This is a genomic window from Sphaerisporangium sp. NPDC049002 (assembly GCF_040649355.1).
GTDB lineage: Bacteria > Actinomycetota > Actinomycetes > Streptosporangiales > Streptosporangiaceae > Sphaerisporangium.
In genome coordinates this window covers 1-55631 of record NZ_JBEZFH010000010.1, presented here as the reverse complement: position 1 = coordinate 55631, position 55631 = coordinate 1, and the positions used below count along the sequence as shown (strand labels likewise).

General features: G+C 70.6%; 57 protein-coding genes (1 of these 57 running past the window's edge). 28 read left to right on the top strand and 29 right to left on the bottom strand.

Translation table 11 applies throughout. The features are described from left to right. The 4 genes from AB0B89_RS04300 to AB0B89_RS04285 form a co-directional block, all read left to right on the top strand. Positions 1 to 281 carry the final stretch of a transposase family protein gene (locus tag AB0B89_RS04300; RefSeq protein ID WP_358547897.1) on the top strand. The gene continues 508 nt to the left of window position 1, outside the view, so the window shows 281 of its 789 coding nt (coding positions 509-789); its start codon lies beyond the left edge, outside the window; it ends in the stop codon at positions 279 to 281. After that, the gene (locus AB0B89_RS04295; RefSeq protein ID WP_358547894.1) at positions 278 to 583 is read left to right on the top strand and encodes a hypothetical protein; all 306 of its coding nucleotides are present in this window, start codon (positions 278 to 280) and stop codon (positions 581 to 583) included. Before AB0B89_RS04300 ends, AB0B89_RS04295 begins: the two co-directional genes overlap by 4 nt. A gap of 130 nt (positions 584 to 713) precedes the next feature. Then, positions 714 to 1202, top strand: coding sequence for a hypothetical protein (locus tag AB0B89_RS04290; RefSeq protein ID WP_358547891.1), 489 nt, complete (start codon positions 714 to 716; stop codon positions 1200 to 1202). A gap of 377 nt (positions 1203 to 1579) precedes the next feature. Further along, complete coding sequence (locus AB0B89_RS04285; RefSeq protein WP_358547889.1) at positions 1580 to 2695, top strand: lipase; 1116 nt, start codon at positions 1580 to 1582, stop codon at positions 2693 to 2695. On the opposite strand, the gene AB0B89_RS04280 is transcribed toward AB0B89_RS04285, so the two are convergent. Then, positions 2660 to 3358, bottom strand: a complete 699-nt coding sequence (locus tag AB0B89_RS04280) for a response regulator transcription factor (protein WP_358547942.1) — start codon at positions 3356 to 3358, stop codon at positions 2660 to 2662. The two genes, AB0B89_RS04285 and AB0B89_RS04280, sit on opposite strands and share 36 nt — an antisense overlap. 2 nt (positions 3359 to 3360) lie before the next feature. Then, positions 3361 to 4476 carry a histidine kinase gene (locus AB0B89_RS04275; RefSeq protein ID WP_358547886.1) on the bottom strand — a complete coding sequence of 372 codons (1116 nt, stop codon included), beginning with the start codon at positions 4474 to 4476 and terminating at the stop codon, positions 3361 to 3363. 220 nt (positions 4477 to 4696) lie between these two features. Here AB0B89_RS04275 and AB0B89_RS04270 point away from each other — a divergent pair, with 220 nt between their 5' ends. Together AB0B89_RS04270 and AB0B89_RS04265 are read left to right on the top strand one after the other, a co-directional pair. Further along, positions 4697 to 5641 (top strand): acyltransferase domain-containing protein, encoded by a 945-nt coding sequence (locus AB0B89_RS04270; protein WP_358547884.1) that lies wholly within the window; start codon positions 4697 to 4699, stop codon positions 5639 to 5641. A gap of 366 nt (positions 5642 to 6007) precedes the next feature. After that, on the top strand, positions 6008 to 7474 hold the full coding sequence (locus AB0B89_RS04265) for a DUF1996 domain-containing protein (protein ID WP_358547881.1): 1467 nt from the start codon (positions 6008 to 6010) through the stop codon (positions 7472 to 7474). A gap of 168 nt (positions 7475 to 7642) precedes the next feature. Here AB0B89_RS04265 and AB0B89_RS04260 read toward each other — a convergent pair whose 3' ends face one another. Continuing rightward, positions 7643 to 8302: a response regulator transcription factor gene (locus AB0B89_RS04260; RefSeq protein WP_358547878.1), complete on the bottom strand. Its 660-nt coding sequence runs from the start codon at positions 8300 to 8302 to the stop codon at positions 7643 to 7645. A gap of 590 nt (positions 8303 to 8892) precedes the next feature. Continuing rightward, a complete protein-coding gene (locus AB0B89_RS04255; RefSeq protein ID WP_358547876.1) occupies positions 8893 to 10056 on the bottom strand; it encodes a lactate 2-monooxygenase in 1164 nt (387 codons plus the stop codon). A gap of 214 nt (positions 10057 to 10270) precedes the next feature. On the opposite strand from AB0B89_RS04255, the gene AB0B89_RS04250 reads away from it, so the two are divergent. From AB0B89_RS04250 to AB0B89_RS04240, 3 genes are read left to right on the top strand one after another with little or no spacing between them, the layout of a single operon-like run. Then, complete coding sequence (locus AB0B89_RS04250) at positions 10271 to 11143, top strand: carotenoid biosynthesis protein (RefSeq protein WP_358547873.1); 873 nt, start codon at positions 10271 to 10273, stop codon at positions 11141 to 11143. Beyond that, on the top strand, positions 11131 to 12693 hold the full coding sequence (gene crtI / locus AB0B89_RS04245; RefSeq protein WP_358547871.1) for a phytoene desaturase family protein: 1563 nt from the start codon (positions 11131 to 11133) through the stop codon (positions 12691 to 12693). Before AB0B89_RS04250 ends, crtI (AB0B89_RS04245) begins: the two co-directional genes overlap by 13 nt. Next, entirely contained in the window at positions 12623 to 13909 is a 1287-nt protein-coding gene (locus AB0B89_RS04240; protein ID WP_358547869.1) for a glycosyltransferase family 2 protein, read from the top strand. The genes crtI (AB0B89_RS04245) and AB0B89_RS04240 overlap by 71 nt, the downstream gene beginning before the upstream one ends. Here the strand turns inward: AB0B89_RS04240 and AB0B89_RS04235 are convergent. Further along, entirely contained in the window at positions 13860 to 14531 is a 672-nt protein-coding gene (locus AB0B89_RS04235) for a glycerol-3-phosphate acyltransferase (RefSeq protein ID WP_358547867.1), read from the bottom strand. The two genes, AB0B89_RS04240 and AB0B89_RS04235, sit on opposite strands and share 50 nt — an antisense overlap. A gap of 49 nt (positions 14532 to 14580) precedes the next feature. On the opposite strand from AB0B89_RS04235, the gene AB0B89_RS04230 reads away from it, so the two are divergent. Beyond that, positions 14581 to 15321, top strand: coding sequence for a spheroidene monooxygenase (locus AB0B89_RS04230; RefSeq protein ID WP_358547864.1), 741 nt, complete (start codon positions 14581 to 14583; stop codon positions 15319 to 15321). Between the two features lie 137 nt (positions 15322 to 15458). Here the strand turns inward: AB0B89_RS04230 and plsX are convergent, their stop codons facing one another. From plsX to crtI (AB0B89_RS04215), 3 genes are read right to left on the bottom strand one after another with little or no spacing between them, the layout of a single operon-like run. Then, complete coding sequence (gene plsX / locus AB0B89_RS04225; RefSeq protein ID WP_358547861.1) at positions 15459 to 16466, bottom strand: phosphate acyltransferase PlsX; 1008 nt, start codon at positions 16464 to 16466, stop codon at positions 15459 to 15461. After that, entirely contained in the window at positions 16463 to 17362 is a 900-nt protein-coding gene (locus AB0B89_RS04220; RefSeq protein ID WP_358547858.1) for a phytoene/squalene synthase family protein, read from the bottom strand. Before AB0B89_RS04220 ends, plsX begins: the two co-directional genes overlap by 4 nt. Then, complete coding sequence (crtI, locus tag AB0B89_RS04215) at positions 17359 to 18828, bottom strand: phytoene desaturase family protein (protein ID WP_358547855.1); 1470 nt, start codon at positions 18826 to 18828, stop codon at positions 17359 to 17361. The genes AB0B89_RS04220 and crtI (AB0B89_RS04215) overlap by 4 nt, the downstream gene beginning before the upstream one ends. Before the next feature lie 411 nt (positions 18829 to 19239). On the opposite strand from crtI (AB0B89_RS04215), the gene AB0B89_RS04210 reads away from it, so the two are divergent. Next, positions 19240 to 19764: a sigma-70 family RNA polymerase sigma factor gene (locus tag AB0B89_RS04210; protein ID WP_358547853.1), complete on the top strand. Its 525-nt coding sequence runs from the start codon at positions 19240 to 19242 to the stop codon at positions 19762 to 19764. After that, entirely contained in the window at positions 19761 to 20717 is a 957-nt protein-coding gene (locus AB0B89_RS04205) for a DUF523 and DUF1722 domain-containing protein (RefSeq protein ID WP_358547850.1), read from the top strand. The genes AB0B89_RS04210 and AB0B89_RS04205 overlap by 4 nt, the downstream gene beginning before the upstream one ends. Positions 20718 to 20771: 54 nt before the next feature. Here the strand turns inward: AB0B89_RS04205 and AB0B89_RS04200 are convergent, their stop codons facing one another. The 13 genes from AB0B89_RS04200 to AB0B89_RS04140 form a co-directional block, all read right to left on the bottom strand. Next, a complete protein-coding gene (locus AB0B89_RS04200) occupies positions 20772 to 21341 on the bottom strand; it encodes a hemerythrin domain-containing protein (protein WP_358547847.1) in 570 nt (189 codons plus the stop codon). 178 nt (positions 21342 to 21519) lie between these two features. Beyond that, on the bottom strand, positions 21520 to 21894 hold the full coding sequence (locus AB0B89_RS04195) for a hypothetical protein (RefSeq protein ID WP_358547844.1): 375 nt from the start codon (positions 21892 to 21894) through the stop codon (positions 21520 to 21522). Between the two features lie 177 nt (positions 21895 to 22071). Further along, complete coding sequence (locus tag AB0B89_RS04190) at positions 22072 to 22932, bottom strand: SGNH/GDSL hydrolase family protein (RefSeq protein ID WP_358547841.1); 861 nt, start codon at positions 22930 to 22932, stop codon at positions 22072 to 22074. A 329-nt stretch (positions 22933 to 23261) separates the two neighbouring features. After that, the gene (locus tag AB0B89_RS04185) at positions 23262 to 23624 is read right to left on the bottom strand and encodes a DUF488 family protein (RefSeq protein ID WP_358547839.1); all 363 of its coding nucleotides are present in this window, start codon (positions 23622 to 23624) and stop codon (positions 23262 to 23264) included. A gap of 81 nt (positions 23625 to 23705) precedes the next feature. After that, on the bottom strand, positions 23706 to 24611 hold the full coding sequence (murQ, locus tag AB0B89_RS04180) for an N-acetylmuramic acid 6-phosphate etherase (protein WP_358547837.1): 906 nt from the start codon (positions 24609 to 24611) through the stop codon (positions 23706 to 23708). 137 nt (positions 24612 to 24748) lie between these two features. Next, the gene (locus AB0B89_RS04175; RefSeq protein ID WP_358547834.1) at positions 24749 to 25846 is read right to left on the bottom strand and encodes a GNAT family N-acetyltransferase; all 1098 of its coding nucleotides are present in this window, start codon (positions 25844 to 25846) and stop codon (positions 24749 to 24751) included. Further along, entirely contained in the window at positions 25843 to 26850 is a 1008-nt protein-coding gene (locus AB0B89_RS04170) for an ABC transporter ATP-binding protein (RefSeq protein WP_358547832.1), read from the bottom strand. The genes AB0B89_RS04175 and AB0B89_RS04170 overlap by 4 nt, the downstream gene beginning before the upstream one ends. Then, a complete protein-coding gene (locus AB0B89_RS04165) occupies positions 26847 to 27902 on the bottom strand; it encodes an ABC transporter ATP-binding protein (protein WP_358547830.1) in 1056 nt (351 codons plus the stop codon). Before AB0B89_RS04165 ends, AB0B89_RS04170 begins: the two co-directional genes overlap by 4 nt. A 4-nt stretch (positions 27903 to 27906) precedes the next feature. Beyond that, positions 27907 to 28839 (bottom strand): ABC transporter permease, encoded by a 933-nt coding sequence (locus AB0B89_RS04160; protein WP_358547828.1) that lies wholly within the window; start codon positions 28837 to 28839, stop codon positions 27907 to 27909. Then, entirely contained in the window at positions 28836 to 29873 is a 1038-nt protein-coding gene (locus tag AB0B89_RS04155) for an ABC transporter permease (RefSeq protein WP_358547825.1), read from the bottom strand. The genes AB0B89_RS04160 and AB0B89_RS04155 overlap by 4 nt, the downstream gene beginning before the upstream one ends. Further along, positions 29870 to 31663: an ABC transporter substrate-binding protein gene (locus AB0B89_RS04150; RefSeq protein ID WP_358547823.1), complete on the bottom strand. Its 1794-nt coding sequence runs from the start codon at positions 31661 to 31663 to the stop codon at positions 29870 to 29872. Before AB0B89_RS04150 ends, AB0B89_RS04155 begins: the two co-directional genes overlap by 4 nt. 207 nt (positions 31664 to 31870) lie before the next feature. Further along, positions 31871 to 32677: an SAM-dependent methyltransferase gene (locus AB0B89_RS04145; RefSeq protein ID WP_358547820.1), complete on the bottom strand. Its 807-nt coding sequence runs from the start codon at positions 32675 to 32677 to the stop codon at positions 31871 to 31873. Between the two features lie 116 nt (positions 32678 to 32793). After that, entirely contained in the window at positions 32794 to 33720 is a 927-nt protein-coding gene (locus AB0B89_RS04140) for an NmrA family NAD(P)-binding protein (RefSeq protein WP_358547817.1), read from the bottom strand. A 104-nt stretch (positions 33721 to 33824) separates the two neighbouring features. Between AB0B89_RS04140 and AB0B89_RS04135 the strand changes: the two genes are divergently transcribed. The 3 genes from AB0B89_RS04135 (at position 33825) to AB0B89_RS04125 (ending at position 35479) form a co-directional block, all read left to right on the top strand. Continuing rightward, complete coding sequence (locus AB0B89_RS04135) at positions 33825 to 34394, top strand: TetR/AcrR family transcriptional regulator (protein ID WP_358547815.1); 570 nt, start codon at positions 33825 to 33827, stop codon at positions 34392 to 34394. 237 nt (positions 34395 to 34631) lie between these two features. Continuing rightward, positions 34632 to 34877 carry a hypothetical protein gene (locus AB0B89_RS04130; RefSeq protein ID WP_358547811.1) on the top strand — a complete coding sequence of 82 codons (246 nt, stop codon included), beginning with the start codon at positions 34632 to 34634 and terminating at the stop codon, positions 34875 to 34877. Between the two features lie 113 nt (positions 34878 to 34990). Further along, entirely contained in the window at positions 34991 to 35479 is a 489-nt protein-coding gene (locus AB0B89_RS04125; protein WP_358547809.1) for a hypothetical protein, read from the top strand. Between the two features lie 229 nt (positions 35480 to 35708). Here AB0B89_RS04125 and AB0B89_RS04120 read toward each other — a convergent pair whose 3' ends face one another. Continuing rightward, positions 35709 to 36104 carry an ATP-binding protein gene (locus AB0B89_RS04120; RefSeq protein WP_358547806.1) on the bottom strand — a complete coding sequence of 132 codons (396 nt, stop codon included), beginning with the start codon at positions 36102 to 36104 and terminating at the stop codon, positions 35709 to 35711. Positions 36105 to 36109: 5 nt separating this feature from the next. Next, positions 36110 to 36376 (bottom strand): hypothetical protein, encoded by a 267-nt coding sequence (locus AB0B89_RS04115; protein ID WP_358547804.1) that lies wholly within the window; start codon positions 36374 to 36376, stop codon positions 36110 to 36112. A gap of 135 nt (positions 36377 to 36511) precedes the next feature. Between AB0B89_RS04115 and AB0B89_RS04110 the strand changes: the two genes are divergently transcribed. Together AB0B89_RS04110 and AB0B89_RS04105 are read left to right on the top strand one after the other, a co-directional pair. Further along, complete coding sequence (locus AB0B89_RS04110; protein ID WP_358547940.1) at positions 36512 to 37363, top strand: helix-turn-helix transcriptional regulator; 852 nt, start codon at positions 36512 to 36514, stop codon at positions 37361 to 37363. Beyond that, positions 37360 to 37560 (top strand): DUF397 domain-containing protein, encoded by a 201-nt coding sequence (locus tag AB0B89_RS04105; protein ID WP_358547802.1) that lies wholly within the window; start codon positions 37360 to 37362, stop codon positions 37558 to 37560. The genes AB0B89_RS04110 and AB0B89_RS04105 overlap by 4 nt, the downstream gene beginning before the upstream one ends. A 109-nt stretch (positions 37561 to 37669) precedes the next feature. Here AB0B89_RS04105 and lysS read toward each other — a convergent pair whose 3' ends face one another. Continuing rightward, entirely contained in the window at positions 37670 to 39388 is a 1719-nt protein-coding gene (lysS, locus tag AB0B89_RS04100; RefSeq protein ID WP_358547937.1) for a lysine--tRNA ligase, read from the bottom strand. Positions 39389 to 39565: 177 nt separating this feature from the next. Here lysS and AB0B89_RS04095 point away from each other — a divergent pair, with 177 nt between their 5' ends. Beyond that, positions 39566 to 40285, top strand: a complete 720-nt coding sequence (locus AB0B89_RS04095; protein WP_358547800.1) for a DUF6461 domain-containing protein — start codon at positions 39566 to 39568, stop codon at positions 40283 to 40285. Positions 40286 to 40393: 108 nt separating this feature from the next. Here AB0B89_RS04095 and AB0B89_RS04090 read toward each other — a convergent pair whose 3' ends face one another. Then, positions 40394 to 40873: a hypothetical protein gene (locus tag AB0B89_RS04090; RefSeq protein WP_358547798.1), complete on the bottom strand. Its 480-nt coding sequence runs from the start codon at positions 40871 to 40873 to the stop codon at positions 40394 to 40396. Between the two features lie 275 nt (positions 40874 to 41148). Between AB0B89_RS04090 and AB0B89_RS04085 the strand changes: the two genes are divergently transcribed. From AB0B89_RS04085 to AB0B89_RS04075, 3 genes are all read left to right on the top strand, one after another. Continuing rightward, positions 41149 to 41607, top strand: a complete 459-nt coding sequence (locus tag AB0B89_RS04085) for a Fur family transcriptional regulator (RefSeq protein ID WP_358547796.1) — start codon at positions 41149 to 41151, stop codon at positions 41605 to 41607. Positions 41608 to 41737: 130 nt separating this feature from the next. Beyond that, positions 41738 to 42388, top strand: coding sequence for a hemerythrin domain-containing protein (locus AB0B89_RS04080; RefSeq protein WP_358547793.1), 651 nt, complete (start codon positions 41738 to 41740; stop codon positions 42386 to 42388). A gap of 145 nt (positions 42389 to 42533) precedes the next feature. Then, positions 42534 to 42956 carry a hypothetical protein gene (locus AB0B89_RS04075; protein ID WP_358547790.1) on the top strand — a complete coding sequence of 141 codons (423 nt, stop codon included), beginning with the start codon at positions 42534 to 42536 and terminating at the stop codon, positions 42954 to 42956. Positions 42957 to 43122: 166 nt separating this feature from the next. On the opposite strand, the gene asnB is transcribed toward AB0B89_RS04075, so the two are convergent. Both asnB and AB0B89_RS04065 read right to left on the bottom strand, forming a co-directional pair. Further along, complete coding sequence (gene asnB, locus AB0B89_RS04070; protein ID WP_358547787.1) at positions 43123 to 44985, bottom strand: asparagine synthase (glutamine-hydrolyzing); 1863 nt, start codon at positions 44983 to 44985, stop codon at positions 43123 to 43125. A 165-nt stretch (positions 44986 to 45150) separates the two neighbouring features. Then, entirely contained in the window at positions 45151 to 45783 is a 633-nt protein-coding gene (locus AB0B89_RS04065) for a uridine kinase (protein ID WP_358547784.1), read from the bottom strand. A gap of 381 nt (positions 45784 to 46164) precedes the next feature. On the opposite strand from AB0B89_RS04065, the gene AB0B89_RS04060 reads away from it, so the two are divergent. Together AB0B89_RS04060 and AB0B89_RS04055 are read left to right on the top strand one after the other, a co-directional pair. Next, a complete protein-coding gene (locus AB0B89_RS04060; RefSeq protein ID WP_358547781.1) occupies positions 46165 to 47295 on the top strand; it encodes a lytic polysaccharide monooxygenase in 1131 nt (376 codons plus the stop codon). A 99-nt stretch (positions 47296 to 47394) separates the two neighbouring features. After that, the gene (locus tag AB0B89_RS04055) at positions 47395 to 49713 is read left to right on the top strand and encodes a sialidase family protein (RefSeq protein ID WP_358547779.1); all 2319 of its coding nucleotides are present in this window, start codon (positions 47395 to 47397) and stop codon (positions 49711 to 49713) included. A 24-nt stretch (positions 49714 to 49737) separates the two neighbouring features. Here AB0B89_RS04055 and AB0B89_RS04050 read toward each other — a convergent pair whose 3' ends face one another. Then, complete coding sequence (locus AB0B89_RS04050; RefSeq protein WP_358547776.1) at positions 49738 to 50970, bottom strand: esterase-like activity of phytase family protein; 1233 nt, start codon at positions 50968 to 50970, stop codon at positions 49738 to 49740. Between the two features lie 227 nt (positions 50971 to 51197). Here AB0B89_RS04050 and AB0B89_RS04045 point away from each other — a divergent pair, with 227 nt between their 5' ends. The 5 genes from AB0B89_RS04045 (at position 51198) to AB0B89_RS04025 (ending at position 54907) form a co-directional block, all read left to right on the top strand. Beyond that, positions 51198 to 51593 (top strand): hypothetical protein, encoded by a 396-nt coding sequence (locus AB0B89_RS04045; RefSeq protein ID WP_358547773.1) that lies wholly within the window; start codon positions 51198 to 51200, stop codon positions 51591 to 51593. Between the two features lie 98 nt (positions 51594 to 51691). Beyond that, entirely contained in the window at positions 51692 to 52276 is a 585-nt protein-coding gene (locus AB0B89_RS04040) for a carbonic anhydrase (RefSeq protein ID WP_358547770.1), read from the top strand. A 143-nt stretch (positions 52277 to 52419) separates the two neighbouring features. Continuing rightward, complete coding sequence (locus tag AB0B89_RS04035) at positions 52420 to 52824, top strand: metalloregulator ArsR/SmtB family transcription factor (RefSeq protein ID WP_358547767.1); 405 nt, start codon at positions 52420 to 52422, stop codon at positions 52822 to 52824. Beyond that, the gene (locus AB0B89_RS04030) at positions 52817 to 53824 is read left to right on the top strand and encodes a cation diffusion facilitator family transporter (protein WP_358547765.1); all 1008 of its coding nucleotides are present in this window, start codon (positions 52817 to 52819) and stop codon (positions 53822 to 53824) included. Before AB0B89_RS04035 ends, AB0B89_RS04030 begins: the two co-directional genes overlap by 8 nt. A 171-nt stretch (positions 53825 to 53995) precedes the next feature. After that, a complete protein-coding gene (locus AB0B89_RS04025; RefSeq protein WP_358547763.1) occupies positions 53996 to 54907 on the top strand; it encodes a transglutaminase-like domain-containing protein in 912 nt (303 codons plus the stop codon). A 19-nt stretch (positions 54908 to 54926) separates the two neighbouring features. Here AB0B89_RS04025 and AB0B89_RS04020 read toward each other — a convergent pair. Next, the coding region (locus tag AB0B89_RS04020; protein ID WP_358547760.1) for a LysR substrate-binding domain-containing protein at positions 54927 to 55631 on the bottom strand (705 nt) is incomplete at its 5' end.

The following is a 55631-nucleotide window of genomic DNA, read 5'->3' as shown; positions in this document are numbered from 1 at the left end:
AGTGGCTCACCGACCAGGTGACCGGGACCTGGATGCGAACCGAGCGGTTCGAGACCAACTTCGTCGACGTGTCCGGGACCGGAGGGCCGGACGCGGTCGCGCTCGCCCCGCGACAGCGCCGCGGGGTGCGGCTCGCGGGGTGGCCGGGCGTGCCGGAGCGGTGCTGCTGCGGTTCTTGCGGTACCAACTGGCCTGGGGCACCCCAGCCGCCTCGCACGCCTTGCGCCGCCCCAGCAGCACGGTCAGCTTCTCAATCGCCTCGGCTTGGGCGGCGTCGATGACTTCCCTCACCGCTCGCCCCGACTACGACGCCCACCTGTACCTGACCGACGGGAGCACCCATCGGGTGATGCTTCGCCTGCCCCGAACGCTCCTCGACCTGACCAGCGAGGACGAGGCGGGTGAATGGGTAGGGGACGAGGAGGAGTCGCTCTCGTCCATCGTCGGCGTACGTGCCGAACTCGCCGAGGGGGACCTGAGGCCGCTCTACCTGGCCTGGCTGTCGGCCTACGGCGTATGGGAACGCGGCGAGGACGCCTTCGACGACGAGGATGAGGGGCAAGGCAGGCGGTCCGGGCCGTGAAAGTCAGCGGCCGTTCCGGCCGGGGGCCGAGGGGCGGAAAGATCGTTGACCGGACGTGCCGGGAAATTTATCGTCGGTGGTGCGACGCCCGATCACGAGCGTCCCGCCGTCACTCGACACGGAGGCACTGATGTCCCGGAAGCTTTCAGCCCGGCTCGTCCCCCTGGCGGTCGCCGCCGTGCTCACCGCCGCGTCGGCGCCTGCCTTCGCCGACGTGGTCGACCCCGCGCCGATCGGCCCCAACCAGTACTTCTCCGGCCTGGTGAACGAGCAGTCGGCCGGATCGATCATCAGGATGGCCTGCTTCGGCCCGGTTCACCCCGGCCAGACCGGACATCCCATGGCCGGTCAGACGGTCGAGGTCCGCTCCGTCCCCTCGGGTTCGACCACCGGTGCGGGGTACACGGGCAGCGCGGCCAGCATGATCGGCGTCTCCTTCAGGAGCGCCTCCACCGCCACGACGCCTATCGTCCTGCGCTACTACGGTAGGGCCGCCGAGATCCCCACCTCGCTGAACCTGCCCTGTTATGGCAGCGGCGTCCTGGAATTCCTGCCCACGCCCTCAAGCCCCACCGCCCGCCCCGCGACGGTCAGCGTCAACTTCGTCGGCCAGCCCTGACCTTCTCCTCGTGGTGCCGGCGCCTCGGCAGCGGGCGCCGGCGGAGAGATCGGTGCGGAGTAGGAGGATGAGGCGTTCTCCCTGACGGCCCGGCCCTCGGCGGCCCGCTCCTGGCCACCGGAGTGATCGGCGAAGCTTCAGGCGTCTTCCGCAACCTTCCCTGAAGAGGACCCCGCAGGAACAACGCCAAGCGGCGGCCAGCGAGCTGGTTCCAGGCCGACCCGGGGCGACGTCCGTACTTCGCATCCCGGCGCGGACCCGGGTCCGGAACTAGCTCCGGGGGTGGAGTCGGGCTCGGGAGCTACCTTCCCGGGTTGAGCGGAAGGTCGTGCCGGCGACCGAGGCCGCGGCCGGTTGCGGCCGACATCGTGAAAGGTATGAAACGAGCTCTCCTTCTGGCGTTCGCGCTGGTCCTGCCGGTTGCCTCCTGTGGCGCCCCGGCGGCCGTACCGGCGCAGCGCCTGATGATCCCCTCACCGACGGGGCCGCATCCCGTGGGAACCGTGTCCGTACACCTGGTCGACCAGTCGCGCCAGAACCCCTGGACCAAGGCGGGCGGCAAGCGTGAGCTGATGGTCAGCCTGTGGTATCCGGCGAAGGATGTGCGGAACCACAAGGTCGCTCCTTGGCTGCCCAAGGCGGCCGCCGACCGATACCTGGAGGACAACGGGCTGGAGCGTGGTTCCGTTCTGCTGGACACGACCGACGGTCACGAGGGCGCCCCCATCGACCAGAGCCTCGGCAGGTTGCCGGTGATCCTCTACTCCCCCGGCGCCAACGCCTCACGCGCGTACGGCACCGGCGTCGTGGAGGAACTGGCCAGCCGAGGCTACGTGGTGGTCACCATCGACCACCCCTATGACGCGGCGGTGGTCGAGTTCCCCGATGGCAGGGTGGAGACCGGGCCTGAGGTGACCGACTTCGCCAAGGCGGTCGAGGTCCGGGTGGCGGACGTGCGGTTCGTCCTGGACCAGTTGCCCACGCTGGACACGGCACACGTCTTCGATCTTCAGCGGATCGGCATGTTCGGCCATTCGCTCGGGGGTGCGGCGACCTCCTCGGCGATGTACGCCGACAAACGCATCAGGGCCGGGCTGGGCCTGGACGGCGCCGTGTTCGGCAAGGTGGCGCAGTCGGGGCTCGACCGGCCCTACCTGGTGGTCGACACCGAAGGAAAGGGCGGGATGTCGACCAATCCGGCGTTGCGCACGTTCTGGGACGGCCTGCGCGGCTGGCGGCTCAACCTCACACTCAAGGGGGCGGCCCACAACTCCTTCGGCGACGACGCCCTCCTGATCCCGATGGCGGCCAAACCGCTGGGCCTCAGCAAGGCCGAGCTAGAGGAGGTCGTCGGCACGATCCCGGCCGAGCGGGCGCTGGCCTTCCAGAAGGCGTACCCGGTGGCCTTCTTCGACCTGCACCTGCGCGGGCGGAAGGAGCCGCTGCTGGACGGACCGTCACCCGCCTTCCCCGAGGTCGGCTACCGGCGCTGAACCGGCCGTGACCACTCCGCTCTCATAGGCGGCGATGACCAGCTGGGCCCGGTCGTGGACGTCGAGCTTGGCCAGCAGGCTGCGGATGTGCGTCTTGACGGTGGCCAGGCCGAGGCCGAGCCGCTCGGCGATCCGCGGGTTGGTCAGCCCCCTGGCCACCAGCACGAGCACCTCACGCTCCCGGGTGGAGACCTGGGCGAGCCTGGCCGCCAACGCCCCGGGGACACCGGCCGGCTCGCGCCTGGCGAACTCCTCGATGAGCCGCATGGTGATGGAGGGAGCCAGCAGGGCTTGGCCATCCGCCACCACCCGCAACGCCGTCAGCAGGTCGCCCGGCCTGGTGTCCTTCAGCAGGAATCCGCTGGCGCCCGCGCGCAACGCGGCGTAGACGTACTCGTCGAGGTCGAAGGTGGTGAGCATCACCACCTTGACCGCGGCGGTGGCCGGGTCGGTCCTGATCAGCTCGGTGGCCTTGATCCCGTCGAGGTCGGGCATCCGTACGTCCATGAGCACGAGGTCGGGGCGAAGGCGTCCGGCGAGCTCCACCGCCTCCCGCCCGGTAGCCGCCTCGCCCACGGCCGTCAGGTCGGGCACCGAGTCGATGAGCATGCGCAGCCCGGCCCGCAGAAGCGCCTGGTCGTCGGCGACCAGCACCGTGGACACGCTCACCGCTCTCCTTTCCAGGGCAACCGAGCACGCACGGCGAAGCCGCCCCCGGGCTCCGGGCCCGCTGAGAAGGTTCCGCCGTTCATGGTCACCCGCTCTCTCATTCCGGCCAAGCCGTGACCGTCGCTCCAGCCGGGCGTCTCTCCCCTCCCGTTGTCGATCACCTCGACCACGAGTTCCCGTCGGCCGTACGTGCTGACGGCGACGCGGCAGCGCGTAGGGCCCGCATGCTTGATCACGTTGGTGAGCGACTCCTGGACCAGGCGGTAGACGACGAAGGCGAGCCCGTCGGTGATGGTCAGGCCAGGCTCGACGTACAGGTTCACGTCCACCTCGGCCGAGGCGGCTCCGGCGACGAGCCCGGGTAGCGCGGCCAGCCCGTAGGACGTCTCGCGGTCGGCCGGGTCGTCGCGGAGCAGGCCGAGCAGCCGCCGTAGGTCGGCCTGTGCGTTCCTGCTGGTGTCCTCGATGAGTGCGAGCGCTTCGCGCGCCTCGGCCGGGTGGGTGTCGGCGACATGGTTGGCGATGCCGGCGCGCATGGAGATCAGGCTCATGCTGTGCGCGACGATGTCGTGCACCTCGCGAGCCATCCGCAGCCGCTCCGCCGTGGCCGCGGCCTGGGCGGACTGGACGACCGCACGCGCCGCGTGCGCGCGCTGCTCCCGGACCGCGACGCCGACGGTCCAGGCGAGACCGAGCACCAACCAGGCGAAACCGCACGCCGACAGCGCCGAGCCCCACGAGGCCGAGGCGACGGCCTGACCCGCCGCGGTGAGCGTCAGGGCGGCTGACAACGCGAGCGCCGCGAGCCGCCGCGGTTCGAGGAGAGCGACGGCGTGCAAGGCCACCGCCAGCGCCGGGTACGCCTCCGCCCACCCGGTGAGCGGCGCGACCGTCGTCGCCGCCAGGACCACCAGGAACACCGGCACCGGCCACAACCGCCGCACCGCGAGCGGCAGGCAGGCGACGGCGATCAGCGGGATCGTGGCGTGCTGCGCCTGCAGCCAGGCCGCCGCGCCGAAGGCGGTGACGAGCACGACGGCGGCGACCGCGTCGACTGCCACCCAGTGGCCTGGCCGGAGCCTGCGCACGATCAGGGGACGCCGCTCGACCATGGGCTCAACACTAGCCCCGCTGGTCATCATCCATCTCCGCACCAGCCCTTCGTGTACGAGCCCTGCGGCTGAGGGCGCTGCCGGCTCCGGCGGAACACCCATGCCATCCCGGCACGCGGGAGCCGGTAGCGGTCTACTTGGTGACCCTGCTCGCGGTCCTCTCGCGCCGAGGAGAGCAGAGACCAACAAAGCAGGACACGAGGTACGTAGGATCGTCCGCGTGGATCTGGACGACACCGCCGCCCGGCTCGGGGTACCCGTCGAGGACGTCGAGCGCGTGCACCGGCTCGCCGGGGACCGGCCGTCGGCTCCGCTGCCGGCCAAGGCCGACGCGCCCGCGATGCTCGACCGGCTCTCGGTACGGCCGGACGACGCCGCCGAGATCATGGCGGGCTGGCCCGACCCCGGCTCTCCACTGTGGACTCCGGAGCTGCGTTGGCTGCTCGACCGCTCGATCGCCTTGGTCCGCGCCGATCTCGGGGGTCACGGCTGGCTGTCGCCCGGTCCGGAGCTGCCGCGCGAACGGGGCCCCGCCTGGCGGCATCTCTACGTGTACGCGTACCTGGCCCTGGTCGAGGTCGTCACGGGGTACCACCGCGACCATGGCATCGCCGACGCCGTGTCGTGGGGGACCCTCGCGGACCTGGGCCGCAACCTCGCGATCGACCGGCGGATGCGGCGCGAGGGCTGGCCGGTCATGCAGAGCTGGCTGACGCTGCACGCGCGCGGCGGCGTCTACGAGCTGGGCCGGATGCAGCACCAGCGCGGCGACACCGCCATCGACCTGCACATCCCCGATTCGGGACCGATGACCCCGGAGGCGGTCACGGCGTCGCTGGACGAGGCCCGCGCGTTCTTCCCGCGCCACTTTCCCGGCGAGCGCTACACGGCGTTCGCCTGCGGCTCGTGGCTGCTCGACCCGCAACTGCGGGAGTACCTTCCCGAGGACTCCAACATCGTCCGGTTCCAGCGGAGGTTCGAGCTGGAGCCCTACGAGGAGCCGGAAGGGCTGGACGCCGATGTCGAGGTGCTGCGGTTCGCGTTTCGCACCCTGACCACGCCGCTCGACCAGCTGCCGCGCCGTACCGTGCTCCAGCGCGCGATCGTCGACCACCTGAAGGCCGGCCGCCACTGGCACTGGCGCCGCGGCCGCTTCCCGATCTAGCCGGGCCGAGACATCCACAGATCTGCCTCACGATCAATGAGACGTGACTTCATCGATTCGTCTCACCGATTCTGAGGTACCGCAGTTCAAGTGGGTCTCATAGTCGATGGGCGGCCTCTGAAAGCCTTCCTGGCGGGCCCGCTGAAAGCGCTATCCGGCGGGACTTTTGACTCATGTGCTGACACAGCGTGGCAATTATCGTGAAACTCATCTGTAATGGTCGTTCGAGTGACATCGGATCGGGCGTCGCCGGTGTCCAGGCCGCCTCTCCGGCAGTGACGGTCCCCCGATGTGTCCGTGTGGGAACGCCGGCGGATGGCCAGGCCCGGTCCGCCGACCCCACGCGCACGCAGTCAGGAGGAATCCATGCCAGAAGGCATCGGAACACCGCGCCAGATCGAGCCCCCACGGTCGCGGTACGCGGTCACGGCGATACGGCGCCGCGCACGCCGGCGATCGGTCAACGTGCTCATCAGCGGCGCGGCGGCCGTCGCACTCGCGCTGGTCGCCGTCATCGTGACGCCCATGGCGAACGCGGCCACCCAGGATCTGACGGTCCAGGCGGAGTCGTTCGCCGCGCAGTCCGGCGCGCAGGTCGAGCCGACAGTCGACACGGGAGGCGGTCAGGCCGTCGGCTATCTCTCCGGCGGTGACTGGATGCGGTACGACGGCGTCGACCTCGGCACCGCCGGCCCGCTGACGGTCTCGGCGAGAGTCGCGTCCGCGGTCGCCGGCGGATCGGGCACGATCGAGTTGCGCACCGGGTCGCTGACGGGGCCGATCCTCGCCCAGTTCGCCGTCACGGGGACGGGGGGCTGGCAGTCCTGGGTCACCCAGACCGCGACCGCCGCCACCACCCATCCCACTGGCGCGCAGACGCTCTTCGCCGTCATGCGGGCCACCGCCGGTTCCGGCGACTTCGTGAACATCAACTGGTTCGCGTTCAGCGGCGGGGGCACCGCCACCCCCACTCCCACTCCCGGGTGGATCACCATCGACCAGGCAAAGTGGAACGCTCAGCTCGCCGCGTTCCGGGCGATGCCGATGGACCCGGCGCCCGCCAATGCCGTGCGAGTCCCGGAGTTCAACGCGTCGTGCACCTACAGTCACTCCAAGCCCGACGACCCGATCATCTTCCCGGGGCTGCCAGGCGCGTCGCACATGCACAGCTTCTTCGGCAACCACAGCACCGACGCGAACACGACGACCGGCACCCTGTTCGCCAACACCGGCACAAGCTGCGCGCCCGCCCCGGCGGACCTGTCGGCGTACTGGGTCCCCACCGTGTACGAGCGCGGCAAGGCGGTCGAGCCCAAGAGTGTCGTCGTGTACTACGGCTCGCGCCTGACGGACCCGACGGCGACGGTGCCCTTCCCCCAGGGCTTCCGCATGATCGCCGGCAACGCCAAGCTCCAGACGCCCACTCCTGCCGGGTCGGTCAACCAGTTCTACTGCGCCGGCCCCGGCGGTGAGATCGGCCGTAGCGCCGACGGCAACTGGCCGCTGTGCGCCCCGGGTGCCACCCTGATGTTCCAGCTGGTGTTCCAGGACTGCTGGGACGGCGTCCACCTCGACAGCCCCGATCACAAGTCGCACGTCTCCTACACCTACGACGGCAAGTGCGGCGGCGCGTTCCCGGTCGCCATCCCGTCGATCTCGTTCGTCATCGCCTACCCGACCAGCGGGAGCGCCGACGGCTTCACCCTGGCCTCGGGGATGGCCTCTTCCATGCACGGCGACGTGTTCCTCGCCTGGGACAACGACGCCCAAGGCCACCGGGTCAAGAACTGCGTCGTCCAGAAGGCCAAGTGCAACACCGCCGGTCAGTTCTGATCCTTCCCGGAGATCCGCACGCGGCGTGAACGGTCGCCGCTCCCCCGGCGCACTGACGTGGCCCTGGCATCGATGCCAGGGCCACCTGCCTGTGGGTACGTTCGGGATCGCCCGCGTCGAAGGGCAAGCCGATCATCGCGGGCGCTCTCGGCTGAACTGCCCGCAGGGCTACGTGTGACCGATCCACCGCAGGACAGCCTCTATACGGCTGTTCACGCCCAGCTTGGCGAAGATGTGGTGGAGGTGGTTCTTCACGGTCTTCTCGGTGAGCAGCAATCGGTGGGCGATGGCAGCGTTGGACAGTCCTTCGGACAGCAGCGCAAGGACGTCCTGTTCGCGTTGGGTGAGCGCGTAGCGGGATCGGGCTTCTCGGCGTCGCTCGGCGAGGTCGTGCTGGGCCTGTTCCTGGGCGCCGTGGTCGCGGACGGTCGCGGTGGCGACGGCCGCGGCGACGGGCGACAGCCATCCGTGGCCCGCGGCGACGGCGATGATCGCGCGCCGCAGTTCACCGGGGTCGAACTCGCCGTGGACCAGGTAACCGCGAGCCCCGTCGCGCAGCATCCGAGCGATGAGCTCCGGGTCGGCGTCGACGGTGAGAGCAAGGACACTGGTGTGCCTGCTCAACTCGCCGAGCACGGACAGGCCGTCGGCGATCGGCGTCCGGGGGTCGAGCAGGGTCACGGTCGGCTGGACGAATTGGGCGATGGCGACCGCTTCTCGGCCGTCGGCGGCCTCGCCGATGACCCGTACGTCGTCGGTGGCGTCGAGGAAGCCGCGCAACGCCGAACGGACGCTGGGGTTGTCGTCGACGACCAGCACGCCGATCATGACGGGCTCCCGGCGAGCATCGGGGATGCATGGCGCACCGCGACCGAAGTGCCCAGACGGGACCGATGCACTGCTTCTCCTCGAAATGGGAGGCACCCTGCCAGGACTGCGACGCGAGGAGGGAGAGAGCGCTCTCCCGGTTGAAGGGTGCATCCGCGTTAGATCACCTGTCAACACTTCTCGCGAAGAAGAACTGATCCGCTGAGGAACCGTTCAGGCTTGGTCAATCGCCGGGCTGTATGCGCCACTCGTCATCGCCGCGACCGTCTACGTCGACATCAGCACGCGCCAACCAGGGAGCCAAGGTCTGGAGGCGATGGTGCTGTTCGCGGTCACCGCTCCGATCTCGCTGGTCTTGCTCCAGCTGCCTCGTCGGTCTACTCAGTCCAGAGCTCGTGCTTGCGGTGCTCACCGCCGGTGGACTCATCCAGGCGTGGATCCTGTGGATGATCGTGCGCGGGCACCCCGAGGACACACCTCTCGCGAGATGATCACCGTAACTGGGCTACAGCATCACATCCGCCTACCCGGCCGGCTGGGCGTCACGTGGCACACCCGTCACGTGACGCACGGGTGGGACGGTGCGAGAACTAGCCGGATGCCAGTAGGTCGGGGATCAGGTCTGTGGGGCGGGTGGTGCCGGTTAGGGCCATGGCTATTTCTAGTTCGGCCAGGAGGCAGCGGATGACGTGGCGGACGCCGGACTCTCCGGCGAGGGCGAGGCCGTAGGCGTACGGACGGGCGAGCAGGACGGCCTGGGCGCCCAGGGCCAGGGCCTTGATGACGTCGGGGCCCGTGCGGATGCCGCTGTCGAACAGCACCGTGGTCCGGTCTCCGACGGCTTCGACCACGCCGGGCAGCGCGTCCAGGGAGCCGATCGCGCCGTCGACCTGCCGGCCGCCGTGGTTGGAGACGACGACGCCGTCCATGCCCGCGTCCACGGCCCGTAACGCGTCGTCGGGGTGCTGGATGCCCTTGAGCACGATCGGGCCGTCCCAGTGGTCCCTCAGGAATGCCAGGTCGTCCCAGCTGAGTGAGGGGTCTCCGAAGGTGGTCGCCCAGCGCAGGATCGCGGCGTCCCGGTTGGAGTCGTCGATCGCGCCGCCGACCGCCTTCTGGAACGCGGGATCGGTGAAGTAGTTGGCGACGCCGATGCCGCGCAGGAACGGCAGGTACGCCTTGTCGAGGTCGCGCGGACGCCAGCCGAGGGTGTGCGTGTCCAGCGTGACGACCAGGGCCGTGTAGCCGGAGGCCTTCGCGCGCGCGAGGAAGCTCGCCACGACGTCGCGGTCCTTGGACCAGTAGAGCTGGAACCACCGGGGCCCGTCGCCGTTCGCCTCGGCGACCTCCTCCATGGAGTACGAGGCCGCGGTGCTCAGCACCATCGGAACCCCCTGCGCCGCCGCGGCCCGTGCGACGGCCAGCTCGCCGTCGGGGTGCACGATCGTCAGGACGCCGATCGGGCCCAGCAGCACCGGGGAGGGCAGCGTCTGCCCGAACAGCTCGACCGACAGGTCCCGTACGGCCACGTCACGCAGCATGCGGGGCACGATGCGCCTGCGTTCGAATGCCTCACGGTTGGCCCGCGCCGTCGACTCGGTCCCTGCGGAGCCGGTGACGTAACCGTAAGCCTCGGGGGCGATCCGCTGTTGCGCGACGCGTTCGAGGGTGGTGAGGTCTGTGGGCAGTTCCGGCAGCACGTCACCGAGCCCGTTCAGGTAGATCTCGTTCTGGAAGTCGGCGAGCGAACCCATGATCACCCTTCTACCGGATCACATCCGATGCCAGCACCTTCTAGACGATCATTCTAGCAAGCCGGGCCGCCTGATTGGGTTGTTCTGATCTTGATTCCACCGGTTGAGCACCGCTCTCTTTTAAGTCCCGCGTCGCCCGGTGCGCGCTTCGCCCAGGCTCGTGTACGAGGCGGGCGGATGCATCTGATGTCGGACGCTCTTCGAATGAGTGGGTGTGGAAGAGGCCATAGGCGACCGGCGTGAGACCGGTGGGGTGAGAGGGGTTCCGGCCGCGCGGCTGCGATCCAACGGGTTCACCGTGGCCGGGGCGGTGTTCCTGGTCGCGATGGTGGCCGCCCAGGTGACATCGGGTCTTCAGCCGCGTCCGGTCCAGCTCACCAGCGTGGTCGTCCTGCTGCTGGCGGTCGGTGCTGTGGCATTCGCCGCGGCGGTCCATGGCCTTCCGCGGGCCGTCACGGCGTTCGCGCTGGTGGTGGCGGTCGGGTACGCGGCCGAGTCGATCGGCATCAGGACCGGGATCCCCTTCGGCCCGTACAGGTACACGGACGTGCTGTGGCCCCAACTGGGCGGAGTGCCGGTGATCGTGGCGCTGGCCTGGGGCGGCATGGGGCTCGCGGCCCACGCGGTGGCCGTGATGGTCGCCCCCGGTAACCCTCGGACCTCGCCCACCCCGGAAACCCCAGGCCCCACGATCCCGCCGGCAGCGCCGGCTCGGATGAACCTCGGAGCGCCGGCCCGGATAGCAGTGGGAGCGCTGGCCCTGACCTCCTGGGACCTGTTCCTTGATCCGCAGATGCTCCGGCTCGGGCTGTGGGCATGGGATGAGCCGGGCCCCTACCGTGGGGTACCGGTCAGCAATTTCGTGGGCTGGGTGATCGTCTCGCTGGTGGTCATGACCCTGCTCGACAAGATCTTGCACGAGGCAGGGAACGCCGGGCTGGTGGCCGTCTACGCGGTGATGGCCGTTATGGAGACGGTCGGGTTCGCGGTCGTGTTCGAGCCGCCCGATCTGCTCGTCGCCTCCGCCGGGGGGGCGTGCATGGGACTGTTCGCATTGCTCGCGTGGAGGCGTCGATGGTTGAGGTGATCGTGGTCGGCGGGGGTGTGGGTGGGATGGTCTCCGCCCTGCTGCTCGCGCGGGACGGCCACCGGGTGCGGCTGTACGAGCGGCTCCCCAGGCTGGGCGGGAAGCTCGCCGAGCACCACCGGGACGGCTTCACCTTCTCCCTCGGCCCCTCGCTGCTCACCCTGCCTGACGTTTTCGCGGATCTCGGTCTGCGGCTCGACACCGTCGAGCTGGACGAGCTGTGCCGGTACCGCTTCTCCGACGGCTCCGAACTGCGGGCGTACCGCGACCCCGAGCGGATGGCCGCCGAGGTGGAGCGGCTCGCGCCCGGAGAGGGCGCCAACTGGCGGGCCTTCCACCGCTGGGCTCAGGGCTGCTGGGATGCCTCGCAGCGCGCCTTCTTCACCGGCCCGCTCCTGCGACGGCCCACCGCCGGTGCGCCCCGGCTGTCCGACCTGCTGGCCGTCGCCCCGGGGCGTACGCTCGACGGCCTGGCACGCCGTTACTTCCAGGACCCCCGGCTGCGCCAGTACGTCGGCCGTTACGCCACCTATGCCGGATCCAGCCCGTACGAGGCGCCCGCCGCGCTGGGGTGCATACCAGCGATCGAACACGGCCACGGCGGCTGGTACGTACCCTGTGGTATGCCGCGCATCGCCGACGCCCTGGCCGCGCTGCTGGAGAAGGCCGGCGTGGAGGTCCACCTGGACGCCGAGGTGGACGGGGTGCTCGCCGATGGAGCGCGGGTTCACGGGGTGCGACTGGCGTCCGGCGGTGAGAGGGTACGGGCCGACGTGGTGATCGCCAACACCGACGCGGCGGCGCTGTACGGGCGGCTGCTGCCCGACCGGCCCCGCCTGCGCCGCATCGCCGGCCTGGGCCTGTCGTCCTCGGCGTTCCTGCTGCTGGCAGGGGTGGACGGGAGAACCGAGGGACTCCCCCACCACTCCGTCGTCTTCTCGGCCGACTACGAGCGGGAGTTCGCCGACATCTTCGACCGTCGCAGGCCCCCGGAGGATCCGACCGTGTACATCGGCTGCTCGGCGGTGGACGATCCGTCGCAGGCCCCGGCGGGCGCGGAGAACTGGGTGATGCTGGTCAACGTCCCCGCCCGGGACCCCGGCCGGTGGCCGATGTCCCCGGAGGCATACCGCGATCTCGTGCTCGAACGCCTGGCGAGCCGTGGCCATGACCTGTCGGGGCGGCTGCGGTTCGTCGACCTGTTCACCCCCGCCGACCTGCGCGACCGCTACGGCGCGTGGGGAGGGGCGATCTACGGCACGCCCTACCGCGGCATGCTGGCCCCGTTCCGCAGGCCGGGCAATCGCGGCCCCCGGCGCGGCCTGTACCTGGTGGGCGGTTCGGCGCATCCCGGCGGCGGCCTGCCGCTAGTGGCCATGGGCGGCCGCATCGTCGCCTCCCTCGTCAACGAGGACTTTCGCAGGGAAACCACCTCCCTGAACTCGCTGGAGAAGCTGGAGAAGCTGGAGAAGATGCCCGATGAGAGTGCTCAGCATCGCGCAGGGTGTGGCCGCGCTTGTGGCGGGGGTACGGCTGGCGCGGGGTCGTGACCGGCTGCCTCCGCTCGGCCGCACGACCGCACCGTCCGTACCGTCCCCGGCCGCACAGGCCGCACCAGTCGGGAGGTCGATCTCCGTCGTCATTCCCGCGCGGAACGAGGAGGGCCGCATCGCCCCCTGCGTGACCGCCGCGCTCGCCGACCCGTCCGTGGCCGAGGTGATCGTCGTGGACGACGAGTCCACCGATGGTACGGCCCGCCTGGCCGCCGGGCTCGGTGCGCGGGTCCTCGCGGGCGAGCCGCTGCCGGACGGCTGGATCGGCAAGCAGTGGGCCCTCCACCAGGGGCTCTACGCGGCGGCCTCCGAGATCGTGGTCACCCTCGACGCGGACACGCGTCCGCGACCAGGCCTGTTCAGCGCACTGGCCTCGGCGCTGGACGGCTGCGATCTGCTGAGCCTCGGTCCCCGTTTCGTCTGCGACGGCCCCGCCGAGCAGGCCCTGCACGCGTCCTTCCTCGCGACACTGGTCTACCGGTTCGGGCCGATAGGCTCCCGCGTGCTCCCGGCCCCGCACCGGGTGGTGGCCAACGGGCAGTGCATGGCCTTCCGCCGGGAGGCGATGCTGGCGGCCGACGGCTTCGCGCGGGTCCGCGGGCACATGACGGACGACGTGGCGCTGGCCCGGACCCTGGCGGGCGACGGCTGGGCCGTGCGTTTCCTGGACGCCGGTGACCTGCTGGCGGTCGACATGCACGAGTCCACGGCCGACGTGTGGCGCGAGTGGGGACGAACGCTGGCGATGCCGGACGTCACCGATCCCGTACGGCTGGCGGGCGACCTCGCCGTGGTGTGGCTCACCACCGCTCTTCCCGTGCTGCGGCTGGCCGTGGGGCGACCCACAGGGCTCGACCTCGGGTTGCTCGCCACGAGGCTTCTGCTGACCGGGGCGCTGCGCGGCAGCTACACCCGGCCGGGGCTCGGCGTGCTCCTGTCCCCGCTGCTGGACCCGGTCACGGCCGTACGGCTGACGCAGGCGAGCCTGCGGCCGGTGCGCACCTGGCGGGGGCGCACGTACCCGAAGCGCGCGAAGACCGGGACGTACTCGAAGCGCACGAAGGCCGGGACGTACTCGAAGCGCACGAAGGCCGGGACGTACCCTGAGCGGGCGAAGGCCGGGACGTACCCTGAGCGCACGAGCACCGGGACGGGTCCGAACGTCAGGAGTGGCGGCCCGCCAGAGCCGCCTGCCCGAAACGCAGACCGATGAGGCACATCAGCGCGCCGGTCGCGGCCACGTACGCCACGGGCGTGAAGAACAACTGCAGGATCGGGACGCTGAACACCCCGGCCCGCGCGCCGATCGCGAACGACCGTGTGAGCAGGGCCGTCACGATCAGGAGGGCCACGGCGAGCAGGAACGCCGGCGGGCAGATGACGGCGACGCCCCCGGCGAACGCCAGGATCGAGCGCCCGCCCCGGAACCCCGCGAACACCGGCCAGGCGTGGCCGATCATCGCGGCGGCCACCGCCGCGTACACGGGTACGACACTCGCCCCCGCCACCGCCGCGTACACGGGCGTGACGCTCGCTCCCGTCACAGCCGCGAACCCGGTGGTGTGGGCGCCTCCGCCGAGCAGTCCCGCGAACCCGGTGGTGTGGGCGCCGCTGGCGAGTAGGGCGAGCAGACCCGCGAACGTCCCCTTGAGGGTGTCGCCCGCGAAGACGGGCACGGCGGCCCGTGAGCCGAGCCGCTCCTTCATGTTCCAGAAGCCGGGGTTGCGGTCGCCCACGTCACGGGGGTCGAACCCGTGGGCACGGGCGACCAGTACCGCGACCGGCACCGAGCCGAGCAGGTAGCCGCCGATGACCGCGACGAGCACGGGAACCATCGCTTCGTTTCACCTCATCAGATACGTCGATATGGGAGGCATGCGGTATATGGCCTTCGACCGGCCGGTGTTGCACCATACCGAGGGGCTGCTGTTCTGGCGGCTGCTGGGCACCGGCCGGGGTACGTCCATGAGCCTCGGGGCCGACCTGAGCCGCTGGGCGATGCTGGCGGTTTGGCGCGACGAGCCGTCGCTGGAGGAGTTCATGGACCGCTCGCCGATCGCGGCCCGCTGGCGCGGCGAGTCCCTGGAGGCATGGCACGTACGGCTGAGACCGCTGACGTCCCGCGGAAGCTGGGGCGGCACAGAGCCATTCGGTCCCATCGACCAGACACAAAGCCGCGGGCCGGTCGAGGTCCCGCTCAGCGGATCGGACAGCCACGAGCCGATGACAGCTCCACCCAGCAGAGCCGACACCCACGAGCCGATGACGACTCCACCCAGCAGAGCCGACAGCCGTGGGCCGGTAGCGGTGGTGACCAGGGCTTCGATCCGGGTGGGGCGGCTGGCCGCGTTCTACCGCTCGGTTGCGGCGGTGGATCGTGACCTGCGGGAGCAGGACGGCTGCCTGGCCTCGGTCGGTGTCGGAGAGTGGCCGCTGGCCCGGCAGGCCACGTTCTCCCTGTGGCGCGACGCCGCCGCCGTACGGTCCTTCGCCTACCGGGGTGCCGCCCACCGCCAGGTGATCGGTCGCGTGCGGGACGAAGGCTGGTACTCCGAGGAGCTGTTCGCCCGGTTCGCCCCCTATGGCAGCGAGGGCACGTGGGACGGGGCCGACCCTCTCGGCTGAGGCGCGGCGCCACGAGTCAGGTCGAAGCCGCAGGCCCGCACCTCGGGAACCCGTGCCATCCCCCTCGGGTGAGGGGAGCCACGGGTCCAGGCGCGCGGTTCGGGAACCCGTGCCATCGTGGCCGGGGTGGTCGGGGCTCATGTGGCGGGGCCTGCGGTGAGATGGGAGGGGAGACGAGTGACGATCTTGCCCTCGGCCAGTTCGCGGGCCACCACGCAGGCCCGCGCGATCGTCGCGGCTCGCGAGGATCCGTGCGCCACGACGACGGTGCCGTTCAGCCCGAGCAGGGCCGCGCCGCCGTGCGTGCGGGGGTCGTAGCGTCCGGCGACCTCGCGCAACCGGTCCGGAGTCGCGATGCCCTCCTGCGCGACCATGGTCAGTGCCGCCCTGACGGACCCCTCGACGTTCTTGAGCACCACGTTCCCGGTGAAGCCGTCGGTGGCGATCACGTCGACGGTGCCCGCCAGCACGTCATGGCCTTCGACGTTGCCGTGGAACCGCAGTGGCAGCCCACGCAGGAGTTCCTCCGCCCTGCGGGTGAGCCGGTTGCCCTTGCCGGGCTCGGAGCCGATGGACAGCAACCCCACCGACGGGTCGGCCACCCCGAGCACCAACTCGGCGTACGACGCGCCGAGGAGGGCGAACTGCGCGATCATCTCCGGGGTGGGGTCGGAGGTCGCGCCCGCGTCGATCAGGACCGTGGAGCCGCCCGCGACGTTGGGCAGGGCCACCGCCAGCGCGGGCCGTAGCACGCCCTCGGCCTTGCCGAGTCCCCGGATCGCGCAGGTCACGACCGCGCCCGTGGAGCCGGACGACACGAAGGCCACTCCGGCACCCCGCCGGACCAGCCCGCAGCCGACCACCAGGCTGGACGCGGCCCGCCCGGCCGCGCCCGCGCCGCGCTCGGTCATGGGAACGACGTCCTCGGCGTCCACCACGTCGATCTCTCCGGCGGCGCCGTGCCGGGCGAGCTCCCGGCGTATCTCGCCCGCCCTGCCGACGAGCGTGACGCGCACGCCGTGGTCCCGTACCGCCGAGACCGCTCCCCTCACCGTCTCGGCCGGTCCGTGGTCGCCGCCCATCGCGTCGACGACGACCGGCCCCGGCGTCGCGCGCTCCCGGCGGCCGTGGCCGACGGCTCTCACGGCGTCTCGACGGTTACGCGCCGTTCGGCCCTGTCCGCCGAGGACGCCGCCAGCAGGTGCCGTACGAAGATCGAGATTCGGCGGCGCCGGGGCACGCGTGCCCTGGCCACCAGGACGTCGTGCCCGGCGGCCTCGATCTCGTCGAGGATTCCCCCGTACAGCTCGTACGCGGCGCGGATGCACGGCCGTGAGGAGGGGACCAGCAGCTCGATGCCCGCGAGCGCCTGGCGGTAGTGGTCCTTGGCCCGTTGCGCCTCGTACGCGAGCAGTTCGCGTACGGCCGGGACGGCTCGCGGGCGCCCGAGGTCCGAAACCTCCACGCCGAACTTGCCGAGGTCCTCCAGTGGGAGGTAGACCCGGCCGCGTTCCAGGTCCTCGGCGACGTCGCGCAGGAAGTTGGTCAGCTGGAAGGCGAGCCCGAGCTGGCGCGCGGGCTCGCGGGCGCGTTCCCCGGCCCCGGGAAGGGGTTCGAGCACCGGCAGCATCATCGTGCCGATGACGGCGGCCGAGCCCTCCATGTAGCCGAGCAGGTCGTCGTAGGTCGCGTAGCGGTTCACCGTCAGGTCGGCCCGCATCGACCGCAGGAAGGCCTCGATGTCGGCGTGGTCGATGCCGAACGACCGCACGGTGTGCGCGAACGCGGGCAGCACCGGGTCGTGCACCGGCTCGCCCGCGAGGGCCGGGACCAGCCGGGCGGTGAGGCCGTCCAGCGCCGTCTCGCGGTCTTCGGTCATGCCGAAGGAGTCCACGATCTCGTCCGCGTAGCGCGCGAAGCCGTACAGGGCATGCACGTGCGGGCGTTTCCAGGCGGGCAGCAGCAGGGTGGCGAGGTAGTACGAGCGGCCGTGGGCGGCGTTGAGCCTCCGGCACCGCTCGTAGCTGGCGGTCAGCGTCATGGTGAGGCCTCCAGGATGCGCTCGGCGGCCAGCCGGCCGGAGATCAGCACCGGTGGCACCCCCACCCCGGGAGCGGTGTGCATGCCCGCGAAGTGCAGCCCGGGGACCTGTCTGGCCCTTCCCGACGGCCGGAACCACGCCGTCTGGGTGAAGCGGTGGTCCAGGGCGAACGGGGTGCCCGCCGTGTGGCCGCGCCGCTCCCACTCGGGCGGGTCAAGGGTGAGCCGGGGCGCGGCCCGCAGGTCGCCGTACCCGAGGTCGGCGAGCCGGTGGAGCAGGCGGTTCTCCAGCCGGGGCGTCAGCCGGTCCCAGTCGCCGCCGCCCAGCATGTTGGCGGTGGGCTCCAGCACCGACAGCGTGGCGTGCCCGGCCGGTGCCGCGCCCGCGTCGGACTCCGGGTAGGTGACCAGCAGGTTCGGGTCGGGCTGTGGCCGGCCCGCGGACAAGGCGGTGAAGGTGGAGTCCCACTCCTTGCCGAAGTGCAGGGTGTGGTGCGCCTGGCCCGGGAGCCGCCGGTCGAGGCCGAAGTGCAGCACCAGGCAGGAGGGTGAGAACTTCGGGCGGCACAGCCGCCAGTCCCCCGCGCCGTCCGGCAGCAGGCCCGCGTGGGCGCGGGGCAGGTCGCAGGCGACCACGACGCTGCCCGCTATCAGGCGCAGGCCGTTCTCCAGCCGAACGGCGGCGACGCCGAACGCGTCCGTCTCGATCTTCGTCGCGCGCACGCCGTACAGGAAGGTGGCCCCGGCCTTCTCCGCGACGGCGGCCATGGCCCTCGGGATGGCGTGCATGCCTCCCTCCTCGGGAAAGTAGACGCCGCCGACGGTGTCCATGTGCGCCACCACGGCGTAGATGCCGAGGGCCCGCCGTGGCGACAGGCCCACGTAGAGCGCCTGGAACGTGTGGGCCCTGATCAGCCTGTCGTCGGTGAGGTGCCGCCTGACGAGCCGGTCGAGCCTGCGGAACCCGCCGAGCGCGGCGAGCCGCGACAGCGCGTACGGCTGGGCCAGGCTCCTGAGCCGGGTCATGTCGCGGTCGATGAACGAGGGCCACTCGGCCTCGAACATCTCGCCGAGGAGCCGCCGGAAGCCCTGGTACCGCGTCGCCTCGGCCGGTCCGCACAGGGCGCGCACCTGCTCGGTCATCGCCTCCTCCCCCGCCACGATGTCCAGGTGGGAGCCGTCGTGGTACTTGAGCCGATAGTAGGGGTCGAGCCTGCGCAGCCGCAGCCAGTGATCCAGGTCCTCGCCCGCCGCCGCGAACGTGTCGGCCAGCACGCCGGGCATCGTCAGTACGGACGGCCCGGTGTCGAAGCGGTAGCCTCCAAGGCTCGCCGTGCCGCAACAGCCTCCCGGCACGTCCCGGGCCTCGACCACCATCACTTCCCGCCCCGCCGCGGCGAGCCGGATCGCGGCGGAGAGACCGCCCAGACCCGCTCCGATGACCACGGCCGGGCCTCGCCTCGCCATCACCATAGGGGCAGCTCCTTTGATCGCTGCTAACCCTTTCGGCCGTGGCGGGCGTTCCGGATGCACATACGCTGCGCTGATCGCTTGGCGGGCGTTCCGGATCGACACACACGCTGCGCAGATCGTGAGGCGGGCGTTCCGGGGGCAGCGCGCGGGGGCGCCGATCGCATCGGGGCGGGATGCGTCCGTACGGGGCCAGGACCCGAAGGAACAAGGGGTAGGCCGGAAGGAGGAGCGATGGGCGTAAGACCGGCGGTGCGGGCTCCCGCTCGGCATGCCCTGGATGACCTCCTTGCGGGCAAGAGGGCCCCAGGTCAGGGCCGTACCGAATTGACCGTTTCTTGGGTGGCTCGCCATGGAATGATCTTGAACTGCCCGATCCCGGTGACCTTGAATGGGTCGCGGGGGCTCATGGACGACACGATTGGGGCCCGCCTCGCCATGGGCGAGGTGGAATCGCTCCGCGACTGCTACCGCGCGTACGCCCCGCTGGTCAGGTGCTACCTGCGGCGGCTCGTCCCCGCGCAGGACGTGGAGGACGTGCTGCAGATCGTGTTCACCGAGGTGTGGCGCTGCCGGCACCGGTTCGACCCGGCGAGGAGCATCGAGGCCTGGTTGCTCGGCATCGCCCGCAAGCGTGCCGTGGACCACCTGCGGGCGCGCGCGCCGTACACCGTGCCCCTGGACGCCGTCGGCGACCCCCCGGGCCAGGACGGCCGCGCCGCCGGAGACGACCTCGCCGACCGCGACCAGCTCAGCAGGGCCCTGGCCAAGCTGCCCGCTCCCCAGCGGCAGGCCATCGAGCTGGCCTACTACGGCGACCTGACCCAGCGGGAGATCGCGGAGCGCCTCCAGGTCCCCCTCGGCACGATCAAGGCCCGTACGACGCGCGGACTCCACCGCCTGTCCTCGCTGCTGGACGTGGCGGCGGGATGAGCGGCGAGCGCGTCCGGCCGCGCGTGGGGGTGTCGAGCTGCCTGCTCGGCGCGGCGGTGCGCTTCAACGGCGGTCACAGCCGTGACCGGTTCCTCTCCGACGCGCTGGCGGACCACGTGGACTGGGTGCCGATGTGCCCGGAGATGGACATCGGCCTCGGCGCCCCGCGCGAGACGCTCCGCCTCGAACACGCCCCGGAGGGTCCGCGCATGCTGACCCACAAGACCCGCAGGGACCTCACCGGGCCGATGACGGCCCTCGCGGCGGAGCGCGCGGCGGCCCTGCGCGCGGACGGCTACGTCTTCAAGTCCAAGAGCCCGAGCTGCGGCATCCACGGCGTCCCCGTCCACAACGGGGAGGCGGTCGCCGACCGGCGCAACCGGGGCCTGTTCGCGGACGGGATCATGAACGCCCACCCGCTGCTGCCGGTGGAGGACGAGGGACGGCTGCACGACGACGTGCTGCGCGAGGCGTTCGTCGAGCGGATCTTCGCGCACGCCCGGCTGAGGGAGCTGTTCGAGGGCGACTGGCGGCCCCGCGACCTGGTGGCCTTCCACTCCCGCCACAAGATGCAGCTCCTGGCCCACGACCCCTACGCCTACCGGGCGATCGGACGGCTGGTCGCCGAGGCCGGCACGTGCCCGAGGGACCGGCTCGCCGCCTCGTACCGCCACGCCTTCTGTACGGCTCTCGCCGTCAGGGCGACGACCGGCCGCAACGTCAACGTCCTCCAGCACTGCCTCGGTATGGTGAGCGGCCATCTGGACCCGGCGCGGCGCGCCGACCTCGTCGAGGTGATCGACTCGTACCAGGCCCGCCACGTGCCCCTCAGCGTGCCGCTGGCCCTGCTCCGCCACCACATCAGGGGCGCGGAGGCGACGTACCTGCGGGACCAGACGTACTTCTTCCCCTACCCCGACGAGCTGCGCCTGCGCAACCACGTCCCCTCCTGAGCCCCGTTCCGGTGGCGGATCTCGGTACGGCCGCCACCGGAACCGCTCTCGCCCTCAGTCCTTTCCCCGCCCGCTGGCGAGGTCGCGGATCCTGTCGACCAGGCCCGTGCCGGGGGCGAGGAGCTTGCCGACCAGAGGGTTGCCGGGCGCGGCGGGGTGCGGCCGGGTCGGAGCGATCTTCTTGATGGCCGTGATCTTCTTGCCGATGCCGTGCAGCTCTTCCGCGTCGGCGTACTTGACCAGCTCGGGGAACAGCCGGCTCTCCTCTTCCCGCATGTGCTCGCGCACGGCGGCCATGAGCTTGTCCAGCAGGTGACCGAAGGCGGGGTCGCCGGTGTCGGTGCGCTCCAGGTCCTTCATCAGGCGTTCGGCCTCCGCGTGCTCGCCGATCTCACGGTCGGCCAGGTCGTCGCCTCCGGGGATGAGCCTGCGCACCGCCGGATAGAGGTAGGCCTCTTCGGCGACAAAGTGCCTGACCAGCTCGATGATCACCTTTTCCGTCACGTGCCTGCGGCGTTCCTCGTCACCGCTGCCGCGCGACGCCTCCAGCTCGGCGAACATCTGCTCCACCTCGCGATGATCGGTGGTCAGCACGGTGATGACGTCGCCGTCGTGCTCCATCATGGAACTGTCTCCTCCTCGGCATGAGCGACCCAAGCCCGGTCGGCGTTACCCGGTGAGATCGCCGGGAAACACCATGACCTGCGGCTTACGCCCGCTCTGGCCCGCCGGAGGAAAGGCGCGAGAGGAACAAAGCCCGCGTTTCCAGGGGTTCCGCAGATATCGGCCTTTCCACGCGCGTCTAGGCGAACGCGTAGCACTCCACCTCGGCACGCCGGCGCGACAGGCCCTCGTCCCTCACCGAGCGGACGACGCAGCGGCGCTCCCTCCTGCTCAGCTTCAGCTTGCCGCACACGGTGATGCCGGAATAGGTGCGGCAGTCGAGATCTGGGTTCCACCTGCCGATGCGGTAGTTCCTTCTCACGTCCGCCCGGCACTGCCTGCGGAGCCTCTTGGTGTTCGCGTACCGGCACTGGTGGTACAGGATCTTGTACTGCGCCTTGCTCACCGTCGTCCTCGCCGCCGCCTGAGCCGTGCTCCCCCAGGCGGACGCGGTGACGACCAGGCCCGCCGCCATCACCATGAGCAGCAAGGTCACGGCGAATGTTCGCTTCATCATGCTCTCCCCCTGGGCTCAACGATAACTCGGGATATCTCACGAATCCGCCGCCGGGGGACATTTGTTCAATCACGACCGCATGCTCCTTGTCGACGGCAAGGAGATGAAGGCATTTAAACCGCCATCAAGTCATTTCTGATGAAAGGCATTTTGAACCCGGCCGGGGTTTCTGTGTCAGACGTCGTAGAGGGCGGAGAGGACCGAGCCGGCGATGAGCCGGTGCCCGGTGGCGTCGGGGTGGTCGCCGTCGTCGGCCAGCAGCTCCGTGTCGTCCCGCGTCCCGTCGGCGCCCTTGAAGGGCACGTAGAGGTCGACGTACCGCGCGCCAGCGGCGGCGGCCGCCGCGGCGAGGGTCTCGTTCACGGCCAGCGTGAGCCTGTCGCTGGTCGTCACGTACGCCTGGCCCTGGGCGCGGCCGACGGCGCCGTCCATGAAGACGTTCCAGTAGCCGGTCACGATGATCCGGCTCCCGTCGCGCTTCTCCAGCGCGCGGACCCTCCGCAGGATGGCGTCCATGTTGGCCCGCAGTTGTGCCAGGTCGTCCTTGAAGCAGGCCAGATCCGCGTCCGGACCGCAGGCGTCGTCCTCGATGGAGGCGCTGTCGAAGTCGTTCGCGCCGATCGTGATGATCGTGACGTCGGCCTCCACCACGGACTCCTCGGCCGCGTCGTCCGCGAGCTGGTCGAGCAGGCCCTTGGTCGTGAGCCCGGCGGCGGCGAGGTTCCTGCTGACGACCTCGGTTCCCTGCCGGGTCGCCAGGCCCTGGCCTACCAGCGAGACGTAGGTGGCGCAGTCGCACGCCGAGCCCGCCGGCACCGAGTCCCCCAGCCCCACGACCATGCCGACCGTACCGACCGACCCCGATGAAACCGACGAAGCCGCTGAAACCGACGGCCCCTGCCTCCCGGAGCCCGGCGACCCGGCCGGGCCCGCGGGCGGGGTGGCGATCGACACGCCCTGACGGCCCGGCGCGTCCGAGGCCGAGACGGCGTCGAGCGTGACGCCGAGGGAGGCGACCATGGACAACAGCGTCACGCCCACCCTGAACCGCGCCCGGCGTACGGCCCCGAGGGCTCGCCTGGAATGCCGGTTATGAGCATTTATGTCGCTCATGGGTGGATAGGGCATGATTCTATGGTGCCCTACGCCACTGGGTGCCTGGTGAGTACGCCCTGAGGACACGCTGAGAGAAGGTACTCCTCTGGACGCCCTCCGCTCAGGCTTTGCCGGTGATTCCGGCCCCGCTTTCACGAGCGGACCCCGGCGAATCCGGACTCACCCGGACGACCCGGCGGTCGGCTGGACCGGCGCGGGAGCGGTAGCTGAACCGGCCCAGGACGGTCAGACGGACTGGCGCAGGGCGGTCAGATGGGCCGGCGCAGGAGGTCGGCCAGGATGGCGGCGTGGCTGTGCTCCACGTCCCTGGTGGCGGTGAGCAGGATCACCGGCCCGTCCCTGAGCAGCCCGCGCAGCTCGTCCAGCGCGGCCCGGCGGGTGGGGCCGTCGAGCTCGGCGAGGTACCGGCCCCGGAAGTCCTCGAACCTCGCGGGGTCGTGGCCGTACCAGGTGCGCAGTTCGTTGGAGGGCGCGACGTCCTTGAGCCATTCGTCCACGTGCGCGTCCTCCTTGGCGAGGCCGCGCGGCCACAGGCGGTCGACCAGCACGCGTTTCCCGTCGCCCTGAGAGGGATCGTCGTAGACGCGGCACACCCGTACAGGCGGTGGCATCGCTCCCCCGTCCGTCGTGCGGCACCAGCTGTTCACCGAGAGTATGCCCAGATCAACGGCCCTCACCCTGCGTACCCGGTCCTAGCGGCCGGCTTCGAGCGCGCTGTCGAGCCGGTCACCGTAGGCCGCGAGCAGCAGGCGCGCCTCGTGCGCGTCGAGCCGGCGCTCGATCATCACGACGGCGGTCTTGACCTGGTGTCCCGCGGCCTCCAGGGCGAGGCGGGCGGCGGGGAGGTCGGCGCCGGTGATGTCGCCCACGATGCGGGCGGCCCGGTCGACGAGCTTGGCGTTGCTCGCCGACACCTCGACCATGTAGTTCCCGAAGGTACGGCCGCACTTGACCATCGAGATCGTCGAGATCATGTTGAGGACCAGCTTCTGCGCCGTGCCGGCCTTCAGCCGCGTCGAACCGGTCACCACCTCGGGCCCGACGACGACCTCGATGGCGTGGTGGGCGGCCCGCGAGAGCGGCACCCCAGGATTGCAGGAGAGCCCCACCGTGACCGCGCCCAGGCGGCGGGCCTCCGTCACGGCGGCCACCACGAACGGCGCCCGGCCGCTGGCGGAGATCCCCACCACCGAGTCCAGCGGTCCCGCGCCCTGCTCGCGGATGGCCGCGGCGCCGGCCTCGGCGTCGTCCTCCGCGCCCTCGACCGACCGGGTCAACGCCGGCACGCCGCCCGCGATGATGCCGCGCACCACCTCGGGGTCGGTGCCGAAGGTCGGCGGGCACTCCGAGGCGTCGAGCACCGCCAGCCGACCGGAGGTGCCCGCGCCGACGTAGAGCAGCCGCCCGCCCTCCTGCATGCGGGCGGCGATGTCGTCGATCGCGGCGGAGATCCGCGGGATCGCCCTGGCCACCGCGGCGGGGACGGTGGAGTCCGCCGCGTTCATGAGGCGGGCGATCTCGTCCGTCGGCAGCCTGTCGATCTGGCGGTAGCGGGGGTCGCTCTGTTCCGTCGTGGACAGCGCAAGTGGTCGGGCCATGACTCCTCATCTTCCAGGGTGTCGATAGTGGTTCACCGGGTCGCGCGTCGCCTCGGCCGGGGGGACGGCGGCGCGTCAGGCCAGGGGCGGCGCGTCAGGCCAGGGGCCGGGCGCGTCAGCCGGGGGGCGGGGGCGCGTCAGGCGAGGGGGCGGCGGTAGAGCCAGAAGACCCGCTCGACGTGGGCGCCCACGGCCTTGGCGTAGAAGCGCACCGGCCCCACCCAGCCGATCTGCGTGCTGCTGTACCCCGCCACCGCCTGCTCTTCGAGGCACCGCCGCAGAAGCACCCCGCCGACCCCGAGCCCCCGGGCGGCCTCGGCCGTGCCCATCGGGCCGAACCACCCCGGCCTGGCCCCCCAGGCGGCGAAGCCGAGGATCTCGCCCTGACGGGTGGCGTAGTGGCATCCGGTGGCCTGGGCGACCTCCCAGGCCCACGCGTCGTTCCAGTGCTCTCGGACGAACGCGATCACCTCCGAGCGCTCCCCGGCGGGCGCCGCGTGGACGGCTACCCCGGCCGAGGCGAGCCGGGCCATCTCCTCGTCCGCCGACGCGCCCGTACGGCCGCCGGGCGGCCGGCCGGTGAGTTCGCCGGGCTGGTGACCCGTGAGGTCGGCGGGCAGGTGTCCCGTACGGTCGGCGGGCAGGTGTCCCGTACGGTCGGCGGGCAGGTAGCGGATGAGGTCGGCGGTCATGTTCCAGGCGGTGCGGTACCTCTCGTAGCCGAGGCTCTCGGCCAGGCAGACCGCAGGGGTGTAGCGGACGTCGATGCCCGGCCAGGCGTAGCAGGGCGGGTTTCCCGCCAGGCGCACCTCGCGCGCTCCGCGTTCCCGCAGCCATCCCTCGGCCGCCGCCACCAGCGCCCGTCCCGTCCCGTGGCCCTGGGCGGACGGGCGCACGGCCAGCAGGTCCACGTGGCCCACGCCCTCGGTGGCGGAGGCGGAGACGAACACGACGCCGTCGAGGCCGGGCGTCACCAGGGCGGCCCGGTCGCGTCCCTCGGGCGGATCCGCGAGCCGTGCCACGAGCTGCGGCGCGTCGGTGGCGTCCAGCGTGAGCGACGCCTGGGCGAGCTCGCCGATGGCGGGCAGCTCGGCCGGGACCGCCGGGCGGATGCCGCTGCCCGTACTCCCCGAACGTCCGCCGCCCGAAGGCGCGCCCACGCGGTCGTCGCGGGGAGGGCCCGCGCGGTCGTCGCGGGGGGCACCTGCGTGGTCGTCGCGGGCGGCGTCGCTCACGCGACCGCCTCGACCGGGATGACGTTCCGGCGCTGCGGGTGGAAGCACGCGTGCTCGTGGGTCGACTCCGCGCCCCGCTCCAGCGTGGGGAGCTCGATCTCGCAGCGCTCGGTACGGAACGGGCACCTGCGGGCGAACAGGCATCCGCCGTCCGCGAGACGCTCGTCGAGCGCCTCGGTCGGCACGACCCGCTCCGGGCCGGGCTGCTCCAGCCCGTGCAGGACGGGGATCGCCGACAGCAGCGACTGGGTGTACGGATGCGTCGGGCCGGAGATGACGGTCTCGGTGAGCCCGCGCTCGACGACCTGCCCCCGGTAGAGGACGTAAAGCTCGCCCTCGTCGCCGATGTACCTGGCGGTGGCGATGTCGTGGGTGATGAACAGCACGCTGACCCCGAGCCGCTCGCGCAGGTCCTTGAGCAGGGCGAGGATGCTCAGCCGCATGGACACGTCGATCATCGAGACCGACTCGTCGGCGACGAGCATCTCGGGGTCGACGGTGAGCGCGCGGGCGATGACAACGCGCTGGCGCATGCCGCCCGAGAGCTGGTGGGGGTAGCGGCCGAGCACGTAGCCGGGGTCGATGCCCACCAGGGAGAGCAGCTCCTCGGCGCGATCGTCCACCCAGTCCTTCGAGCGGCCCGTCTGACGCGCGCGCAGGGTCAGCGGCGCCTGCAGGGTCTGGTGGATCGTGCGCGTGGGGTTGAGCGCCGAGTACGGGTCCTGGTGGATCAGCTGGATCTTGCGGAAGTACGGCTGCCGGCGCCGCTGCCGGAGGGAGGACATCGGGGTGCCGTCGATGACGATCTCGCCGGAGTCGTAGGTCTCCAGCCCGGCGATGATCCGCCCGAGCGTGGTCTTGCCGCATCCGGACTCGCCGATGAACGAGACCGCTCCGCCCTTTTCGATGGCGAAGTCGACGCCGCGCAGCGCCCGCACGTCACGGGCGCCGAGGACGTTGCCGCGCTGCTTGTAGGTCTTGGTGATGCCGGTGCCTGTGATCACGCGTGCTCCTCGTGTTCCGCCGGGGAGTTCGACCGCTCGACCGCGTGGCACGCGACGATCCGCTCGTCGTACCGCGTCGGGAGCGGGTCCACCGTCTCGCAGATGTCCATGCGGAGCGGGCAGCGCTCCCGGAAGACGCATCCCCGCGTGGGCAGGGTGCCAAGCGTGGGGGGCCGTCCGGGCAGCGCCTGGGCCTCGTCGGTGTCGCCGGAAAGGCGCGGGATCGCCCGGATCAGGCCCTTGGTGTAGGGGTGGCTGGGCGCGCCCAGCACCTGCATGGTGGGGCCGTGCTCGACCACGCGCCCGCCGTACATCACGGCGAGGTGGTCGGTGACCTCGGCCGCCACGCCGATGTCGTGGGTCACCAGCAGGGTCGTGAGGCCGCGCTCCTTGTGGACCTCGCGGACGATGCGCAGGATGGTGGCCTGCGTGATCATGTCGAGCGCCGTGGTCGGCTCGTCCAGGATGACGAGCTGCGCGTTGAGCACCAGGGCGAGCATGATGCCGACGCGCTGGCGCATCCCTCCCGACAGCTCGTGCTGGTGGGAGTCGAGCACGCGCGCGCCGTCCAGGCCCATGCGCTCCAGCAGTTCCTTGGCGTCCCGTACGAGCGCGCGCTGGTCCTCGACGCCGTGGGAACGGCCGAGGTCGAGCAGTTGCTTGCCGACCGTCTTGAGCGGGTTGAGGGAGTTCTGGGCGGCCTGGAAGACGTACCCGAGGTGACGGCCGCGCGCCTCGCGCAGGTCGTTCCCCGCCAGTTCGAGGACGTCTCCGAGACCGTCGATCTCGACGCTGCCGCTCCTGACGCGGCCGGGCGACTGCACGGCGTTCAGCAGCGAGAGCGCCAGCGTGGACTTGCCGGAGCCGGACTCCCCCACGATGCCGGTGATGGTCCCCGGCTCGATCGTGAGGCTGACTCCCCCGAGCGCGGGCAGTTCGCCGAGCGGGGTCTTGTAGACGACCGTGAGATCGCGGACGCGAACGCCGGGGGCGGTGCTCGCGCCGGGCCCGGCGACCAGGTCGCCGGAGCCGGGAGGTGCGGTGGTGGTCACCTGGTTACTCCTCACGCAGCCGTGGGTTGAAGATCTCGTCCATCGCGTCCACGATGAGCACGATGCCGAGCGTGAGCAGCAGGATGGCGAGCAGCGGCGCCAGCAGGTACGGCAGCGCGGCCGTGCTGGTCAGGGCCCCGCCGCCGAAGACGGCGAGGTTCAGCATCACGCCCCAGTTGTTGGAGTCGAAGGGCAGGACGCCGAGGAAGAACAGGCCCACCTGGGCGTAGATCGCGCCGGTCACGGCGATGAGCACGTTCATCGCGATGTACGGCGCCATGCTGGGCAGCAGTTCGCGGGCGACGATGTGCCGGGTCGACAGGCCGAGGCCCTTGGCGGCCTCGATGAACCCGCGTTCGCGCAGGGAGAGCGTCTGCGACCGTACGGCCCGCGCGACCCCGCCCCAGCCGAGCAGGCCGAGCACCAGGCCCATCTCCAGCGGGCTGTTGAACTTCCAGACGGTCGACAGCACCAGCAGCAGCGGAAGGCCGGGGATCGTGAGCTGGAGGTCGGTGATCCGCATGAGCACGCTGTCCCAGCGCCCGCGGTGGAAGCCGGCGAGCAGCCCGAGGGCCGTGCCGAGCGCGACCGTGATGGCCGCGGTGGCGAGGCCGGTGAGGATGACGTACCGCGAGCCGGTGACGACCAGCGCGAGCACGTCGGTGCCCTCGAAGTCCGTGCCGAAGGGATGGGCCAGGCTCGGCGCGGCGTAGAGCGCGTCGTCGTCGCGCGGGAGGTGGGCGGGGTAGAGCATCGGCCCGGCCACCGCCATGATCGCGAACAGCGCGACGATGGCCACGCCGAGGATGCGGCTGGGCTTGCGGCGCAGCACGCGCCCGACGCCCCGCCAGAAGTTGCGCCGCAGGGTCGCGCGCATGCCCCCCGGGCCCTGGCTGCTCCCCCCGGTTCCCCCGGGCAGGAGTGTGGTCACCGTCATGCCGTGCCTCCTGTACGCACCCGGGGGTCGATCACGGCGTACAGCAGGTCCGCCGCGATGTTGGCGACGATGATCGCCATCGTGGTCACCAGGAAGGTGCCGCCCATCAGGGCGTAGTCGCGGGCGCCGATGCTGTTGACGAGCAGCAGCCCGAGCCCGGGGTAGTTGAAGATGCGCTCGATGAAGATCGCGCCGCCGAACAGCATGCCGAGCGACAGCGCGAGGATCGTGAAGAGCGGCAGGATCGCGTTGCGCGCCACGTACCGGAACAGGACTCCCCTGGACAGTCCGCGCAACTCGGCGGCCAGGATGAAGTCGTCGCCGAGCACGGTGGCCACGCTGGACTTCATCGCCAGCACCCACCCGCCGTAACTGGCCAGCGCGTACGTCAGCACGGGCAGGGTGGCGTGGTGAATGAGCGAGGCCAGGTAGCCGGCGTTGAAGCCGGGCACGAACTCGACGTCGACCGGGCCCCCGGCGGGGAAGATCGGCCACAGGGTCGTGAAGATCGCCAGGACGAGCAGCCCGATGACGTACTGCGGCACGCCGTGGAGCAGCGAGCCGGAGATCGACAGCAGGTCGCCGAGCTTGCCGGACCGCTTGATTCCCGCGTAGACCCCGAGCGTCACGCCGAGCACGAAGCTCAGCAGCGTGCCCCCGAGGACCGGCAGCACGGTCCACTTGGTGGCCGAGGCGATCAGCGTGACGACCTCGGTGCCCGGCGTGCTGAGCGACTGGCCGAGGTCGAGGTGGATCAGCGCCTTCATGTAGCCGACGTACTGCTCCCACAGGCTGCCGGTGGGCAGGAACCCATACAGCGCCGCGGTCGCGCGTTCGGCCTGGTCAGGGGACATGCCGCGCTCGATCAGCGTCTCGTACTGACCGAGCACCGGGTTGCCGGGGATGTTGCGGATGATCACGAAGCTGATCGTGGTGACCACCCAGATCATCACCAGGCCCCGGACCAGATGGCCCGCGAGCCGTCGGGGTACCGCGTTCTTCCGGGGACCGCCCCGGGGCGCGAAGAGCTTCATACGCTGTTCTTCCTGATCATCCCGAGTTGCATCCACACGCCCGCGGGCAGCCGCAGCGCCTCGCTGCCCGCCTCCGGCCAGCCGGTGTAGCGGGTCGTGTTGACGAACTGCGTGTTGACGTAGTCGTAGATCTGGATGACGGGGAGCTGCTCGTTCGTCAGCCTGGCCAGCGTGCCGACGATCCTCTTCTGCTCCTCCGGGGACGCCAGGTTGAGCTGGTTGGTGAGCTCTCCGGGATTCACCCCGCCGATCGTCTCGGGGCCGGCCATCCAGTTGCCGTTCTTGCCCGGCGGAGAGTGCCTGAGCCGCCCGGCGAGCAGCGACCAGCCGTTGGCCGAGCCGTACACGCGCTGGTAGATGTTGTACGGCGAGGGCCCGAGTGCCATCAGCCAGAACCCGATGTCGAACTTTCCTGAGGACAGCTCGTCCAGGTAGAGGATGTAGTCGGCCGAGGTGACCACGCTGGCCTCGATGCCGTGGTCGTTGAGCTGGCTCGTGATCGACTTGGCCGCCGCGACCCAGTCGGAGAACGACGCGGGCACGTTGAGCTGCACCTTCCAGGGCTTGCCGTCGGGCATCGCCCACGTGCCGCCCTTCTTGACCATGCCGGCGGCCCTCAGCTCCTTGTCCGCCTTGGCGGCGTCGACCTTGTACTGGTCGAGGGCGCCGATCTGGTCGCCCAGCCACGCCTTGGCGGCGCTGCCGTGGATGCCGGTCGTGGTGACCGACGGGGTGCCCGCCTCCGGAGAGGCGATCTTCGTGACCTGGTTCCTGTCGATCAGGTACGCGAGGGCCCGCCGCACGTGCACGTTGTCGTACGGCTTGCGCGCCTGGTTGAACGCCAGGGACGCCGCCACCGGGGAGTAGCCCTTGCGGATGTCGTTGCCCGGGGTCTCCTTGATCCGCGTCATGACCGCGGCGGGCACGGCCGTGAAGGGCGCGCTGTCCAGCTTGCCGGAGACCAGGTAGTTCCAGATCTGCTCGTTGCCGGTGTAGTTGAGGACCTTCACCTTGTCGGGCACGATCTTGGCGGCGTCGTAGAAGTACGGGTTCCTCTTCAGCAGGGCCGCGCCGGGGTTGACCCGCTCCAGCACGAACGGGCCCGCCGAGACGTCCTCGCGCGGCGCGAAGGCGATGACCTTCTGCGACAGCCCGGTGATCTCGGTCTTGGCCTTCTCGGCGGCGGGGCCGGTGCCCCTGGCCGCCGTCAGCGTCGTCCAGAAGCCGGCGGGCAGCAGCGGACCGTACACCTGGGCGGGGACGACGACCGTGGAGAGCACGTTCCTGAGGAACGCGTTGCTCCGGTTGGCCCCCTGAACGATCTTGACGGTCTTGGCGTCCACGATCTGGATGTCGGCCGCCGCGCCCGCCGCGCCCGCGTTCACGGTGTACGCGCTGCCGCCCTGGGTATAGGCGAGGCCGATGGACACGCGGATGTCCTCGCTGGTGACCGGCTTGCCGTCAGACCAGCGGGCGTCCGGCTGCAGGTGGATGACGACCTCGCCCTGGTCGGGCGTGGCGGTCCAGCTCGCGGCGAGACCCGGGTAGAACTGGTTCGGGTCCATCAGGTCGTTCTTGGGCCAGGCCAGCGACATCGCGTCGTAGCCGACGAACGTGCTCCCCTGAGGGTTGAACGGGTTGATCGGTGCGGTCGCGTCGATCTGCTTCGCGCCGTCGATCGTGGTGTAGATGCCTCCCGAACCGGCCGAATCACCGGTCTCCGTGGTGCCGCAGGCGGCAGTGGCTGTGGCGACCGCCGCCAGGGCCGCGATCGCTGCGAGTCGCTTCATGAAGTGCTCCAGGTCCCCGATTGCCAGGACCATACGGGCGCCAGGGCAGGGTGGTCAATTTTTTTCCTCCGTACACCCTAGCATGAAGTTATTCTTTACCTAAGCCGCTCACCTGCGATAACACCGTCCGGCTAGCCGATGGCCGGGTACGAAACAGGGCCCCGGCGTCCAGCCGGGGCCCTGTTTCGCTGCTTGACGGGGGTCGGGTCAGAGGATCCTGCCGACGCCGCCGACGGCGCCCGCCTCACCCTCCTTGACGATCGCGAAGCCCATCTCGGGCCGCCAGTCGTGCAGGGGGACCACTCCGGGGTCCACCAGATCGAGCCCCTCGAAGAACGCCCGCACCTGCCCGGGGGACCGCGAGGTGACCCCGGGGGCCGAGGTACGGCTGAAGACCTTGTGCCCCTCGGCGCCCTTGTCCTCGCTCAGGTCGCCGATCGAACCGTGGGAGACGACCAGATGGCCTCCGGGCCCGAGCGCCGATCGGAAGGTCGTGACGATCTTCATGGCCTCGTCGTCGTCCGGGATGAAGTGCAGGACGCCCAGCAGGAGGATCGCCACGGGCTGGGAGAAGTCGAGATGGGCGCGGACGTCCGGATGGTCGAGAAGCTCCTGCGCGCCGCGCATGTCGGCCCCGACGACCGCCACCCGGTCGTTCTCGGCGAGGAGCGCGCGGGCGTGGGTGAGCACGATGGGGTCGTTGTCCACGTAGACGACCCGGGACTCCGGCGCGAGCTCCTGGGCGACCTGGTGGACGTTGCGCTGGGTCGGCAGCCCCGCCCCGACGTCGAGGAACTGCCGTACGCCCTGCTCACTGAGGTAGGTCACCGTGCGGACCAGGAACTCGCGGTTCTCCCGGGCGACGTCGCGCACGTTCGGGAGGATCTCGATGATCTTCTCGGCCGCCTCGCGGTCTGAGGCGAAGTTGTCCTTGCCTCCGAGGTAGTAGTCGTAGATCCGCGCGACGCTCGGCGTGTACGGATCCACGCCTGCCGGTGTCTCGAACTCGTTCAACGCCGCTCCTCGACCGCTTACCCGTACATTCAGGATGGTAAGCGATCTCCATCGCTTTTCTAATCTCCCACCCCAATTTCGGACAGACGACGCGAGAAGCGCGACGCGCTCAAGGGTCAGGCAGTGGCCCGCAGGTGTTCGCGCGCCCATTCCTCGAAGGTCGTGAGCGGGATGCCGAAGGCCCGCGCGTACTCCGGGCGGGCGCGCTGACCGGCCACGTTGATGAATTCGTGGGATGTGACGCCCGGCCCTGGCATTCCCGCGGCGACCGCCTCCTCCATGGTCATGTCGGGCGCGGGCAGCTCGGTGCCGAAGGCGCGGGAGAGGACCTCGGCGATGTCCGTCAGCGTCAGGTAGTCGCCGGCCAGTTCCAGCTCGACCCCGTGGAAACGCTCTGGTGCGGCGATGGCCGCGGCGGCCGTCGTGCCGATGTCGTGGACCGCGACGAGGGAGAGCCGGGTGCCGGGCTTCAGCACGGTCACCAGGCCGCCCTCGACGCCGCGGGGCAACAGGTAGGCCACGGACGGGAGGAAGTTCTCCATGAAGAAGCCCGGCTTGATGATCGACCAGTGCGTGAAGCCCGCCTCACGCACACGGTCCTGGGCGCCGGCCTTGGCGGCGAAGACGGGCTCCATCGAGGCCCAGCGGCCCTCGGCCCAGCCTGGGGCCTCGGTGTGGTGCCCCGCGCCGGTGACGGACGTGTGCACGAACTGCGGCACGCCCGCGGCCAGCGCGCCTTCGACCAGGTTGACGGCCTGGGTCAGCTCGCCCTCGAAGTCGAAAGCGCTTCCCTTCATCGCGGGCATCTGCACCGAGAAGACGGCTCGGGCTCCTTGCGCGGCCCTGACCACGGAGTCGCGGTCGTGGAGGTCGCCGGTGACCAGTTCGGCCCCGAGCGCTTCGACCGCCCTCGCCCGGTCGGTCGCGGGGTCGCGTACCAGCGCCCGGACGGGGACGCCGTTCGCGAGCAGGGCGCGGGCGGTGGCACCACCCTGCCGTCCTGTGGCGCCGGTGACCAGGACAGGTGCGGGATCGGTGGACATGAGGCGTCTCCTCTGGTGCGCATCCGTTAAACGGCGGACCCCGCCGTTTATGCTTCGGTAAGATACGGCGGGCCCCGCCATTTAGCAACTGTGAGGTGATCGCCATGCCCGTCCAGCGTGCGGACGCCCGGCGCAACTACGCACACCTGCTCGCCGTGGCCGAGGAGGCGATCGCCGCGCACGGCGCCGACGCGTCCCTGGAGCAGATCGCCCGCACCGCGGGAGTCGGATCCGCCACCGTGCGCCGGCACTTTCCCAGCCGCCACGCGCTGCTGCAGGCGGTCTTCCGTGAACGGGTCGAGACCCTGTGCGCCCACGCCCGCGACCTGACCGGCAGGGCCGACACCCGGGCCGCGCTGCTGGAGTGGCTGAGCGCCGTCACCGCGGACGCCGCGACCATCCGGGGGCTGGCCATCGCTATGGCCCGCGACCGGGCGAGCGAGCCGGACGTGACGCACGACAACTGCTGCTCGGCGCAGCTCACCGAGGCGGGCGCCCCACTGGTGCGCCGCGCCGCAAGCGATGGCGCGCTGACACCGGGCGTGACCATCGCCGACCTTCTCACCCTGATCACCGGCATCGCCCTGGCCACCGAACAGCACCCTGACCCCGCCGCCGAGGCAGGCCGGCTACTCGACCTGACCGTGGCGGGATTCAGTCCCCCTAAGGAGTGAGCGGATCGGCCAGCGGTGACTCATTGACACAGATCTCGCTGCCCATGCATATGCATCGCTGTTTCACGACTCTGCGGCGTGCACTTGGGCATCGTCGCTGCCCATCTTCTCGGAATTCCGAACCGATCCCGGGCCCCTCGGCCTCCATTAGCCTCCATTAGGAGGTGGTGCCCCCGCCGTTCACGTCCGCGTTCAGCACCGTGCCCGCCCATACCTGACGTAGCCAAACGGCGCGATGTGCGTGGTTTCCACGATGGCCGGTTGCTAATGATAAAGAGTCAAAAACTTTTCACTTTCCCCTTTTCGCCCCTCGCTCAAACCTGGCGCCCGCCTGTAGACGCGGTCTTCCAGACCATCCTCAAGACCCGCATCTGCGGGAAGCTGACCGGGACGGTGTTAGGCATGTCACGCAAGGAGCGCTGCAACCGTCAGGCTGACCTGTTCTACAACGCCGTCAGAGCCAAGGGCGATGGTTTCCTGTAAACGACCCTGGCTTCATTAGTACGGTTTCCTGGTGGGCGCGCTGTCTCGCGCCCACCAGGTCCGCCACAATCCACCCCTGCGGTTGCGGCGAAGAGGAAATGAGGAATTACGCGATGAGCAGAAACTTCGGCATGTCGGCGCGAATTGCACGGGCCATAACGGTCATCGCCTATGGGGCGGCGGTCGTGACCGTGACCTGGGCCACGGTCGGCAACCTTCTGGGTGATCAGATCTACGGGCGCCTTCTTATGGTCCTCCTGGCCTTACCTGTGTCGATCGTCGACTGGCTGGTGGGCGACATGGTCTTCAACGCGCTGCGCGGTGGCCCGGCCGACACCTCCAGCGGGGTCGTGGACTTCATCGCCCTTGGCTGGCCCGGGATCGCAATGATGATCGTCTTGGCCGTCCTGTTGACGCGTGGCCGCCGCCGGCCAGGGCTCGTCGCCGGATGGCTGCTCACCGCCGCGACGTTCATCTGCGGCGCCGCCATCCTTCTCGACTCGTGGTCGCCCCGCCGCCCGTGGGGGTGGCCGCTGCTGGCCTACGCTTTGATCATGGCAGGCGGCCTCATCGTCTCACGGCGCCGAGAACCCACAGCTTGACCGGCACCAGCCAGTCCCGGACCGTTTTAAAGACCGTCGTTGTCCCAATCCCGCTCATCAGGGTCGAGGAGTTGGCCGGATGCCGGTCGGACCGGGTGAAGGAGCTCATCGCGGCTTCCTCCCGGCGGGAGTCTCGGTGGTAATGACCATTGGCCTTGCTTTGATCGGCCGAACGGCGAATGTTCTGACAGATCTGACGCCCGTTCCCCGACGTAGGCCGAGGACCCGATCATCCCGTCACCTCGAACCAGATGGTCCGGCCTGTCGTGTCCTGTTCCCAGCCCCAGGCCGACGACAGCTCGCGTACGAGCCACAGCCCACGGCCGCTCTCGCTGAGCGGGTCGACCTGTGCGGGGATCTGCGGAATGGCGCCGGTCGAGCCCTGGTCGATCACTTCGACACGTACGGCGTGACCGGTGTCCCTCGCCACGAGCCTCACCACTCCGCAGGCCGTACGCCCGCTGTCGGTGTGCCGCACGGCGTTCGTGACCAGTTCGCTGACCAGCAGTTCGACTTCGTCCACGCCCTGGTGGCCGGCCGCGGTCAGCAGTTCGCGCATACACGCGCGTGCGACCGAGGCCGCCGTGACCGTGCCCGGGAGATCGATCGCCCCAAGGAGCCCCACGGTCCTCATTGGGCCAGGTCCCAGATACGGTCAGCCGCGTCACCCGACAGCGCGCGTACCCTCTGCCCCTCGCCCCGACCCCACGTGAAGAACCACGTGCCCTTACGCGACATCGCCATGACCTTCAACGGCCCCGACGTCCGAGAAACCAGCAGGATCGGCTCCTCACGACTCGTAAGGTCAACCGCCGCGCTCAGACCCCGTTTATGCAGATCCCACGCCAGCCGGACCAAGTGAATGAACTGCTCTTCCTGCCGGGTACGCGCTGCCATCTACCGACCTCCATCCCATGTAGGTTCCCGGTCATGATGGGCGTGCCCAATTCATGCTGTCAATGCACTGTGCAGAATCGATTCGATCTGTGCCATTCGTATGTGGAAGAGTGCCCGGTCCGGCAGACTGTGCGCATGTCCATGGCACATAGCCCCACCGTCCGACTCCGGCGTCTGGCCCGTGAACTTCGCAAGATGCGAGAGACCGCCGGGCTGAGCCCTGAGGGTGCCGCCGCCCAACTCGGATGGAGCCGCAGCAAGGTAAGCCGTGTCGAAACCGGTCGCACCCGCGCCAGCCCTAACGACGTAGCCCAGATCTGCGACCTGTACGGCGCCGGCGCCTCGGTACGCGCCGTTTTGATGCAACTCGCGAAGGAAGTTCGTCAGCGAGGATGGTGGACGGCGTATGCCGACGTCTTCACGGGTTCCTACGTCGGACTCGAAGACGAAGCATCCCTCATCCGCCAATGGGAGGTGCAGCTCGTTCCCGGCCTGCTGCAAACCGACGAGTACGCGCGAACGGTGATCAGCGCTGGGCTACCGGACCCACACGACGCCGAAGACGTCCACAGACGAGTCATGGCCCGCATGGCAAGGCGCATGCTGCTGAGCCGACCCAACGCGCCAGAGCTGTACGCAGTGCTTGACGAAGGTGTTGTTCGCCGTCCGATCGGCGGTCCCGAGCTGATGCATGACCAGTTGGAAGCCCTTCTGATCTCTGCGCGCCGACCCAACGTGACGATCCGCATCCTCCCTTACAGCGCGGGAGCACACGCCGGGCTCGAAGGAGCCTTCACCGTCCTGTCGTTCGCTGAAGAGGTCGATCCTGATGTGGCCTACGTTGAAGGTACGGCCGGTGAGGTGTATGTCGAGAGTTCGGAGCAGGTAGACCGCTATAAAGTGGCTTTTGAACGCATCTGTGATGCCGCTCTGCCCCCGGACGAGTCCATAGGGCTCATCACTGACACCAAGGAACTCTTCTCATGACTGATCTGTCCAACGCCGAGTGGCGCAAGAGCAGCTTCAGCGGCAGCGGCAACAACTGTGTCGAGGTCGCATCGAATCTGCCCGGCGTCATCGGAGTCAGGGACAGCAAGGACCCGGCCGGACCAGCACTGATCTTCACCCCTGGCGAATGGTCGGCGTTCGTGAGCGGCGTCAGGACCGGCGAATTCGACGCCTGAGCCCACTGCCGACCGTCAACCTGGCAGACGTCAGACCCGGGGAGCCCTCGCTACGGCGAGGGCTCTCTCGCGTTCAGAGCAAGAACACAGATCTCTCGTACGGGCCGAGTCAGCCGCCCAGGAGCTTGCGTACGCGGTCGGCGCCGACCGCGAGCAGGAGCGTCGGGAGGCGCGGGCCGGTGTCGCGGCCGACCAGAAGTCTGTAGAGCAGGGCGAAGAACTCGCGCTGGGCGACCTTGAGCTCCGGGGTGGGCTTGGTGTCGGGGGCCAGGCCCGCCTGGACCTTCGGCACGCCGTACACGAGCGTCGTGAGCCCGTCGAGTGACCAGTGCTCGTCGAGCCCGTCGAGCAGCAGCCGCAGCGACTCGCGCTCGGTGTCGCCGAGGGACGCGAGCAACGGGGCGTCGGGCTCGTCGCGCACGCGGGTGCGCTGCTCGGCCGGGACCTGGGTGGTGATCCACCGCTCCGCGCGGTCGAGCCGGGGCCGGGTCTCGTCGAGGGACGTGATCGGGTGCTCGGGGTCGAGGTCGCGCAGGATACGAAGGGTCTGCTCGCTGTGGCCGGTGGTGATGTCGACGATCGAGGCGAGCGTGCGGTAGGGCAGCGGCCTCGGCGTGACCGGCAGCGGTCCGGCGGCGGTGCCGGTGGCACGGCTGTACGCGGCCACGTCGGCGGGCAGCGCGGAGCCGTCACTGATCTTGCGCTCCAGGGCGTCCCACTCGTCGTACAGCCGCTGGATCTCCTGGTCGAAGGCGATCTTGAACGACTGGTTCGGCTTGCGCCGCGCGTACAGCCAGCGCAGCAGCGGGGCCTCCATGATCTCCAAGGCGTCGGCCGGGGTGGGGACGCCGCCCTTGGAGCTGCTCATCTTGGCCATGCCGCTGATGCCGACGAAGGCGTACATCGGCCCGATCGGCTGCTCGCCGCCGAAGATCTCCTTGACGATCTGCCCGCCGACCACGAACGACGACCCCGGCGAGCTGTGGTCGACCCCGGAGGGCTCGAAGACGACGCCCTCGTACGCCCAGCGCATCGGCCAGTCGACCTTCCACACGAGCTTGCCCCGGTTGTGCTCCGACAGCAGCACGGTCTCGGCGTGCCCGCAGGCGCAGGTGTAGGACAGCTCGGTCGTCTCATCGTCGTACGCGGTGACCGTGGTCAGGTCGCGCTCGCAGACCGAGCAGTAGGGCTTGTACGGGAAGTAGCCCGCCGCCGCCGTGCCGTCGTCCTCCTCGGCGGCGCCGGAGCCCTCGGCCGCCGCCTCGGCCGCGGCGGCGTCGGCCTCGTCGAGCTTCTGCTGCGGCTTCTTGGGCGCGGCCGGCTTGTCCTTGGTGCGGTAGCGGTCGAGGATCGCGTCGATGCGCTCGCGCTCGCGCATGGCGAAAAGGATCTGCTCGCGGTAGGCGCCGGAGGTGTACTGCGCGGTCTGGTCGATGCCGTGGAACTCCACGCCCATCTCGGCCAGCGCCGCGATCATCGGCGCCTTGAAGTGCTCGGCCCAGTTGGGGTAGGCGCTGCCGGGCGGCGCGGGCACCGAGGTCAGCGGCTTGCCGATGTGCTCCGACCAGGACGAGTCGATGCCCACGGGGACCTTGCGGAACCGGTCGTAGTCGTCCCAGGAGATGATGTGGACGACCTCGTGGCCCCGGCGCCGGATCTCGTCGGCGACCAGGTGGGGCGTCATGACCTCGCGGAGGTTGCCGAGGTGGATGGGGCCAGAGGGGCTGAGGCCCGAGGCGCAGACGATGGGTTTGCCGGGAGCGCGGCGCTCCGCCTCGGCAATGACCTCGTCCGCGAACCGTGAGACCCAGTCGGCCTCGGCGCTCATAGCCACGATGGGCACATCCTTCCTAGGAAAGCCTGACGCCTCCATTCTCCCGGACCGCCGAAGTGGCCCGTGCAACCGTGGCGCGGTCTTGCCGGAAAGTCCTATGACGCCGCCGATTCTGTCGGTCGTCCTTGAAAGGATCATGATGCCTTAGAGCCATGGCGAAAGGATTCGGCGATGAGCGGTGCGACCGCGGCGGACTACGCCTGGTTGGGCGAGTCCGATGACGACTACTTATGCGACTCCGGCTTCTGCGTCACCTTCGTGCGTGACGTCTCGCCCGAAGAGGCGTTCCGCCGCATCGGCGTCACCCCCGAGCCGATCGATCTCACCCCCGAGCACATCAGCGTCACGCCCGAGCGCATCGGCGCGACCCCCCGGAGGACTGACGGCCCCGGGCGGACGGACGGCCCCGGCGGGCTCTCCGCCGACCGGCCCATCACCGCGTACGAAGCCTTCGGCGGCACCGTGCTCCTCGAACGGAACGGCTTCGCCGGGACGCTGGCCGAGGTGACACGACGGCTCTCGGCGGGCACGGTGATGGCGGCCGTCTCCGGCGGCCTCGGCCTGGAACGGCGGTTCCTGTACGCCGCCGACGGCCGCCTGATCACCGGCTTCGACCCGGACGGCTCCGGCGCGCGCTGGGGCGCGAGCCCCGGCCTGCTCCTGGCGCACATGCGTGAACTGGGCTTGCCCATTGGGGAACACGCGGGCGAAGATCCCGATGACGAGCCCCGCGACCCCAGCGACGATGGGGAACCCTGCGAACCCGGCGAAGGCGAGGACGATCCCGTGTTCGCCGCCATGGCCCTCGCCGAGCGCGCCACCGGCGTACGGGTGACCTCGGGGCACCTGACCAGGCGGGCGCTCACGGGTTCCGCCGCCCGCCTGTACTGAGCGAGCGTTCCCCGCGGCCCCACAGGCCGCGCGGGCGTTCCCCGCGGCCCCACGGCCGGTGGGCGTTCCCCGCGGCCTACGGGGCGGCCCACACGGCACGGGAGCACGTCAAGGCATCTCCGACGCCTGTGTCCGCTGGATGTCGGCGAAGGCGGCCTCCAGGCAGGCGTCCAGCGAACGGCCTGAGAGCGCTAGCAGGTCGGCGACGAGCAGCGGCGCGTGCCGGGCGACTTCCATCGCGTCGAGCCTGAAGTCCTCCGTGTCGGCCTGGTGCACCCCGAGGGCCCCGGCGACCAGCAGCACCAGCACATGGGGGTCGAGGCCCGGGAACCAGCCGGCCGCCGACCGCGCGCAGCGCGCGACCATCTCCTGGACGTCGTCAGCGGTCAGCCCGTCGGGGTGCAGTTCCTCCAGCGACATTCTCACCACGGCGCCCAGCACGAGGCCCGCGTGCTCGGAGTCGAGCGCGCCGAGCCGCGCCGCCTCCCGCTGGAACGTCTCCGCGTCACGCGACCGCGCCGCCGCCACGGCGTCGGCGGCCGTCTCGGCGACGACCCGCGCGGGCTTGGGCAAGTGACGCCAGGACACGCTCATCGGCTCCTCCGTCGGGCTCGGCAGGCCAGCATGCCACGGTGTCCCCCCCGGCGAGTAGTCCACGGCGGGACGGCCTCACGTCGGCCGCCCGAACCCCACACGACCTACGGCCCGAGCCCCACACGACGTACGGTGAGCGGGCGCCGGGCCGTCGCGGCGCCCAGGGAGAGCGCGCTGTGGAGCGCTGGGAAGAGCGGCCCGGTTGGTAGTGTTCACAGCGACGGAAGCCGTACGCGGAAGGCACTCGCCGACGGGTGGGAGGGCTCAGCATGACGTCGCAATCGACCCAACCGGCGCCACATCTCGACAGGCCGCCCACACGGGGCACCCGGGTCAGGGGCACCCGGCAGGCCGAGGCGCTGGTGTCGGTCCTCGGCAAGCTGTCGGGGTTCCACAGCGCCCAGGAGATCCACGCCGAGCTGCGCCGCCGGGGTGAGCGCGTCGGCCTGACCACCGTCTACCGTCACCTGCAGGTCCTCAGTGAGGACGAGGTCGTCGACGCCATCCGCGACGAGAGCGGCGAGACGCTCTACCGCCGCTGCGCGACCGGCGGTCACCACCACCACGTGACCTGCCGCTCATGCGGGCGCAGCGTCGAGGTCGAGGGCAAGGCCGTCGAACGCTGGGCCGCCCGCGTCGCGGCCGAGGCGGGCTTCGTCGACGTCGACCACACCGTGGAGATCTTCGGCGTGTGCCCCGGCTGCGCATCCGGCGCCTCCTCTCCCTGACCGCGCGATCTCTCCGGCCCCTCCGGCGCGGGGCCCCGGCAAGGGCGACAAGGCCCTTGAAGCCTCGGTGGTAGTGGCTTCCAAGTTCGCGTTAAGTCGGCGTGAAGTAGTGGCGCGCAGGGTGTGGAGTATGACAACCGCGACCAACGCCCCCCGGCGCTGTGCGGGTGAGCCCGCCCCCGACCTCGTCACGGCACTGGCGTTCCACGCCGGCCTGCGCCGCGACTTCCTGCGCCTGGCCGACGCCCTCGACAGGTGCCCTCCCGGTGACGTGCTCAGGCGCGCCCTGATCGACGAGCACACCGCGCTGATGCTGCGTGGCCTGCACCACCATCACACCTGCGAGGACACCCACCTGTGGCCGCTGATTCGCGGGCTCGTCCCCGAGGCGGGCCCGGTCCTCGACCGGCTGGCGGCCGACCACCAGGAATTGGACGCGGTGGTCGAGCGGCTGGCGGTCGCCGGCAGGCCCGCCGGGGAACAGGCCGAAGATCTGCGCAGGTTCCACGAGATGCTGAGGACTCACCTCGATCTGGAGGAGGCGGAGGTCGTGCCGCTGATCACCGAGCACGTCAGCGCGGCCTGGTGGGAGAAGACGAGCAAGGCGTCCAGCAGGGGCCACGGCCGGGACCTTCCGATGATCATCGCCTGGACCATCGACGCCGCGGGCCCCGAGGGCGGCGAGCACATCTTCAGGACCGGGCCCTTCATCCTGCGGCTGCTCTACCGGCTTTTCTGGCAGCGCGCCTACGAGCACCGTGTGGCCCAGGTCTTCGGATGATCGGCCCGGCCGCGCGTACCCCCGGCACTGGAACGCCGCGAGCCCGCGCCGCCCTCGGGATCCCCGAACTCCGCCCCAGCTAGTCCCTGGAAATGTCGGTGCCACGGCTTAGGCTGCTGGGGACGAACGACAAGGGGAGGTAGCCGTGGAACTCGATCTCGACAATGCGGTCGTCCGGCTGTGCGCCGGCGGCATGCGGGCCGAGTCCGAGGGCAAGCCGGAGGACGCCCGCCGGTTGTTCGACCAGGCGTGGTCCGAGCGGGGCGACGACTTCGACGCCTGCGTGGCCGCGCACTACGTCGCCCGGCAGCAGGATTCCCCGGAGGAGACCCTCCTGTGGAACGCCGTCTCGCTGCACCACGCGAACGCCACGGCAGATGAGCGCGTTCTGGAGTTCTACCCCTCGCTGTACCTCAACATGGGCGCCTCGCACGAGCTCATGGGCGACCCCACCGAGGCCGCGCGCTACTTCCGCCTCGCGGCCGACCACGCAGGTGACCTCCCCAGAGGCCCCTACGGCGACATGCTAAGGCAGGGCATCGCCGACGGCCTCGAACGCGTGAGCTGACCCCGGCCGCAGTGCCGGCCGCAACACGGGCCCGCGCGCCGCTCGACCCGGCGGTGGCGGTGCATGTGCCGGGCACGGTGCCCATGCCTGACTCGTCAGGACGCGGGTCGCTCATCTCGGCGGGCGCGGACGCGCGCCGGAGACACGGGTGTCCGGGCGGGTGCGGTCACACGTTGATTCGCACCTTGTACTGTTCCAGCCAGGCGTTGAACTGCAGAAGGCCCTCAAGGGCGGCCCGCACATCGTGGCGGCTGACCGTGCCCTGCGGCTGCTCCAGCATGGCCCGCACCCTGTTGACGTCGATCATCGGCTCCGCGGCGAGCCGCCCGCCGGCGAGCAGGCGGGCCGCCTCCTCCCGCAGGGCCTTCTCGTACGCGGGGTCCTGCGTCGAGGGGTAGGGGCTCTTGCGGCGCTCCAGGACCGAACGCGGCAGCACGTCGGTCACGGCGGCACGCAGCAGGCTCTTCTCGTGCCCGTCGAAGGTCTTCATCGACCAGGGCGTGTTGAAGACGTACTCCACCAGCCGGTGGTCACAGAACGGCACCCGCACCTCCAGGCCGACGGCCATGCTCATCCTGTCCTTGCGGTCGAGCAGGATCTGCACGAACCGGGACAGGTGCAGGTAGCTGATCTCCCGCATGCGCTCCTGCGACCCGCTCTCCCCCGGCAGGCGCGGCACCTCGTCGAGCGCCTGGCGGTAACGCTGGGCGCGGTAGCCGGGGATGTCCAGCTTGGCCAGCAGACCGGGGTCGAGGACGTCCTCCAGGGCGGTGAACCGCGCGCCCCCGTGGGCCGCCAGCCAGGGGAACGTGCCCGCGTTGACCGCCTCCGGGTCGTGGAACCAGCGGTAGCCGCCGAAGACCTCGTCGGCCGACTCCCCCGACAGCGCGACCGTCGAGTAGGCCCTGATCGCCCTGAACAGCAGGTAGAGCGAGGTGTCCATGTCGCCGATGCCCACGGGCAGATCGCGTGCCCGCAGCACGGCGGCCCGTATCTTCGGGTCCATGAGCTCGGCGGAGTCGAGGACGATGTCGGTGTGCTCGACGCCGAGATCCTCCAGGTGCCGGACGAGGTCGTGGACGTACGGCGTGTCCGGGGTGTCGCGCATCTCGTCGGGGCTGAAGTTCTCGGTGTAGCCGACGAAGTCGACGGAGAACGAGCGGAGCTTGCCCTTGCCGTGGGCCCGGAGGCCCTTCGCGGCGAGCGCGGTGACGGCACTGGAGTCCAGGCCACCGGACAGCAGCGTGCACAACGGCACATCGGAGATCAGCTGCCGTTCGATGATGTCGTCCAGCAGCCCGCGAATGGTGTGGACGGTGGTCCGCACGTCGTCGGTGTGCTCGCGGGCCTCCAGCCGCCAGTAGCGGTCCTTGGCCACCCCCTGCCGGCTGACCGTGACGACCCCGCCTGGGCGCACTTCGTACATTCCCTGGTAGATCGCGCATTCCGGAGTCTTGACGAACGAGAGCAGCTCTCTGAGCCCATCGGCGTCCACCCTGGGCGGCTGGGACAGCGGGTTGGCGAGGATCGCCTTGGGCTCGGAGCCGAACAGCACGCCCGCCCGGGTCGGGTAGTAGTAGAGCGGCTTGATCCCGAGCCGGTCGCGGACGAGCACCAACCGGTCCTCGCGGGCGTCCCAGATCCCGAAGGCGTACATGCCGTTGAGGCGGCTGCCGAGATCGGCTCCCCATTCGAGGTAGGCGCGCAGGACGACCTCGGTGTCGCTGCGGGTGCGGAACCGGTGACCGCGCGCGGCCAGTTCGGCGCGCAGTTCCTGGAAGTTGTAGACCTCGCCGCTGTAGGTGAGGACGGCCAGGACCTCGCCGTCCTCCTCGGCGACCATCGGCTGGCGCCCGCCCTCGATGTCGATGATCGCGAGCCGCCGGTGGCCCAGCGCCCCATGTGGAGAGAGCCACATCCCCTCGTCGTCCGGCCCACGGCAGGCCATGGTCTCCGTCATGTCGCGCAGGGTGTCCCGTGACTCCTGAAGATCGCCCTCGAAGTCCACCCACCCACAGATTCCGCACATCTCGACGACCCCACGTTTCGTCGGAAGAGCAAGTCGTACCTGGTCAAGCCCCTAATAGGCCCCCTGCCCTGTAGAGGACCGCGGCAACCCTGACCGTTCCGCCACCAGGCCGGCCGGCAAGGACCGCCGACAAGGGCGGCCGGCGAGGGCGGCCGGCGAGGGCGGCTAACGAGGCCGGGTGACGATCGCGGGGTGCCGGGGGTCGTCGACGCGGACCACCACGTCGGCGGTGTCCAGAGGAGCGGCCTCCTCCTCGTACCTCGCGTAGGCGGGCAGGGTCCACCGCTGGTCCTCGGCGGTCCGCCGGGCCAGCGCGCCGGGCGAGAGCCACAGGTGAACGGTCACGTCGAACGGCAGCCAGCGGCCGAGCAGCAGCGCCCCGTCCACGACCAGGACGCCGCCCCGCGGCATGGTCACGTAGGACGCCCGTGTGGCCCGGTCGATCTTGGTATCCCACAGCGTCGGGAGCACCTTGCCCGAACCGCCGGGTTCGAGCGGGTTCAGGACCTCACGCGACAGGCCGCCGTGGTCGAGCCAGTCGTCGTAGAACGCGTCGGGGTCCGTGCGGCCGTACTCGAAGCGGAGCGACGCCGGGCGCAGGAAGTCGGCGGCCGAGACGCGGAGGACCTCGCGACCACGCAGGCGCAGCGGCGCGACCAGCGCCCCGGCCAGCTCTCCCGGCCGTGCCGCGGGGGCTCCGTCGAGCGCGACCCTCACCCAGGCGTCCTCGGGAGCGTCGGCTATGCGATCGGCGAGTTCCTCGGCCAGCGCCGAGGGCGAGATGGGGCGTACGTCCACCCCATCATCCTGACCGATCTCCGGGATTCGCGAAAATTTCACGCCGTTTCATCCGGCGTACGGCACGCCCCGGCGCGGATCACGGGTCCTAGCTGCGACGGGACCGCCGTCCCCCCGAGGGTACGGCCGGCCGTGCCGCGGGCCGATTCCCACCCCAGCTGCGGCGGCCTACAGTTCGTTACGCGTGAGCGCTTTCGCATGCTGGTCCGCAGTCGACGGCTTGTTCGCCCCACGGCGACGACCGGTTACTTCACCAGGTCCTCGGTGACTCCTTGACGTGCTTGATGTCCGTGACGTGCTCAAGCGTGCCGGACGTGCTGCCGCCATGGACGTCGAAGGTGTGCGCCGGGGGCCTGCGTCGTAACCCTCGAAAGGTGTTCCATGAGAAAGCGACGAAAGATCACGCTCGCCGGCGCCGCCGCGATCGTCACGACCCTGCTCGTGGTGGTGTTGTTCCCGGGCACGGCGTCGGCGCACGGGGCGATGATGATGCCCGGCAGCCGGACGTACCTTTGCTGGAAGGACGGGCTGACCTCCAACGGCGCCATCGTGCCCAACAACCCGGCCTGCGCGGCGGCGGTCGCGCAGAGTGGTACCAACTCCCTGTACAACTGGTTCGCCGTGCTGCGCTCCGACGGCGGAGGCCGTATGAGCGGCTTCATCCCCGACGGCAAGCTGTGCAGCGGCGGCGCGGTCGTGTACGACTTCAACGGCTTCGACCTCGCCCGCAACGACTGGCCGGTGACCCACCTGACCTCGGGTGCCAACATCCAGTTCCGCTACAACAAGTGGGCCGCGCACCCGGGGTCCTTCCGCACCTACATCACCAAGGACAGCTGGAGCCCCACCCGCCCGCTGGCGTGGAGCGACCTGGAGAGCACGCCGTTCTACACCGCCCCCGACCCGCCGAGCGTGGGATCGCCGGGGAACGCGGACTCCTACTACTACTGGAACGCGACGCTTCCGTCCGGCAAGAGCGGGCGTCACATCATCTACTCGGTGTGGCAGCGCTCGGACAGCCAGGAGACCTTCTACGGCTGCTCGGACGTGGTCTTCGACGGCGGTAACGGGCAGGTCACCGGCGTCGGCCCCGGCGGCGGCGGGCCCTCCCCGACGCCCACCCCCACCCCCACGGTGACCCCGACCGTCACGCCCACCCCCACGCCCACCGTCACTCCGACGCCGACGCCCACCCCCACCCCGACCGGCGGCACCGGCGCGTGCTCGGCCACCTTCAAGACCACCAGCACCTGGTCCGGCGGCTACCAGGCCGAGGTCACGGTCAAGAACAACGGCAGCGCCTCGCTCAACGGCTGGACGGTCAAGTGGACCCTGCCCAGCGGTACGACGATCAACAGCCTGTGGAACGGCACGTACACCGTCAGCGGATCGGCCATCACGGTCAAGAACGCCGACTACAACCGCACCATCGCGGGTAACGGCACCACCACCTTCGGGTACGTGGCGTCGGGGACCGCCGGGACTCCGGCGCTCACCTGCACGAGCCCATAGAAGAAACCCGGTGAGGGGGCGGCGGGCGCCGGTGAACACCCGGTGAAAGCGCGGTGGACTTCCTGCGCCGCGCGAGCCGGGTCATGTTCGCTGTGATCCATGAGCCCGACCGTCCCCCCGGACCGGAACCGCGCCCCCGCCTGGCCGGACGCCGACGTCGTCGGCCAGGCGGTCAGCGCCCCCGTCACCGTCTACCGGACGGTCGAGACCGACTCCCACGGTGAGCTGGCCCACGAGGGGAACCGCGTCCCCGACGTCGTCGCGCTCGACGCCCGGCGCGTCGTGGCCGCCTGGCGGGCGGGGGCGCGCGACGCGCGGGACCCGTCCCCGACCGACCAGGGCTCCATCCTGTACGCCCGGTCCGCCGACGGGGGCCTCACCTGGACGACCGGCACGCTCGCGGCGGCGACCTCCACCCACCGCTACCACTACGTGATCTTCCTGAACGACGGCGGCACCCTGTACGCGCTCCTCGGCCGGATCACCACGGCCGCCGACCGGGACGCGCGGGGCGAGGTGGACGGCTTCCCGGTGGCCATGGTGGCGAAGAAGAGCACCGACGGGGGCCGTACCTGGACCGGCTTCCCCGTCACCGTGGACGTCCCGGCCAACGGCAGGGGCGTGGTGGTGGCGGGCAAGCCGATCAGGCACGAGGGAACCTGGCTGGTCCCCTACTGGCGGGAGTCCGGGGGCGCCACGCGGGCGGGCGTGCTCCGCTCGTCCGACCTGACGACCTGGACCTCGGGCGCGCTCGCCGCGAACCCTCCCGGCGTCGGCGTCGAGGAGCCGCAGCTCGCCGTCTCCCATGACGACCCTGGCACGCTGCTGATGGTGGCGCGCACGCTGAACCTCACGGGCGGCACGTCCGCCGCAGCCAGGGACGCCTTCTACCGCACCCACACCTCGTACGCCGCGACCGCGACCAGCACGGATGGCGGGCTCACGTGGTCCCCGATGACCCTCGACCCCAATATCCCGAATTATTACGTCAAAGGGTTCTTCGCCAAGGACGCGAACGACCAGTACCTCACCATCTACACCACGCTCGCCGGGCCGTTCACGGGCGCGGGGGCCGACAAGCCCGATCAGTACCGCGAGGTCCTCTGCTACAAGGTCAAGCGGCCGCACACCCCGTGGGGCCCGGGGCGGCTCTTCGCCGACGGCGCGCGGCTGACCAGGGGCGCGGCCCGGGGCTGGGACGTGTACGCGAGCGCGGACGAGTACGAGCCCGGCCGGTTCTTCGTCGTCTGGGAGCACAACCAGACCAACATCAAGGTGGCGAGGCTCGACGTCTCCGGGGCGTTCACCGGAGTCGGCCCCGGCTGGAACGACCTCGCCGGCTGGACGGTGACGAGCGGCGGGGGCGGCGGGGGGACTGTCGAGCTCGACGGGTCCGGCCGCCTGCGCCTGGCCGACGCCTCGGCCGGCGGGGCGGGGTTCTCCGGGATCACCCAGCGGTACGGCCCGTCCAGCGGGTTCGTGGCGGCGATCAAGGCCCAGGTCACCGCGTACTCCCGGCTGGACCCCGCGACCGGGGCCGGGGCCGGCCTCGCGCTGAAGGTCGCCACCGGCGTCAGGAGGCTGATGCTGTCCCTCCAGCCCGACGGCGTGTACGCGTTCGTCCAGGGCACGCCGGGGTGGAGCCGCGTGTACGCGGCGGCCGGCGACACCGCGGCCCCGCACCTGTGGCAGGTGGCCGTCGACGCGCGGGGGAACGCCGCCCTGTACCGCGACGGCGCCGAGACGGCGGCCCGCTGGGCCGTCTCCGCCTCCGGCGAGGCCCCGCAGGTGTCGGTGTGGTGCTCGGGGACCGCCGCCGCCCCCGCCGGGGCCCTGGTCGACTTCGTCGAGGTGGCCGACAACGTCGCGAGCAGCACGTGGGACACGTTCGGCGACTGGACCCTCGACCCCTCCGGAGGTACGGCCGAGGTGAAGGACGGCGCCCTGCGGTTGCGCAGCGCCGGCCAGAAGGCGTCGAAGGCGTCCATCGGGCTCGACGTCACCAGGGGCTGCGACTTCACGCTTGAGTTCCGGGGCCGGGTGGACGACGACAGCGCCCTGGACCCCGTCACCGGCGAGGGCGTCAGCCTCGGGACCAAGGTCGCCAACGGCTACGTGCGGCTGATGCTGGCGGTACAGAAGAGCGGGGTCTGGACGATCAGGAAGGGCTCCTCCGTGTGGGAGAAGGTCTACTCCTCGGCCACCTCCCCGGCGCCGTCGACCTGGAAGGTCACGGTCGACAGCGCGGGGACGGCCAGGCTCCACCGCGACGGCGCCGACACCGGCGCCACCTGGGCGGTGCAGAGCAGCCGCGAGAACCCGCAGGTGACGCACTGGGTGACGGGCACCTCGCACGGCAACGCGGCCGAGGCCCGCATCGAGTGGACCCGCGTCACCGCCACCTCCCCCGCCGGCTGACCGAGCCGGCGGGGAAGGGCGCCGTCAGCAGCGGGTGGCGCGGGGGTCGGCGCCCAGCGGGCGCGACAACCGTACGGTGATGAACTCGTTGTTGTCGGCCTTGCCGGGCGTGCGGCCGGACGAGCCGGGGAAGTTGTTGTCGTTCAGCACGCCGAGCGTCGAGTCGTCGAGGATGACGACGTCCTCGATGGTCACGAACGGGAAGCGGAAGGTCGTCCCGAAACCGCCGAGGCCCTTGGGGTTGGCCAGGTCGAGGAGGTCGACCACCTGGGTCTTGTCGACCTTGCCGTCACGGTCGCGGTCGCGGACGTCGATCAGGTAGATCTTCTTCAGCGCCGCGGCGTCGCCCTGCGCGCCGTCCCGCTCGATGACCAGGAAACGGTTCTCGTCCACCGTGATCATGTCGCCGATGGCGTTGCTCGGCGCCTCAAGCTGGTAGATCCACTTGCGGCCGGTGTAGGAACGCTTGCGCAGGTCGAACTCGTTGATCCGGAGCGAGCCCGCAGGGTCGCCGGCCACGGTGCCTTCGAGCATCGGGTAGAGCTTGCGGCCGTCGACCGAGCGCGCCATGCCCTCGAAGCCCTTGCTGCCGCCGAGGTTGGGCTGGGCGCCGTTGAGGTAGGGGTTCTCGGGAGCCTGCACGCCCGGCAGGGTGATCGGGGCTTCGAGCATCTTGCCCTTGGCCGAGAAGTGCAGCAGGAACGGGCCGAACTCGTCGCCGATCCAGTAGGTGCCGTCCGCGTCCCTGACGATCGACTCGACGTCGAAGTCGGAACCCGTGAGCGTGCGGTCCGCTCGGGTCAGCGGGAAGGGGACGCGGCGGTCGGGGTCGCTCAGGTTGACACCCCCGATGACCTTGACGGCGCCGGACCGGAAGTCGGGCTTGATCCGCTGGATCCGCAGGAGGAAGTCGCCGCTGTTGGCCTTGTTGCCGTACCCGTTGTCGGACAGCACGTCGAAGCTGCCGTCGTCACGGCGGAGCACGCCGCTGAAGCCCTGAACGGGCTGGCCGGGGAACGGCGCGGCGATCCCGTTGACCGGGGTCGTGCCGAGCGCGGAGCCCGACGGCTCGCTGCCGGGAACGTAGGTCTCGGCGGGGAGGGACGCGAAGCCGGTCAGCGTCGCGCGGCCGAACTTGCCGTCGCCGTGACCCGGGCGGCCGCCGTGGCCGTCGTGCCCGTGGTCCGCGGCGAAGGCCGGAGCGGAAAGGCTCAGCGCCAGTACGGCGGCGCTCAGGCCGATCATGGTTCTCTTCATGGCCGTCACGTTAGGGATGCCTCGTGACCGGCGGCACAACGCCGGATGGCCCGCAGGTGCCGTGTCGTGATCGAGGAGCCCGTGCTCACGAAATCCCGTGCAATAAGGGGTTTTCGGCCCTGCCCCCCACCGTGACCAGCGCCTTTGCCAAACAGCCGATGTACGGAACACGAGCCTTCGACTACTATCAGTAGTCAACTGCATGCTATAAGTAGTGGAGCGATGCGTTGACGGAGCGACGATCTGAGGTGCGGGCGGCTCTTCGCACCTTCGTGGCCGTGGCGGCCGTCATCCTGCTCGTCCACGGCATCGCTCCGCACGGCGGTCACTTCGGCGGCCTTCCGGTCGCCCAGGCGGGTCCGGTCGTTCCCACGGCCGCGTCACCGCCGGACCCCGCCCCTCCGCAGGCTCCCGAGGACATCGACCACGACGGCTGCCCGAAGCCGGGGGGGCATCCCTGCTCCGCCGGATGGGCCAAGCCTCCCCAGCCGCCGTCACGTCACGGGCGCCCCGCGAGAGCGCTCGGGAGATCGGCCCGCCCGGCGAGGCCCTACGGCGCGGGCGTCTCCGCCCTGCGATGGACGCGGGCGTCGGGGCCGCGACTGCCGATCTTCCGCTGCTGATCGACGGGCTCTCCGCGCGCGAACGCGGGGACCGGGCGCGCTCGCGCGCGTCCGGCCGGTCTTCCATGCCCGTCATCAGCACGAAGGAGTCCACTCCCATGCAGTCGTTGATCGACCATGCCCGGACGTTCCACCAGAAGGTCAGCGGGGGCCGAGAACAGGCGGCCACCCTCAGAGAAGGCGTCTCGCCCCAGGCGATGTTCATCACCTGCTCCGACGCGCAGGTCATCCCGTCGCTGATCACCGGAGCCCGGCCCGGCGAGCTGTTCGAGTTGCGCACGGCGGGGAACGTCATCCCGCCCTACCGCCTCGGCCGCCTCACCGCCGAGGCCGCCACCATCGAGTACGCGGTCAACATCCTCGGCGTGGAGGACCTGATCGTGTGCGGCCACACCCACTGCGGCGCCGTACAGGGCCGGATCCGCTCCTGGACGCTCCGCTCGGCCCCGACCACGCGGTGGTGGCTGCTCCAGACCCACCGCTGGCGGGAGGCGCGGGTGACAGGGGACGAGGAGCCCGGGCGCGCCCATCTCATCGCCCAGCTCGACAAGCTGCGCCGCTACCCCCGGGTGGCCCGGCGCATCGCCGGCGGGCGGCTGCGCCTGCACGGCTGGTTCTACGAAGTGCACACCGGCGTGGTCTCCAACTACCAGCCGGAGACCGGGGCCTTCACGCCCCTGTGACCCTCCGTCAGGCCACGACCGTCTGATCCTGGATCCCCCCAGGCTGTGCCGTACCGGCCCGGCTCCGGTACGGCACAGCGCTCCTCCCACGGCACCACTCCCGGAGTCGACAGGTGGAGCCCCCGTTTCCTACACTTCGATATATGAAGGATCGTTCAAGCGTTGTAGCGATGGAGCCCGACGCGTGCTCGGTACCGGTGGTGGACGCGGAGCGGGTGTCGTCGGTACGCCGGGCGCTCCCTGGCGAGGAGACGGTGCAGGACCTCGCCCAGGTGTTCGGCCTGCTCGCGGATCCCGGCCGGCTGCGGATGATGGCAGCCCTGCTGGAGGGCGGCGAGATGTGCGTGTGCGACCTCGCCGCCGCGACCGGCCAGAGCATGTCGGGGGCCTCCCACGCGCTGAGACTGCTCCGGATGCGCCGGGTGGTCAAGGTGCGCCGGTCCGGGCGGATGGCCTACTACCAGCTCGCCGACTCCCACGTGCGCATGCTGTTCGACCTCGCCATCACCCATGCCAGACACACGGAAGGGGAACTGGGCGATGGGTGACACATCCGGCGCCGAGCGGGGACACGGCCATGGCCACGGGCACGGGCACGGGGTCAGCGCCGAGGCCGACCGGCGCTACCTGACCGGGGCGCTCACGCTCATCGTGGGCTTCATGGCCGTCGAGGTGGTCATCGGCTTCATCGCGCAGTCGCTGGCGCTGATCTCGGATGCGGGCCACATGCTGACCGACGCCATCGCCATCGTCTTCGCGCTGGTCGCGATGCGCATCGCCCAGCGTCCGCCGCAGGGCGGCTTCACCTACGGGCTCAAACGCGCTGAGATCATCTCCGCGCAGATCAACGGCATCACGCTGCTCCTGCTGAGCGCCTACTTCGTGTACGAGGGCATCGGACGCCTCATCACGCCCCCCGTGGTCGAGGGAGCGTACGTCGTCTTCACCGGCCTGACCGGGATCGCGGTCAACATCGCCGCCACCTGGATGCTCAGCAGGGCCAACCGGTCCAGCCTCAACGTCGAGGGCGCCTTCCAGCACATACTCAACGACCTGTACGCCTTCGTGGCCACGACGGTCGCAGGACTGGTGATCTGGCTCACCGGCTGGGGCCGGGCCGACGCGATCGCCGCGCTGGTGGTCGCCGCGCTGATGCTCAGGGCCGGGTGGGGCCTCGTGCGCGACTCGGCCAGGGTCTTCATGGAGGCCGCGCCCGCCGGGATGAACCCCGCCGAGATCGGCAGGAAGACGGCCGCGCTTGAGCACGTCGTGGAGGTACACGACCTGCACATCTGGGAGGTCACCTCGGGCTACGCGGCGCTGTCCGCGCACATCCTGGTGACACCGGGCGCCCACTGCCACGCCGTACGGGTGGCCGCCGAGCGCCTGGTCCGCGACGAGTACGGCATCGGGCACACCACCTTGCAGGTCGACCACGCGACGCCCGAGCTCCTCGCCATCGGCCAGGCCGACGCGCACTGCGCGGATCCGCACGGCCCCACGCATCGGGCCGATTCTCCCGTCCCGCTCCCTCCGAACCGGCGCTGACCACGCTCCGGAGGTCGCTCCGCTGGGCCGGTGGGGCGGGTGATGTGAAGGGGACGCGGCCGGTCCATGTTCTGGTACCGCCGAATTTACAAACGATATTGTGGACATTTGCCATTAGCGCCCGTCAAGCTAAGGCCGCGCGGTTCCGGTCTACAGCGAGGGAAGGCGACAATGACCGACGCACGTCACACTCTTGAAGCCGAAGAGCAGGCCTTCTATCTCGCCCACAGCGTCTTCAGCGACCCCGGGGATCTCGGCAGGCTGGAAGGCGTTCCGAGCGACCCGTCCGAGCTCGCCCTGATGGTCCGAAACCTCCTGATCCACCGGGAGGAGACCACCTACTTCGGCTTCACGCTGCCGGACCACCGTAAGAACGAGGCCGAGACGCGCTACGTCTCCGCCATCCTCAGCATCATCAGCGAGCGGGACGGCCAGCCCCTGACGGTCGCCCGCCCGCCCGAGAAGCGGTTCGCCGGAACCTGCCGCGACTTCGCGCTCCTGCTGTGCTCGCTGCTGAGGAGCACGGGCACGCCCGCCCGGATCCGCTGCGGCTTCGCCTCGTACTTCTTCGCCGGGTCTTACAAGGACCACTGGGTCGCCGAGTACTGGAGCCCCGAGCGCGGATGGACCCTGGCCGACGCCCAGCTTCCGGCCCCGGAGCTGATGGAGGAGTTCAAGATCTCGTTCGACCCGATGGACGTGCCGAGGGACGGGTTCCTCGTGGCGGGCGACGCCTGGCGGGCCTGCCGGGCGGGCCGCTCCGACCCGGAGAAGTTCGGGATGCCGTTCCTCAACCTGTCGGGCATGGACTTCGTCCAGAGCAGCGTCGTGCGCGACCTGGCGGCCCTGAACAAGGTGGAGGTGCTGCCATGGGACGGCTGGGACCTCGCCGAGCGGTTCCACAAGGACCTCCAGGACTCCGAGCTGAGGCTGCTGGACACGGTCGCGGACGCCGAGAGCGACGGCGGCCCGTTCTCCCTGCTGAGGAATCTGTTCCTCGCCAACCCCGGTCTGCGCACCCCGTCGGCCGTCACCTCCCACTCGACCTACGCGGGCACGAGGACCGTCCCCCTGCGCTCCTGACCCGGTACGGGCCCCGGGGTCAGGCCGGTCGCCCGCGTCCCCTCGCGGTCTGGGTTTCCCGGTCGCCGGCGCCGCCCCGGCGCAGGTGCTCGACGAACCCCGCGGTCGCGGCCGTGGGGGCCGGACTCGGGTGCCAGGCGAGGCCGATCGGCCGCCGCCGCTCCGGTACGAGCGGGCGGTACACGGGGTCGTCGTGTTCGAGCACCGCGGGGCGCGGCAGGACCCCCACGCCGAGCCCGGCGCTGACGAGCCCCCGCACCGTGGCGATCTCCTCGCTCTCGAACGCGATCACGGGCGCGAACCCGGCGTCCTGGCACAGCCTGTCGATCACCCGGCGCAGGTCCGTGGTCTGGGCGAAGGCGATGAACGGCTCGTCGCGTACGTCCCTGAGCGCGAGCCCCGACACGCCGGCGAGCGGGTGGTCGGCGGCCAGGGCGATGCAGAGCTGCTGGTCCCGCAGCCCGTGCCAGAGCGGGTCGCCGCCGTCGCGGGGCGGGGTGACCAGCGCGGCGTCGATGTCCCCGTGGCGCAGCCAGGCGTACAGTTCGCGCGCCAAGCCCTGGTGGAGCTCGAACCGGATTCCCGGTGTGACGGCGCGGTAGTCGCGAAGGAGTTCCGGCACCAGCCAGCCACGCCAGCCGGACCAAGTGAATGAACTGCTCTTCCTGCCGGGTACGCGCTGCCATCTACCGACCTCCATCCCATGTAGGTTCCCGGTCATGAT

Coding starts and splice junctions, on each gene's coding strand:
- AB0B89_RS04295 (WP_358547894.1), top strand. CDS start 278: ATGACTTCCCTCACCGCTCGCCCCGACTACGACGCCCACCTGTACCTG.
- AB0B89_RS04290 (WP_358547891.1), top strand. CDS start 714: ATGTCCCGGAAGCTTTCAGCCCGGCTCGTCCCCCTGGCGGTCGCCGCC.
- AB0B89_RS04285 (WP_358547889.1), top strand. CDS start 1,580: ATGAAACGAGCTCTCCTTCTGGCGTTCGCGCTGGTCCTGCCGGTTGCC.
- AB0B89_RS04275 (WP_358547886.1), bottom strand. CDS start 4,476: ATGGTCGAGCGGCGTCCCCTGATCGTGCGCAGGCTCCGGCCAGGCCAC.
- AB0B89_RS04265 (WP_358547881.1), top strand. CDS start 6,008: ATGCCAGAAGGCATCGGAACACCGCGCCAGATCGAGCCCCCACGGTCG.
- AB0B89_RS04260 (WP_358547878.1), bottom strand. CDS start 8,302: ATGATCGGCGTGCTGGTCGTCGACGACAACCCCAGCGTCCGTTCGGCG.
- AB0B89_RS04255 (WP_358547876.1), bottom strand. CDS start 10,056: ATGGGTTCGCTCGCCGACTTCCAGAACGAGATCTACCTGAACGGGCTC.
- crtI (WP_358547871.1), top strand. CDS start 11,131: ATGGTTGAGGTGATCGTGGTCGGCGGGGGTGTGGGTGGGATGGTCTCC.
- AB0B89_RS04240 (WP_358547869.1), top strand. CDS start 12,623: ATGAGAGTGCTCAGCATCGCGCAGGGTGTGGCCGCGCTTGTGGCGGGG.
- AB0B89_RS04235 (WP_358547867.1), bottom strand. CDS start 14,531: ATGGTTCCCGTGCTCGTCGCGGTCATCGGCGGCTACCTGCTCGGCTCG.
- AB0B89_RS04230 (WP_358547864.1), top strand. CDS start 14,581: ATGGCCTTCGACCGGCCGGTGTTGCACCATACCGAGGGGCTGCTGTTC.
- AB0B89_RS04220 (WP_358547858.1), bottom strand. CDS start 17,362: ATGACGCTGACCGCCAGCTACGAGCGGTGCCGGAGGCTCAACGCCGCC.
- crtI (WP_358547855.1), bottom strand. CDS start 18,828: ATGGCGAGGCGAGGCCCGGCCGTGGTCATCGGAGCGGGTCTGGGCGGT.
- AB0B89_RS04210 (WP_358547853.1), top strand. CDS start 19,240: ATGGACGACACGATTGGGGCCCGCCTCGCCATGGGCGAGGTGGAATCG.
- AB0B89_RS04205 (WP_358547850.1), top strand. CDS start 19,761: ATGAGCGGCGAGCGCGTCCGGCCGCGCGTGGGGGTGTCGAGCTGCCTG.
- AB0B89_RS04200 (WP_358547847.1), bottom strand. CDS start 21,341: ATGATGGAGCACGACGGCGACGTCATCACCGTGCTGACCACCGATCAT.
- AB0B89_RS04195 (WP_358547844.1), bottom strand. CDS start 21,894: ATGAAGCGAACATTCGCCGTGACCTTGCTGCTCATGGTGATGGCGGCG.
- AB0B89_RS04185 (WP_358547839.1), bottom strand. CDS start 23,624: ATGCCACCGCCTGTACGGGTGTGCCGCGTCTACGACGATCCCTCTCAG.
- murQ (WP_358547837.1), bottom strand. CDS start 24,611: ATGGCCCGACCACTTGCGCTGTCCACGACGGAACAGAGCGACCCCCGC.
- AB0B89_RS04160 (WP_358547828.1), bottom strand. CDS start 28,839: ATGACGGTGACCACACTCCTGCCCGGGGGAACCGGGGGGAGCAGCCAG.
- AB0B89_RS04155 (WP_358547825.1), bottom strand. CDS start 29,873: ATGAAGCTCTTCGCGCCCCGGGGCGGTCCCCGGAAGAACGCGGTACCC.
- AB0B89_RS04150 (WP_358547823.1), bottom strand. CDS start 31,663: ATGAAGCGACTCGCAGCGATCGCGGCCCTGGCGGCGGTCGCCACAGCC.
- AB0B89_RS04140 (WP_358547817.1), bottom strand. CDS start 33,720: ATGTCCACCGATCCCGCACCTGTCCTGGTCACCGGCGCCACAGGACGG.
- AB0B89_RS04135 (WP_358547815.1), top strand. CDS start 33,825: ATGCCCGTCCAGCGTGCGGACGCCCGGCGCAACTACGCACACCTGCTC.
- AB0B89_RS04125 (WP_358547809.1), top strand. CDS start 34,991: ATGAGCAGAAACTTCGGCATGTCGGCGCGAATTGCACGGGCCATAACG.
- AB0B89_RS04115 (WP_358547804.1), bottom strand. CDS start 36,376: ATGGCAGCGCGTACCCGGCAGGAAGAGCAGTTCATTCACTTGGTCCGG.
- AB0B89_RS04110 (WP_358547940.1), top strand. CDS start 36,512: ATGTCCATGGCACATAGCCCCACCGTCCGACTCCGGCGTCTGGCCCGT.
- AB0B89_RS04105 (WP_358547802.1), top strand. CDS start 37,360: ATGACTGATCTGTCCAACGCCGAGTGGCGCAAGAGCAGCTTCAGCGGC.
- lysS (WP_358547937.1), bottom strand. CDS start 39,388: ATGAGCGCCGAGGCCGACTGGGTCTCACGGTTCGCGGACGAGGTCATT.
- AB0B89_RS04095 (WP_358547800.1), top strand. CDS start 39,566: ATGAGCGGTGCGACCGCGGCGGACTACGCCTGGTTGGGCGAGTCCGAT.
- AB0B89_RS04085 (WP_358547796.1), top strand. CDS start 41,149: ATGACGTCGCAATCGACCCAACCGGCGCCACATCTCGACAGGCCGCCC.
- AB0B89_RS04080 (WP_358547793.1), top strand. CDS start 41,738: ATGACAACCGCGACCAACGCCCCCCGGCGCTGTGCGGGTGAGCCCGCC.
- asnB (WP_358547787.1), bottom strand. CDS start 44,985: ATGTGCGGAATCTGTGGGTGGGTGGACTTCGAGGGCGATCTTCAGGAG.
- AB0B89_RS04060 (WP_358547781.1), top strand. CDS start 46,165: ATGAGAAAGCGACGAAAGATCACGCTCGCCGGCGCCGCCGCGATCGTC.
- AB0B89_RS04055 (WP_358547779.1), top strand. CDS start 47,395: ATGAGCCCGACCGTCCCCCCGGACCGGAACCGCGCCCCCGCCTGGCCG.
- AB0B89_RS04050 (WP_358547776.1), bottom strand. CDS start 50,970: ATGAAGAGAACCATGATCGGCCTGAGCGCCGCCGTACTGGCGCTGAGC.
- AB0B89_RS04040 (WP_358547770.1), top strand. CDS start 51,692: ATGCAGTCGTTGATCGACCATGCCCGGACGTTCCACCAGAAGGTCAGC.
- AB0B89_RS04035 (WP_358547767.1), top strand. CDS start 52,420: ATGAAGGATCGTTCAAGCGTTGTAGCGATGGAGCCCGACGCGTGCTCG.
- AB0B89_RS04030 (WP_358547765.1), top strand. CDS start 52,817: ATGGGTGACACATCCGGCGCCGAGCGGGGACACGGCCATGGCCACGGG.
- AB0B89_RS04025 (WP_358547763.1), top strand. CDS start 53,996: ATGACCGACGCACGTCACACTCTTGAAGCCGAAGAGCAGGCCTTCTAT.